Below are 56092 nucleotides of genomic sequence, written 5' to 3' on the forward strand. Positions count from 1 at the left end.
CGGCCACTGGCCGGGCCTGCGCTGTGACGTCGACACACCCGAGGATCTGGACGCCGTGCGCGCGCTCGGCGTCGGCGTCCACACCGCCGACGCGCTGCGGGAGTTCGGAATCACCACCAACCGAAGCGATCCCGTCCGCACGGTGTGCTAGCCGGTCGCCGCACCAGGAGTTCACCCGATGTCATGCTGCGGACCACGCGGTCCGTAGGGGATGATTGACAGCGTGAGCGACACGGAAACCATCAAGTCCCTGCCCCCGATTTCCCCGCCACCTGCGGCCGCCATCGCCTCGGGCGCCGACGGCAGTTCGCAGCGATTGCCACGCGATCGCTACCTCAACCGGGAACTGAGCTGGCTGGACTTCAATGCCCGCGTGCTCGCCCTCGCCGAGGATGCCTCCCTGCCGTTGCTGGAGCGCGCGAAGTTCCTCGCGATCTTCGCCTCCAACCTCGACGAGTTCTACATGGTCCGGGTCGCCGGGCTCAAACGCCGCGCCGAGACCGGGCTCTCGGTGCGTTCCGCCGACGGCCGCTCACCGTCCGAACAGCTCGAGATGATCACCGCCCGCGCACAGGAACTCGCCGAGCGGCACGCGAAGGTCTTCATCGATTCGGTGAACCCGGCGCTGGCAGGCGCCGGCATCGACATCATCGGCTGGTCGGGCCTCGACGAAGCCGAACAGCAACGCCTTTCGAGCTATTTCACCGATCAGGTCTTCCCGGTCCTCACACCGCTGGCCGTCGACCCGGCCCACCCCTTCCCCTACATCTCCGGCCTGAGCCTCAATCTCGCCGTGACGGTAAAGGACGCGGGCACCGGCGGCGAGCACTTCGCCCGCGTGAAGGTGCCCGACAACGTCGACCGGTTCGTCCGCGTGCGCCGCACCGGCGCGCCGTCGGCCATCGCGGCCTTCCTGCCGATGGAAGAACTCATCGCCGCCCACCTCGATCTGTTGTTCCCCGGCCTGACCGTGGTGGAGACCCATTCGTTCCGGATCACCCGCAACGCCGATTTCGAGGTCGACGAGGACCGCGACGAGGACCTGCTGCAGGCAATGGAACGCGAACTGGCGCGTCGCCGTTTCGGCAAGCCGGTGCGGCTCGAGGTCTCCGACGACATGACCGAGCACATGCTGGAGTTGCTACTACGTGAGTTAGAGGTCGACCCCGCCGATGTGATCCAGGTGCCCGGCCTGCTCGACCTCTCCTGCCTGTGGCAGGTCTACGGCGTCGACCGGCCCGAACTCAAGGACGCGCCCTACGTACCGGCCACCCCCGCCGCGTTCGGTGAGCGCGAGACCCCGCGCAATGTCTTCAGCGCGCTGCGCGAGGGCGACGTGCTGGTGCACCACCCCTACGACTCGTTCTCCACCAGCGTGCAGCGGTTCATCGAACAGGCCGCCGCCGACCCGCAGGTGCTGGCGATCAAGCAGACCCTGTACCGCACCTCCGGTGACTCCCCCATCATCAACGCCCTGATCGAGGCCGCCGAGGCGGGCAAGCAAGTGGTGGCCCTGGTGGAGATCAAGGCCCGTTTCGACGAGCAGGCCAACATCAAATGGGCGCGGGCGCTGGAACAGGCGGGCGTGCACGTGGTCTACGGCCTCGTCGGCCTCAAGACCCACTGCAAGACGTGCCTGGTGGTGCGCCGCGAGGGTTCGACCATCCGCCGCTACTGCCACATCGGCACCGGCAACTACAACCCCAAGACCGCGCGCCTGTACGAGGACGTCGGATTGTTCACCGCGGCACCGGAGATCGGCGCCGATCTGACCGACCTGTTCAACTCGCTCACCGGGTACTCCCGCAAGGAGGACTACCGGAACCTGATGGTCGCCCCGCTCGGTGTCCGGGCGGGCATCATCGAGCGGATCGATCGCGAGATCGAGCTGGCACGAGAGGGTTTCGACGCCCGCATCCGGCTCAAGGCCAACGCGATCGTCGACGAGCAGATCATCGACGCCCTCTACCGCGCCTCCCAGGCAGGCGTGCCGGTGCAGATCGTCGTGCGCGGCATCTGCGGCCTGCGTGCGGGCGTGCCGGGCCTCAGCGAGAACATCGAGGTGCGCTCCATCCTCGGCCGCTTCCTCGAGCACTCGCGGGTACTGCAGTTCCAGGCACAGGAACAGACCTGGATCGGCAGCGCCGACATGATGCACCGCAACCTCGACCGCCGGGTGGAGGTGATGGTGCAGGTGAAGGATCCGCGCCTGACCGAGCAGCTCGGTGTGGTCTTCGATTCCGCGCTCGACCCCATGACGCGCTGCTGGGTGCTGCTGCCCGACGGTTCCTGGCAGGCGAGCCCCACCGACGCCGACGCCAACCAGGTGCGCGATCACCAGGAATTCCTCATGCGGTTGCGTCGTCCCGAACAGCCGTGAGCAAGCACGCACAGGAGAAGCCCGAACCGATGCGCGACCCGCGGGTCCGGCCCAATATTCATGCCGCTGGGGCGGTTCTGTGGCGTGCGGGCGCCACCGGACCGGAGATCGCGGTGATCCACCGGCCCAAGTACGGCGACTGGTCACTGCCCAAGGGCAAGCTCGATCCCGGCGAGACACCGGTGGTCGCGGCCGTGCGCGAGGTCGGCGAGGAGACCGGCCTGCCGTGCACGCTCGGGCGTTATCTGGGCCGGGTCACCTATCCGATCCCGGGCCATCGACAGCTCAAGCGGGTGGACTACTGGGCCGCAGAGGCGGCCGAGGGCGAGTTCACCGAGAACTCCGAAGTCGACCAACTGCGCTGGATTCCGCTCGACGACGTGATGGACGAGCTGTCGTATCCGATGGACCGCCAGATCGTGCGCGTCTTCGCCCGTCACCCACCGAAAACGGCCACCGTGCTGCTCGTCCGCCACGCCAAGGCGGGCAAGCGCGCCGAGTTCGACGGTCCGGACGACCAGCGCCCGCTCGAGGCCGCCGGGCGAAGGCAGGCCAAGGCTCTCGTCCCGAATCTGCTGGCGTTCGGAGCATCCCGGATCTATTCGGCCGACCCCCTGCGCTGTATCCAAACCGTTACCCCGTTGGCGGAGCATCTGAACGCTGAAATCAATTGCGAGCCAATGTTTTCCGAGCAAGGTTACGATTCAGCGAAAGATGCGGCGCGGCAACGATTTCTGTCGTTGGTAACAGATCGGGGTGTACCGGTGGTCTGCAGTCAGGGCGGGGTGATTCCCGATCTGACACAGTGGCTGGCTCAGCGCGACGGACTCACCCTGCCGCCCGCGCGTAATCGCAAGGGCAGCGTCTGGGCTTTGTCGTTCATCGGGGACCGATTAGTCGCGGCGAACCATATGGATCGTGCGTTGTCTACGGGAATCGTCACCGGCTGAACAAAAGTTACCCCGCACAGCCGAAACGGCCCCGGAATTCCGGGGCCGTTCTCGGTCCAGTGGTGGGTGATGCGGCTTTACGTGCACATTCCCCGACCTGATCCCGCTGCGGCAGGATCAACGAGCACGACGGGTGGCTGTCTTCTTCGCAGCAGTCTTCTTAGCAGGAGCCTTCTTAGCAGCGGTGGTCTTCTTGGCCGCCGTGGCCTTGGTGGCGGTGCTCTTGGCGGCGGTGGCCTTGGTGGCAGTCTTCTTGGCCGGAGCCTTCTTTGCCGCCGTGGTCTTCTTGGCGGCGGTGGCCTTGGCCGCCGTCGTCTTCTTGGCGGCGGGAGCCTTGGTCGCGGCCTTGCGGGCCGTGGTCTTGGCCGGACCCTTCGACGGCGTGGCCTTCTTGGCCGCAGTCTTCTTCGCCGCGGTCTTCTTGGCTGCCGCCTTCTTCGCCGCCACGGGCGCATTCACGCCACGCTTCACGGCCGGGCCGGACGCGGCCAGCTTCTGCTTACCCGCGATCACCGCTTTGAACTGAGCGCCCGGACGGAAGGCAGGCACCGAAGTCGCCTTCACCTTCACGGTTTCACCGGTACGCGGGTTACGGGCAACCCTGGGAGCACGCTTGCGCTGTTCGAACACACCGAATCCGGTGATGGTGACGCTTTGACCTTTGTGCACGGCACGGACGATGGTGTCGACCACGTTCTCGACAGCCGCAGTAGCCGTGCGCCTGTCCGTACCCAACTTTTCGGTCAGAACGTCGATCAGTTCCGCCTTGTTCATTGAATCCTCCGCAGACTAATGGCCCGTCGTCGGACCGACTAGGTACCACGGTAAACCCAGTTTGAGCAAGAGTCTATGTGCCACGCCAAAATTCATGTGGTTTAGCACACGTCCAGCTACCGCTCCCAGGGAAGCGCCCCTAAGCGCCCCAGCCGATTACGCCGGTGAAATAGGCTCCGGCAGCGTCACGGGTTTCCATGACGGCCTTCCCTTTTCGAACTCGGTGATCGCGTCGCCTTGCCGCAGCGTGAGGCCGATGTCGTCCAAACCCTCCAGCAGACGCCAGCGGGTGTAGTCGTCAATATCGAACGGCAACACGATGGTTCCCGCCGTGACGGTGCGCGCCGACAGGTCGACAACCAATTCGAGGCCGGGTTGTTCCTCGATGAGCTTCCAGAGCATTTCGACATCGTTCTGTGACATCTGCGCGGCCAGCAGACCACCCTTGCCCGCATTCCCACGGAAGATGTCGGCGAAACGCGAGGAGATCACCACTCGAAAGCCGTAGTCCGACAGCGCCCACACCGCGTGCTCACGCGAGGAACCGGTGCCGAAATCCGGCCCGGCCACCAGAACGCTGCCGCTGCGGTACGGCTCGGTGTTGAGAATGAAGTCCGGATCGGTACGCCAACCGGCGAACAGACCGTCCTCGAAACCGGTACGAGTCACGCGCTTCAGGTAAACGGCGGGGATGATCTGATCGGTGTCGACATTGGACCGGCGCAGCGGTACCCCGATGCCTTTGTGAACAGTGAAGGCTTCCATAACGATTCTCCTTCGATCGTGGTGGTTCGGGGCCGCTCAGGCCAGATCGGCGGGCGAGGACAGGGTGCCGCGCACCGCCGTGGCGGCGGCGACCAGCGGCGAGACCAGGTGAGTACGCCCGCCCTTGCCCTGTCGGCCTTCGAAATTGCGGTTGGAGGTGGAGGCGCAGCGCTGACCCGGTTCCAGCTGATCCGGATTCATCCCGAGGCACATCGAACAGCCCGCCTGGCGCCATTCCGCGCCGGCCGCGGTGAAAATCTCGCCGAGTCCTTCTTTTTCCGCCTGGGCGCGCACCCGCATCGAGCCGGGTACAACCAGCATTCGCACACCGTCGGCGACGCGGCGGCCCTTCAAAACACCGGCGACGGCACGCAGATCCTCGATCCGGCCATTGGTGCAGGAACCGACGAAAACGGTATCCACGCTCACCTCACGCAGCGGCATTCCCGGCGTCAGGTCCATGTAGCGCAAGGCCTTCTCGGCGGACTCGCGTTCGGACTCGTCGGCGATCTGGGCCGGGTCGGGCACGTTCGCACCGAGCGGCAGGCCCTGACCGGGGTTGGTGCCCCACGTGACGAACGGGGTCAGCGTGCTGGCGTCGATGCGCACCTCGGCGTCGAAAACCGCGTCCTCGTCGGTCTTCAGCGCCTCCCAGGCGGCCACGGCGGCATCCCAGTCGGCGCCCTGCGGTGCGTGCGGACGGCCCTTCAGGAATTCGTAGGTCACCTCGTCGGGGGCGATCATGCCCGCGCGGGCGCCCGCCTCGATCGACATGTTGCAGATCGTCATCCGCGCTTCCATCGACAGCTTGCGAATGGCCTCGCCGCGATATTCGAGCACATACCCCTGGCCGCCGCCGGTGCCGATTTCGGCGATCACGGCCAGGATCAGGTCCTTACTCGTGACGCCGGGCGCCAATTCGCCGTCGACGGTGATGGCCATCGTCTTGAACGGGCGAAGCGACAGCGTCTGGGTGGCCAGCACGTGCTCCACCTCGCTGGTGCCGATGCCCATGGCCAGCGCGCCGAACGCGCCGTGGGTGGAGGTGTGGCTGTCGCCGCACACCACGGTCATGCCGGGCTGGGTCAGACCCAGCTGCGGACCGACCACGTGCACGATGCCCTGTTCGGCATCGCCCATCGGGTGCAGGCGCACGCCGAATTCGGCGCAGTTGCGGCGCAGCGTCTCCACTTGGATGCGCGAGATCGGATCCGCGATCGGCTTGTCGATGTCGGCCGTGGGGACGTTGTGGTCCTCGGTGGCGATGGTGAGGTCGGGCCGGCGGACCGGCCGTCCGGCCGCGCGGAGCCCGTCGAAGGCCTGCGGGCTGGTCACCTCGTGCACGAGGTGCAGATCGATGTAGATCAGGTCGGGTTCGCGGGAAGTACCGTCACCGTCGCCGGGGACGACGACGTGCTGTTCCCACACCTTCTCGGCCAGTGTGCGGGCGCGCTCGGCCATTGCTTGATCACCTTTCGACGGGCATACTTGGATCTCAACATATGAGAAGTTAGTATCGTTCTATGAGACAGCATAGCGGTATCGGTGTTCTCGACAAAGCCGTGGCGGTGCTCTACGCCGTCGCCGACGAACCTTGCGGTCTCAACGACCTGTGCACCCGAACCGGCCTGCCACGTGCCACCGCGCACCGCCTGGCGGTCGGGCTGGAGACGCATCGGCTGCTGGCGCGCGACGCCAACGGGCTGTGGCGGCCGGGTCCCGCGCTCAGCGAGTTGTCGGCGGGCGCCGCCGATCCACTGGTCGAGGCGGCGGGAGCCATTCTGCCCCGGCTGCGCGAGATCACCGGCGAGAGCGTCCAGCTGTACTGCCGCGACGGCAACGCGCGCGTGTGCGTGGCCGCGCTGGAGCCACCCGTCGGCCTGCGCGACACAGTGCCTGTCGGTTCGCGACTACCACTCACCGCGGGCTCGGCGGCCAAGGTGTTGCTGGCGTGGGCCGACCCGGAGCTACAGCGCACCGTCCTGGCCGACGCCGTGTTCGGCGAGCGGGCGCTGGCCGAGGTCCGCAGGCGGGGGTGGGCGCAGAGCGCGGCAGAACGCGCACAGGGCGTGGCGAGCGTCTCGGCCCCGGTGCGTGACGCCTCGGGCGTGCTGGTGGCGGCGGTGTCGGTGTCGGGTCCGATCGACCGGATGGGCCGCAGGCCGGGCGCGCGCTGGGCGGCCGATCTGGTGGCGGCGGCGGAGGCGCTGCACAAACGATTGTGAAACGAAGAAGGCCCCCGGTCGGATTCGACCGGGGGCCTTTCTTGGTAGCCCCGACGGGATTCGAACCCGCGCTACCGCCTTGAGAGGGCGGCGTCCTAGGCCGCTAGACGACGGGGCCAGGACGATTTCACCGAAGTGAAACCTTGCTGGGGTACCAGGACTCGAACCTAGAATGGCTGAACCAGAATCAGCTGTGTTGCCAATTACACCATACCCCAAGGATGGAAACGCTCGGCCCTGCGCTCACCGAGTGGTTGTCGGTGTTGCGAGGCCGTGTTCCGCGGCGATGAGAAGATTACCAAACAGCAGGGGGTAAACTACAAATCGCCTGGTCAGCGGCCGGTTTTCGAGCGTTTTCCGGCTGCCGGGCGGGTGCGGCGCGTGCCGCACCCGCCTGCCGTATCGGCTACTGCGCGGTGGGTTGCCAACCGCGTGCGGCACGCAAGCGGTCGAGCGAGACCTCGCGGCCGAGCAGTTCCATCGATTCGTAGAGCGGCGGGCTGATGTGCGAGCCCGTGACCGCCACTCGCACGGGCGCGAAGGCCTTGCGTGGCTTGAGGCCGAGATCGTCGATCAGCGCCTTCTTCAGGGCCTCTTCCAGGGCCGGCGTGGTCCATTCGGCCAGCGGCTCGACCGCGGCGATGGCGGCGTCGAGCACCTGGTCGGCTTCGGTGCCGAGGTTCTTCGTGCCCGCGGCCTGGTCGATCGCGAACTCCCCCGGTGCCACGAAAAGGAACTTCAGCAGGTCCCAGGCGTCGCCGAGCACGACGATCCGGGTCTGCACGAGTTCGGCGGCGGCCAGGAACGTCTTCTCGTCGATTTCGGCACCGATATGCCCCTGCGCGGTCAGGAACTCACGCAAACGGTGGCCGAAATCACCGGGCTCGAGCAGACGAATCTGTTCGGCATTGATCGCGTCGGCCTTCTTCTGGTCGAAACGAGCCGGATTCGAATTCACGGTGGAAATGTCGAAAGCCGCGACCATTTCCTGCATGGAGAACACGTCGCGGTCCTCGGCGATACTCCAGCCGAGCAGTGCGAGGTAATTCAGCAAACCCTCGGGAACGAATCCCCGATCGCGATGCAGGAACAGATTCGATTCCGGGTCACGCTTGGACAGCTTCTTGTTGCCCTGACCCATCACGAACGGCAGGTGACCGAACTCCGGAGTGAAGTCGGCAACACCGATACGCTGCAGCGCGGCATACAACGCGAGCTGACGCGGCGTCGACGAGAGCAGGTCCTCGCCGCGCAATACATGGGTGATCTTCATGAGCGCGTCGTCGACCGGATTCACCAGTGTGTACAGCGGATCACCATTTCCACGGGTGAGCGCGAAATCGGGAACCGTGCCCGCTTTGAAGGTGGTTTCCCCGCGAACAAGATCATTCCAGCCGAGGTCGGAATCGGGCATGCGCAAACGCACCACCGCGGGCCTGCCCTCGGCTTTGTAGGCGGCGATCTGCTCGGGCGTCAGATCCCGATCGAAATTGTCGTAACCGAGTTTCGGGTCGCGACCGGCGGCGCGATGACGTGCCTCGACCTCCTCGGGCGTGGAGAACGCCTCGTAGGCCTCGCCTGCCTCGAGCAGCTTGCGCACGACGTCGAGATGCTGGTCGCGGCGCAGCGACTGCCGGTACGGCTCGTACGGGCCGCCCACCTCCGGACCCTCGTCCCAGGTGAGGCCGAGCCAGCGCAGCGCGTCGAGCAGCGCGCGGTAGGAATCCTCGGAATCGCGTGCGGCGTCGGTGTCTTCGATGCGGAACACGAAGCTGCCGCCGTGGTGGCGGGCGAACGCCCAGTTGAACAGCGCCGTGCGGATCAGGCCGACGTGCGGCGTGCCGGTCGGCGACGGGCAGAAACGGACCCGTACTTGTGTCATGACTCTCTTCTCCGCTATCAGCGCTTGGTGGCAACAGGATTGGTGAGGGTGCCGATGCCCTCGACGGTGACCGACACGTTCTGCCCGGCCGCCAGCGTGCCGACGCCTTCCGGTGTGCCGGTGAGGATCACATCGCCGGGCAGCAGCGTCATCACCGAGCTGATCCACTCGATGATCTTCGGGATGTCGTGCAGGAACAGCGACGTGCGGCTGCGCTGGCGGACTTCGCCGTCCAGCTCGGTGGTGATCTCCAGATCGCTTGGGTCGATGGCGGTTTCGATCCACGGGCCGAGCGGGCAGAACGTGTCGTAGCCCTTGGCCCGTGTCCACTGCCCGTCGTGGCGCTGCTGGTCGCGCGCGGTGACGTCGTTGGCGACGGTGTAGCCGAGGATCACGTCGGCGGCCTTGGCGGCGGGCACGTCCTTGCAGGGGCGGCCGATCACCACGGCCAGTTCGCCCTCGAAGTCGACCTGAGAGGAGCTGGGCGGCAGGATGATCGGGGCGTTCGGCCCGACGATCGAGGTGTTCGGCTTGATGAAGATCACCGGATCCTTCGGTGCCTCACCACCCATTTCGGCCGCGTGGGCGGCGTAGTTCTTGCCGATGCAGATCACCTTGCTGGCCAGGATCGGCGCCAGCAGGCGGATGTCGGCCAGCGGCCAGCTCCGCCCGGTGAACGTCGGCGTGCCGAACGGGTGTTCGGCGATCTCCTTGGCGACGGCGTCGCTTCCGTCGCCTTCGATGCTGACGAACGCGACTCCATCGGGACTGGCAACTCGACCTAAGCGCATGCCGGGGAGTCTATCGAGGCGCGCCCACCTGCCCGAACGCGCCCGTGATCGCCTGGTGCGGCCGAACCGGAAGGGCGAGCGAAGTCACATTCGTGTGATTTCGAACCTGCTGCCCGCGTTCGTGATTCGCATTACGCACGGCCGCCGCCGGATGTGATCCGTCAGACACCGACGCCGGGCACCGGAATCCGGGGTCACCGGTGTAGCGTGATCTTCGATGTTCACAAGATGAGACTTCGATCTCAAATAGTGAGATGCAATCGTGCAATTCGGCGAGGTGAGTACCGTGACGAACGCGCGGCCGACGGCCGGGGTAACCCAGATCAGCAACAGCAGACGCTGGCTGATGCTCGCTCTCGGCGTGCTCGCGCAGACGTCGAGTTCCACCTTCGTGCACGGCACCCCCTTCCTGCTGCCCGCGCTCACCGATCGCGGTGATTCGCTGGCCGCCGCGGGCGCGCTGGTCGCCCTGCCGACCGTCGGTCTGGTGTGCACGCTGATCGCGTGGGGTTATGTCGTCGACCGCATCGGTGAGCGGATCGTGCTGGTCGCGGGCACGACGCTGATGTTCGCCGCCGGTGTCGGCGCCGCCCTGGTCGAGGACCCGGTCGCCTTCGGCGTGCTGCTGTTCCTCGGCGGTGTCGGCGCGGCCAGTTCCAACGGTGCGAGCGGGCGGGTGATCGTCGGCTGGTTCCCGCCGGACCGGCGCGGGCTGGCGATGGGTATTCGCCAGACCGCCCAGCCCCTCGGCGTCGGCGTGGGCGCGCTGACCATCCCATGGGTGGCCGACCGGTACGGCATCGCCGCCGCCCTGCTGGTGCCGGCACTGCTGGCCGGTGCGGGTGCGATCGGTTGTCTGGCAGGCATTGTCGATCCGCCCCGGCCGCCCGCGAAAGCTGCCGACCGGGCCAACCCCTACCGTGGGGGCTCCACGCTGTGGCGTATTCACGCGGTGTCCATCCTGCTGGTCTTCCCGCAGGCCACCCTGTGGACGTTCGGGCTGATGTGGTTGCACCGCGATCTGGGCTGGTCGCTGGCGGCGGCGGGCGCACTGATGACGGTCACCCAATTGCTGGGCGCCGCTGGACGAATCGGTGCGGGCGCGTGGTCGGATCGGGTGGGCAACCGGCTCGGGCCGCTGCGTCAGGTCGCTGTGGCCGCGGTGTTGTCGATGGCCGCGCTAGCGGTCGCCGCGGGGACCGGTTGGGGGTGGATCGCGGTGCCACTGATGGTGGCGGCGTCGGTGATCTCGGTGTCGGACAACGGATTGGCGTTCACCGCGGTCGCCGAGATCGCCGGACCGTTCTGGAGCGGACGTGGGCTCGGCATTCAGAACACGGGGCAGAACCTCGTATTGGCCGCCATCCCACCGGCATTCGGCGCACTGATCACGGTGAGCGGGTACCCGACGGCGTTCGCGTTCGCGGCCGTGGCGGCCATGGCGGCGGTGCCTCTGGTACCGAGGGGCACCGGAAGGTAGTCGCCCACTTCGGTTGTTCGGCCCGGCGGATCAGGCGGTGCCGGAACGGTCGGACAGGCCGAGGCGCAGGTGTTCGCTGTGGTAGACGGCTTCGTCGAGCAGTTGGGCGACGTGGTTGTCGTGCAGGCTGTAGACGATGCTGCGGCCCGCGCGGGTGCCGATGACGAGACCGAGGTTGCGCAGCAGGCGCAACTGGTGGGAGACGGCCGACTGTTCCATCCCCACCGCCTCGGCGAGTTCGGTCACCGGGCGCGGGCCCTGCCGTAGTTCGGACAGGATCAGCAGCCTGCTCGGGGTGGCGAGGGCCTGCAGGGTGGTCGCGACGTGCGCGGCCGTATCGGCGTCCAGCCGGGTGGTCGGCCGGTCGCGGCCCTCCACACCGTGTCCCATGGCAGGAGTCTAACCGACCCGTTGAAATGAAAACCTCTTCATATGTTCTGTTATTCTCGGGTTGTTCTGTTCCCGTCTCACGGAGGTTTCCCGTGGCCATGCCCACCGCCGTCGCGGCACGCCCCGGCGCCGCCGCTCCTCCGCGAGCGCGACGGACCCGGCTGTTCGAGATCGCCGAAATCCGCTGGGCGGCGGCCTCTCTCGTGCTGTTCCTGGGGGGTCTGGCCGCGCAGCTGTCCGGTGCGCCGTCGTGGTCGTGGTGGGCGCTGTATCTGGCCTGCGCCGTGACCGGTGGTTGGGAGCCCGCGCTCGGCGGGTTGCAGGCGTTGCGGGAGAAGACGCTCGATGTCGATCTGCTGATGGTTGTCGCGGCGATCGGCGCCATGTCGATCGGGCAGGTGACCGACGGTGCGCTGCTGATCGTCATCTTCGCGACCTCCGGCGCGATGGAGGCGCTGGCCACCGCGCGGACCGAGGATTCCGTGCGCGGACTGCTCGACCTCACCCCCGACACCGCCGTCGTCCTGCGCGACGGCGACGAACAGACGGTGGACGCGACGGATCTCGTCATCGGTGACGTGGTGCTGGTCCGTCCGGGCGACCGTATCGCGGCGGACGGGACCGTGGTCGGCGGGTCGAGCGAGGTCGACCAGGCCACCATCACCGGCGAACCGCTGCCCGTCGACCGGACCGTCGGCGACGAGGTTTTCGCGGGCACCCTCAACGGCACCGGCACGCTGCGGATCCGGGTGGATCGGCGGGCGAGCGACTGGGTGGTCGCGCGGATCGCCGGCCTGGTCGACGAGGCCGTGCGCACCAAGGCGGGCACCCAGCTGTTCATCGAGAAGATCGAGCAGCGCTATTCGGTCGGCATGGTGGCGGCGACGATCGCCGTGTTCGTGGTGCCGTTGCTCTGGGGCGAGCCGATGCGCGAATCGCTGCTGCGCGCCATGACTTTCATGATCGTGGCCTCCCCGTGCGCCGTCGTCCTCGCGACCATGCCGCCACTGCTCGCCGCCATCGCCACCGCGGGCCGCCACGGTGTGCTGGTCAAGTCCGCGGCGGTGATGGAACAACTCGGCACGACCACCCGCGTCGCGTTCGACAAGACCGGCACGCTCACGCGTGGCACACCCGAGGTCGCGGAGGTCAGCGTGCTGCCCGGTACGGCGCTGACCGAGGACGCAGTTCTGCGGCTGGCCGCGGCAGCCGAGCACGGCAGCGAACATCCGTTGGCCGAGGCCATCGTGCGCGCCGCTCGCCGGCGCGGCCTCAGTCTGCCCGATGCCGTGGATTTCACGTCCGAACCGGGGCGCGGCGTTTCCGCCACCGTCGACGGGCATGCGATCCGAATCGGTTCGCCCACAGCGCTACTCGCCACGCCCGCGGCGGATCGAGCTGTTGCCGTGGAGGTGACGACTCAGCAGTCGCGCGGTCATACCGCCGTGGTCGTCGTTTGTGACGGCTCCCCGGTGGCGGTCCTCGGCATCACCGATCGCGACCGCCCTGAATCAGCCGCCACCGTCGCCAGACTCACCGAATCGACGGGCACCTCACCGGTTCTGCTCACCGGCGACAGTCACACCACCGCAAGCCATCTCGCCACCCGCGTCGGAATCACCGACCTGCGGACAGACCTGCTCCCCGAGGACAAGGTCACCGCCATCCGGACGCTGCAGTCCGGCGGCGACCGCATCACCATGGTCGGCGACGGCATCAACGACGCCCCCGCCCTGGCCACCGCCCACGTCGGAATCGCCGTGGGCCCCACCGCCTCCGACCTCACACTGCAAACCGCCGACGCCGTGGTGGTCCGCGACGACCTCACCACCATCCCCACCGTCATCGCCCTGTCCCGCCGAGCCCGCCGCCTGGTCGTCGCCAATCTCGCCATCGCCGCCACCTTCATCGCGGTCCTGGTCACCTGGGACCTGGTCGGCCACCTACCCCTGCCCCTCGGCGTGGCAGGCCACGAAGGATCGACAGTGATCGTCGCCCTCAACGGCCTCCGACTCCTCAGCTCCTCCGCCTGGCGCCGCGCCGAGTCGGGTCGCTAGCCGCCCAAGGGACTCACCCAGCAGCGCCGGATGATCCGCGAAGCTGAAAGGTGTTCAACGGCAGGCGACTCGGATCCTTCGCCGCCGTAGCTGTTCACTGCACGGATGTCTTCCAGGCCGATGAGCACACACGAAAGGGCCCGCACCGGCGAGTTGCCGGTGCGGGCCCTTCTTGTCGGTTTCCTCAGACGGTGGCGGCGATGCGGTCGCCGATCTCCACGGTGGAGGCGGTGCCCGTGCGGGCGGCCAGGTCCTTGGCGACGGCGGATTCGATGCGGGCGGCGCCTTCGGTGTTGCCCAGGTGGTTGAGCAGCAGTGCCACCGAGAGGATGGCGGCGGTCGGGTCGGCCTTGGACTGGCCCGCGATGTCGGGGGCGCTGCCGTGGACCGGCTCGAACATCGACGGGTTCACACCCGAGGCGTCGATATTGCCCGAGGCGGCCAGGCCGATGCCACCGCTCACGGCGGCGGCGAGGTCGGTGATGATGTCGCCGAACAGGTTGTCGGTGACGATCACGTCGAAGCGGCCCGGATCGTTCACCATGTGGATGGTCGCGGCGTCGATGTGCTGGTAAGCCGTTGCCACATCGGGGAATTCGGCGCCGACCTCGTCGACGGTGCGCTGCCACAGCGACCCGGCGAAGGTGAGCACGTTGTTCTTGTGCACCAGGGTGAGGTGCTTGCGGCGGGCCCGCGCGGCGGCGAAGGCGTAGCGCACCACGCGCTCGATGCCGAAGCGGGTGTTGTTGGAGACCTCGGTGGCCACCTCGTGCGGTGTGCCGACGCGGATCGCACCACCGGTACCGGTGTACGGCCCTTCGGTGCCCTCACGCACGACGACGAAGTCGATGTCCGGGTTGCCGCTGAGCGGGCTGGTGACGCCCGGGTACAGCTTCGAGGGCCGCAGGTTCACGTGATGATCCAGCGCGAACCGGGTCTTCAGCAGCAGCCCACGCTCGAGCACACCACTCGGCACCGACGGATCACCGATCGCGCCGAGCAGGATCGCGTCGTGCTGCTTCAGCTCGGGCAGCACCGACTCCGGCAGGATCTCCCCGGTGCGGTGGTAGCGGGCGGCGCCGAGGTCGTACTCGGTCTTCTCGACGCCGGGCGACACCACGTCGAGCACCTTGAGCGCCTCGGCGATGACCTCGGGACCGATGCCGTCACCGGCGATGACTGCGAGTTTCATGAACAAGCTCCGTTTCGAAGCCGGGGCGGTTCGCCACCGGGATACGAGTGCGCGCCGCCACCGTGGGGTGACGGCGCGCAGCTGCCGATGTCCCGGCGTCGAACCGGGACGTCGATCTCAGGCCAGGTCGACCAGGACGACCTTCGACGCGCCGACGGCTTCGCCGATCGCGGTCTGCACCTCGGCGGGCACCTCGCGGTTCACGCGCAGCACGACGGTGGCGCCTTCGGCATCCACGTCCTGGCTCAGCTGAGCGGCCAGGATGTCGATCTCGGCCTCACCGAGCAGGGTGCCGATCTTGCCGAGCGCGCCCGGCTTGTCGCCGTAGTTCAGCACGGCCAGGTTCAGGCCCTCGGCGCGCATGTCGTAGTTGCGGCCGTTGATGTTGACGATCTTCTCCACCTGGGCGGGCTCGGTGAGCGAGCCGGCCACGTTCAGGGTGGAGCCGTCGCCGAACACCGCGCGCAGGTCGACCATGCTGCGGTGGTTGGGGCTCTCGGTGGCGGTGGTGACGGTGGCGGTGATGCCACGCTCCTTGGCCAGCGACGGCGCGTTGACGAAGGTGACCTGGTCCTCGACCAGCGCCGAGAACACACCGCGCAGCGCCGACAGCTCGAGCACGGCCACGTCCTGGGCGGCCAGCTCGCCGCGCACCTGCACCTCGATGCTCACGGGCAGTTCGTTGGCGATGGCGCCGAGCAGCGCGCCCTGCTTGCGGACGACGTCGAGCCAGGGGGCGACCTCGTCGTTCACGGCACCACCGGTGACGTTCACGGCACCGGGCACGAACTCACCGGCCAGCGCGAGCAGCACCGACTTGGCGACGTCGGTGCCCGCGCGGTCCTGGGCCTCCGAGGTGGACGCGCCGAGGTGCGGGGTCACGACGACCTGCGGCAGGTCGAACAGCGGCGAGTCGGTGCACGGCTCGGTCTCGAACACGTCGAGGCCCGCGGCACGCACGTGGCCCTTGGTGATCGCGTCGGCGAGCGCCTGCTCGTCGATCAGCCCACCGCGCGCGGCGTTGACGATGACGACGCCCGGCTTGGTCAGCGCGAGACGCTCGGCGTTGAGCAGACCCTTGGTCTCGGGGGTCTTGGGCAGGTGCACCGAGATGAAGTCGGCACGCTGGAGCACCTCGTCGAGCGAGAGCAGCTCGATGCCGAGCTGGGCGGCCTTGGCCGGCGACACGTAGGGGTCGTAGGCGACGATCTTGGTCTCGAACGCGGCCAGGCGGGCGGCGAACAGCTGACCGATGCGGCCCAGGCCGATCACGCCGACGGTCTTGCCGAAGATCTCGACACCGTTGAACTTGCTGCGCTGCCAGGTCTTCTCACGCAGCGTCGCGTCGGCGGCCGGGATCTGGCGGGCGGCGGCGAGCAGCAGGGTGACCGCGTGCTCGGCGGCGGTGTGGATGTTGGAGGTGGGCGCGTTCACGACCATCACGCCACGCTCGGTGGCGGCGGGCACGTCGACATTGTCGAGGCCCACGCCGGCACGGGCGACGATCTGGAGCTTCTTGCCCGCGTCGAGCACCTCGGCGTCGACGGTGGTGGCGGAACGCACGAGCAGCGCGTCGGCCTCGGGGACCGCGGCGAGCAGCGCCGGGCGGTCGGGGCCGTCGACCCAGCGAACCTCGACACCGTCACCGAGCGCGTCGACGGTCGACTGGGCGAGCTTGTCGGCGATCAGAACTACAGGACGGCCTGCTTGGCTCACTGTGGGGTACTCCTGGGGAAGAAAGGGGTCGGCAGTTACCGCGGCCCAGAATAGTCGCCGGGGTTCGGGTCCCCTTACCCCCCTGCCCGAAAACCGGGTGAACCCTGGGAGCCGCGCCCCTTAACGTCACCGCATGTCGCTGCGCACCGTCCCCGAGTCGATGGATCCGGCCGTGGTGGCCGCCGTCGACGCCGAGCTCGACCGGGTCGCCGCCGAGCACGGTGTGCGCATCCGCCTGGCCATCGAAAGCGGCAGCCGCGCTTGGGGTTTCCCCTCCCCCGATTCCGATTACGACTGCCGTTTCGTCTATGTCGCGGGCCTGGAGACGTATCTGTCGCCGTGGCGTACCCGCGATGTGATCGAGACGCCACCGGCCGGCCTGCTCGATGTGAACGGCTGGGATCTGGCCAAGGCGCTGCGCCTGCTGGTGCAGGGCAACGCGGTGCTCGTGGAGTGGCTGATGTCACCCATCGTCTATCGCGGCGACGAGGATTTCCGCGCCCGTCTGCGTGAAGTCGCTGTTCAGGTGGCCGATCGCGACCGCATCGCCCGTCACTATCTGCACCTGGGTGCCCGCCAATGGGGGCTCTACGCGCGCAACGGCGGTTTGAAGAAGGTGTTCTACTCGCTGCGCCCGGCGATGGCGCTGCGCTGGTTGCGCGAGCATCCCGGCGCTGCGGTGGCGCCCATGCACCTGCCGACATTGATGGCGCAGTGCGAGCTGCCCGCCGGTCTGGTCGGGGCCATCACCGAACTCACGGACCTGAAGTCGCGCACCCGCGAGATGGGGGCAGGCGCACCGCCTGCCCTGATCCCGGCCTTCATCGACGACGAGTTCGCCAGAGCCGCAACAGAGTTCACCGCACGCACGCCGCGCGACCTCACCACGGCGCGAGCGGTGACCGACGAGTTCTTCCGCGCGGAGGCCCTGAAATAGCAGAAACTCCGCACCATCCGGTGCGGAGCTTCACGTTCGTACGCTGGTTCGCGCAGAATCAGAGGACGCGGACGTCCTGAGCCTGGGGGCCCTTCTGACCCTGGCCGATCTCGAACTCCACACGCTGACCCTCATCGAGGGAGCGGAAGCCCGAGCCACTGACAGCCGAGTAATGCACGAAGACGTCGGGGCCTCCGCCGTCTTGCGCGATGAAGCCGAAGCCCTTCTCGCTGTTGAACCACTTCACAATGCCCTGAGCCATTTCAAAAACTTTCCTGTAGACGAGCCAGGTCCTAATAGTCCGGTCCCGGTCTCACTGTTCAACAATGCCACGGTTTCGGAAATTCCTCCACACCTCCACCGGAGCGCTGTGAGCAAGCCAACCCCGGTAGCTGCCAGTTGGTGCTGTCACATAGTTCGCGAGGTGGATGCTGCGTGGATGCCGACGCAGTTGCCGCAGGGATGCGGCGAATTGTCCGGAACACGAACCGAACCGACTGGCACGCATCACCATCGATAACCCTATTGCGTGGTGAGCGACCACCGTCAGCGACCCTAGACATTTTCGATAAAACCAGTACGGCAAATTCCCTACCAGCGTATTTTCCGTTTCGTGAGGGTGCACACACCCCGGACGAGAAAACGCGCAAGGAGCTGAGCGTGCTGAACATCAACCATTTCACTTACGGCTGGCTGACCCCGTTGCTCGCCTATCTCATGTCGGTCCTCGGATCGATGCTGGCACTGCGTTGCATGGTTCGCTCGCGCGCCTCCGGCATCCACGGCGGATGGCTCACCGCCGCCGCGATCGCACTCGGCGGAACCGGCATCTGGGTTATGCACTTCATCGCCATGCTCGGTTTCTCCGTGCAGGGCGCGACCATCCGCTACAACGTGCCGATCACGCTGTTCAGCGCCGCCGTCGCCATGGCCGTGGTGTGGCTCGGCTTGTCGATCGTCGTGCGCCGCAGCTGGGACACCGCCGCGCTCCCGGTGGGCGGCGCGATCACCGGTCTCGGCGTGGCAGCCATGCACTACGCCGGGATGTATGCGATGAAAACCGACATCGAGATCGTCTACGCGCCCGCGGTCGTGGTCGCCTCGCTGGTGATCGCCGTGGTCGCCGCCACCGCGGCCCTCTGGTTCGCCCTGCACATCCACGGTTTCCTCGCCACCATCGGCGCGGCCCTGCTGATGGGCGTGGCCGTCACAGGCATGCACTACACCGGCATGTTCTCCATGAGCGCCCACACCAGCGCGCACGTCGCCCACGCCACGGGCGCTACCGCGTCACAGCTGCTCACGCCGCTGATCGTGGCCATCAGCATGGTCACCATGATCCTGCTCATGCAGGTCGGTATCACCGAGGCCGAGGATCCGAACCTGACCCGCCCGATCCACGGGCAACGCGCCAGCCGTTTCTGGCCGAGCGGTCAGAACTAGTCGACGACGCGCACCCGCTGCGCCTCGGGACCGCGCCGCGTCTCGTGCACCGCGAATTCCACGCGCTGACCGGCCCGCAGTGTCCGGAACCCCTCGCCGACGAGTTCGGTGTACTCCACGAACACCTCCGGTCCGCCCGCGTCCGGGGTGATGAAACCGAACCCCTTGCCGCCGTCGAACCAGCTCACCACGCCGCCGGTCATCCACCGACCTTCCTAATCATTTGCCTGACATGCCGATTCGTTCATGGTCGCATGCCGCGAGGCGCGACACGAAAGCGCACGGACCGGTCGACGCACCCGAGCTGGATAAACTCCAGCCAGGTTCGTCCGCGAGAACGGAGATCCGGTGTCTCACCATCCTGCGCGACCCCCGCTCCGGCACGGCTGGTCATGATCCGCGTCGCGGCGAGACCCGCCGCCGAGGCACTCACAGTCGTCGTCGCCACCTCCGTGGCGGTGCTCGCGATCATGATGCCGATCAGCTTCGCCGATCTGGGCGAATCCGCCCACGACGATCTGCTGGTGTTCAACATCCCGCGCGCGATGACCGGCGGCGCGTTCATCGCGGTCATCACCGCCGCCGTCACCGTGGCGGTGGGCAGTGTGCGCACCGCCCGCTGGACCGCCCTGCTCGCGCTCGCCGGGATTCTGCTGAGCCACCTGCTCGCCGCGGGCGACAGCAGCGACGGCCGTCTCGACAGCGGTGTGTCCCTGGCGACCCTGAACTTCGTCGACGCGCTGCTCGCCGGCATGGCGCTCGGTGCGACCGCGGTGGCGGTGTGGAACGAGCAGCGGCTGCGCATCGCGTTCCTGTTCGCCGCGATCGGGGCCACGGTCCTCGGCGACATCACCCAGACGCCGACCGACGACACCACCGGTGGTTTCGACGGGGCGCTCGCGGGCTCGCTGCCGCTGTGGTTCATCGGGGGCAGCGTGCTCGCGCTCGCCTATTTCGCGGTCACCAGCGCCGCGCCCGCCCCGTCACACACCGATTCCGCGATCCCGCTCGCGCCGGTGCTCGCCGCCGTTTTCGTCTACTCGGCGATCATCTTCACCTCGTTGAACGTGTCGCACCACAAGACCAGCCTGCGGCACGTGGTGATCGCCTCGATCATCGTGCTCGCCGCCACCGCGGCCGCCGCCTTCGTGCTGCCCGAGCGCGACGGCGTGCTCACCGCGTTGATGTCGTCGTTCTCGGTGGCAGGCAGCCTGGTCATCACCCTGCCCCGCAACGGCTGGGTGGATCTGGGCACCCTCGTCGCCATCGCCCTCGGTCTCGGCATCGGCCTGCACCGCCCACGCCCCCTCGCCGCCGCCCTCTGGATCGTGGCGCTGGCCGGCCTCACCCTCGCCGCCGACATCACCGCGCCGCCGGCGACACTCACCGCCACCGTGGGCTGCCTCGCGCTCGGCGCCGTCTGCGGTTACGGCGTGGGCAGTGCGGTTCCGGTCAACTCCTCGTCGGCGGTCGTCGGCTTCTGCGTGCTGTTCGTCCCTTCCCTCGGAGTAGCACTGAGCGACACCGAATTCGGTCACCTCGCCTACTCCTCGGCCTGGTACCGCACCGCGGAGGTGGACCGTGGACCGGTGCCCGGCACCGTCGCGGTGATCATCGCGCTCGTCTGCGCGGCCATCGTCGCCCTGATCCTGCGGCGGCGTCAGCCCTCCTTGCCGGATCAGTCCCTCTAGTCAGGGCCTGCCGCAACAGCTTTCGGGGTATACCCAGTTCATGAGTTTCCCGGTGTCCTTCGGGCTCCCCCAGATCGGCCTGCTCGTCCTGCTCGCGGTCGGCGTCGCCCTGCTCGTCGCGGCAGTCCTGGCCCGCCGCCGCGGCCTCAAATCCGTGCTGGGCCGCGCGATCCCCGGCCTCGCCCTCCTCCTGGCCGCGACCGTGCTGCTGTGGATCGCCACCCTCCTGCAGACCTATCTCGGCCTGACGGGCGAGATCAAAGCGGCCCACGTGATCGCGAAAACCATTGGGGACCAATCCCTCGAACTCGACGTCACCACCTTCGACACCGATGGAACTGTCACCGACCGCACCACCCACCGCATCGAAGGCGACCTGTGGGTGATGCAGGCGGCCATCGTCGAACTGGAACCCTGGGTCAACGCCCTCGGCTTCCACTCCGGCTACACCCTCACCCGCCTGTACGGCCAGCGCCTCGACGGCCGACCCACCACCCAATCCCACATCTTCCTCAACGGCTCCGACCGCGACTTCTTCGAAGACATGCGCGAAAACCGCTGGTACACCTCCCCCTTCATCCGCTCCGCCTACGGAAACGCCGTCATCGCCTCCCCCGGCGAATACGACGTGTGCATCTCCCGCGACGCCATCAAGATCTGCCCACCTCGCTGAAACCTATGAGTCGGCACGAGCTTTCGTGCGTACATTGAATCCGTGGAGATCCGCAGATACACCGAGGCCGACCGTCCGGAACTGACGGCCCTGGCCTCCCACGTCGGCGAGGGCTCCCCGACAGCCACCCTCTGGGGCCACCCTGAATCCGAGAAGGCGGTGTACCTGACCCCCTACATGGACCTCGCCCCCGACTCCCTCTTCCTCGCGGTGGACGACGGCCGCCTGGTCGGCTACCTCACCGGCTGCGTCGACAGCACCACCTTCCCCACCGAAGAAGCCCGCCTCGAATCCGCAATCCGCGACCACCGCCTGATCTTCCGCCGCAAACCCGCCACCTTCTTCGCCCGCGCCCTCACCGACACCGCCATCGCCAGACTCCGCCACCACCCCCTCGCCACCGAACTCACCGACCCCCGCTGGCCCTCCCACCTCCACATCAACCTCACCCCATCCGCCCGAGGAACAGGCGCCGCCGACGCCCTGATGCACCACTTCCTCGACCACCTGAGCGCAAGCGGCTCCCCCGGCTGCTACCTACAAACCCTCGTCGAAAACCCCCGCGCCGTCCGCTTTTTCGAACGCCACGCTTTCACCACCCACGGATCCCCTGCCGCAGTCCCCGGCCTGCGCTACCAAGGATCAAAGGTCCACCAACAGACCATGGTCCGCCCAACCCCGTCCCTCTGATCACGAACTACTTTGCCAATCGAATTCGCGCCGCTTCGATTTCATCGACCAAGCGCCTGTGCAGATCAGCCGCATGCACATCGACGACGACCCAGACAATGTCGTCATCTACAAGCCAATAGCTGTGTGCAATTCGATTGCGCATCCCCTTGATGAGGCGCCAGGGAATGTCCGGATGGTTCTCGAGCCACTCCTCCCCCATCCGGTCGAGGTCGGCGGCAAGCCGAATGACGCTGTATTGGCAGGCACGAGCCACCGCGATGTCGGCATCGAACGAGGCTCTTCCTCGAGCAGCCAGGTCGGCGATTTCCTTACATTGTGGCGTCGACATAGAGCAGCCGCTGATCGACCCGTTCGTCACTCACGCGGCGAACGCCAGCCGCTTCGGGCCGCGATCGACACCACGGCGAAGCAACTCGTTCGATTCCAGATCAGCCGTCGTCACCACATCGACCGGACACCCGAGCAAGTCGCGGAGCTCGGAGTCCAGGTCCAGGATGTCGAGGCTCGACACGTTCGGCGCCAATTCCACCAGCAGCTCGAGGTCTGAGTCCGGCCGGTCCTCGCCCCGGGCAACCGACCCGAACAACCACACATTGGTCACCGGATAGCGCGCCAGGACGGCTTCGAATTCACTCCGCCGTTCTTCGAGCAGCACGCTCGGGCGCACCGCATTCACCAATGCCGTCCCCAGCCGGAACCCAGCCGCACCCAGCAACTGCTCGACCATCGCGAACGAGGGCTGCCTCCGCCCCGCCTCCACATTCGCCACTGTCGACTGCGCAACCCCTGCCCGCTTTGCCAACTCACGCTGGGACAACCCGCGACGACATCGAGCCTCACGAACCAGGCTCCTCGCGGTCGACCGCGTGCCATAGCCTGTTGCCATCCTTCGATGATAGCGAATTCGCTATCATCGCCGCTGATTCATGTCGAGCTGGTGACCCCACCACCTTCGCCGGCAGTAACTACCCCGAAACCGGCATTTTGCGGAAGCCATGGTCCGTCGCCGAACGGCAACTCACCGGTTCGAACCCCGAGGTCGTTGCGGGCGCACTCGTAGAAGGCATTCCGTTTGTGCCCGGCCGCCTCGAAGGCACGGATGTATTCCTCATGACTGATTTCAGCGCCACGCGCCACAAGGCTCAACTCCCACACTGCCTTGTTCCAGGCCCGCGCGGCGGCAACAGCTTCAGGGGACCCGAGGAGCAACACCATCTCCCACTTCAACGTCTTCTCGGAGTCGGCCTCGAGCAAAAGGCGTTCTCCTTCCTCGGCCGGGATCGACTGCCCGGCACTCGGAAAGCCCCTGCCTGCAGCCATCCGCATAGACACCACTGAATAATTCTTGAGCGCGTGCGCGAACTCGCTGTAGGCAACCAGCCGCCGATCGTCCCACCTGCTCTGTTGAGTCCGACGCCACTTCGCCCGTTCGGTGAGGGCAGCCCCCACAAAGGTTGCCCCTGCGCCCAGCAGCACACCTGCGACAGTAATCAGTTGCTGCACAACACTATTCATTAATCTATTATGCGCCGCATCTCATGCGTCGAACCGTCGAACAACTAGGACGCCGTCACCTCCGATCACACCCTGACCCGTGCAGGTCAAAACCAGATCGAGTCGACGTGAGTTCGAGTCCCTCTCATCGACAGGCTGCCCGACGCGACGATTAGAGGGCGGTCATGCCGTAGCGGGACGGATCGAGGGCTCGGCGAACAGATCAAGACCGCCAGCCGCACGACGGCGATCATGCGCCTCAGAAGCTGGCGGCGAAGACCTGTGCTATTCGGGTCTCGATCTCGTTCGGAGACACCCGGCCACCGGACGACAAGTAGCCGATCACCGTTTCCTTGGCGATCTCGAGGAGTTCCTCGTCAAGTGCTCGACTATCGAGCGCTTCGAAAAGCATCAGAGGCGCGAGTCGGAGAAGACGTTTCAGGAAGTCTCGGAGAATGTCTCGTTCGGTGATATCGGGCCCCGCGAAATTCATCTGTTTCCAGGTGCGCAGGATCGATTGGATCAGGTGGGGGCTGCCGCCCAGGGCCGCGCGGCGCGCGTAGATCTGGTCGAACGCGGCCTCACCGAGCACGTGGAGCGCAGCGTAGGGATCTGCGTCACTGGGCGCGTATACGAGTTGGGATCGCCACCACATCCGTCCGAGGACGTGGCGGGTGAGGTCAGAGCCGAGCACTCGATCTGCCGGGGGGTTGGGATAGCGCCAGTGCGCGACATCGGGCAGGACGATCAGGGCGAGAAATGCCCAGACATCGCCGGAGGCTGCCTCCGCGGGCGAGATTCGCATCTCACGGTGCAGAGCAACTGCGAGTTGCAGGTCGAAGCTGGTCTTCTGCTTGGCGTCCGGGGGTTGCGGGAAACCGGATTCCTTGGCCAAGTCGACGACGATGTCGCGCAGGAGCTGGAGCTTGGCCGGATCGACACGCGTACCGCCGGTCGCGACGAACACTGCAGAACTGTCCGAGAGAGAGCAGCGGCTACTCAACTCGATCGGGCCGAGCTCCCGATATTCCGCGGCAAGAGGTTTCGCGCGATGTCGGAGCAGTCGCGGATACAGAAGTGTCATGCGATCCCCTCGAAGATCTTGACTGCTGCCTGCAGCTGCGAGGCGAAGAGGTTCGGGGATTCCTGCGCGGCAAGGCGGACATCTGTGATGGATCGACCGGGAAACAGGCGGCCGAACAATTCCTGGAGAGTGGCTCCCAGAGTCTCGTCGAGATAGGTTGCGTCGTCATTGAATTCACTGATGCTCAAAGCATGATCCACCATGGTCCGTGCCACGTCCGCGTAGAGCATGGACAGCGCCAGCTTGTCCTGCAGGCGAGGATTTGCCGCGCGCTGCAGTGCTTCTGCAATCAACGTCTTCTTCTCGTTGACCAGCAGCAGTAGTGAACCCATTGTGGCGACGTCGAGGTCGCTGCCGATCTCGAGGTGCCAGGCGGCATCACCCGGGTAGTTTGTCTGGTCGAAATCGACGATGGCGATGGGAAATTGCGGCGCATCGCCCTGCAGTCGAATTTGCGTGCGATCGCTCCACAGTACCGATCCACCGCGACGAGGGGCCACCGGCCGATCTGTGCCGTGTCTGCGTCGCGCCAGCACCAGTGCGGTATCGAGCGTGACAACACCGCCTAGATCAGCGCCGACGAGTTCTGCCCGCAGCTCGACCTCACCGTTGGCGGGAACGATTGCGCGAGACAGCGTCCCACGTAGTTTGGATCCGGTCGACGTCCAGACCCCCGCCAACGCCAACTCGGTTCCAGGTGCGAGAGTCGACTCCGCCAGTGCACGCTCGAGGTCGACGTGTACGACCCTGCGCAACAACAGATTCGTCTGATAATCCCAGTGCGGAAGGTGGTCCGGTAGTGAGATCTCCTCACCACCAACCGTGAGCAACCACTCTCCTGCCTCGATAACCCCGACAGTTGGCTTCCTATACGGCAGAACACGATTAGGCATCAGGCAACCGCCGCTGTGAACAGAACGATGTCAGTCATCGTGTCAGCGGCGGGCTTGACAATCGCTTTCCACACTCGCCCGTCGCCACCCTCGATCACGTATGTCGGTGTCTGATGAACCTCCCCGGCTGGGTCCTCCCAACCCACAAGATTGGGTATCTCGGCACCGGTCGGCGGATCCATTTCCAGACCACCATCACTGGCCAACGCAACGGCGACGTCAGCGCTGACGCGCTGGAGTACCGCGACCGGCAACTTGAACCGCTGCACCACAACACCGTGCCCCCACAGCTCGTCCGGTTCGGGGTCACCGACGTACTCGATCTTGGGTCGGCGCCGCCGCGCCGAGGACTGTTTTGTGCGAGATTCGAGCACATGGCCGTTCTCGCTGCCTCCGTAGCCATCACCAGCTCCGGAACCGAAATCGCCAGAGCCCTGGGACTCGATCGCATCGGACGATTCGAGGTCATCGGGCTCCGCAGGATCCATTCGCCGACCACTCGGCCGCCGCTGTGGCGCAGGCCGTGGAGGTGGCGCAGTATCGCCGGGCCTGCCGTAGTCGGTGGCCGAGCCGATACCCCATGCACCACCGACCAGCGGAGACAGCCGGTCACTGGCCGCACCGAGCGACACCTGCGCAACCTCGACCCCGCTACTGCCACGAGGGCCGATGACCTTGTCGATCTCTTCCTTCATTCTCGTGAACGCCATCTTCACGAACGAATATTCGGGGTGATCGAGCGACTGATAGTTCCAGTTGTCGTGCGTTGGGGGCTCAGCTCGCGCAAACGCTACGTCGACCTCTCGGTCGGCACGGAAAACAGCTGCGTAAGCGGAAATTTCGCTGGCAGGCTTCGGACCTGGCCAATAGGTGACAACGAGCTCAGCAGGACGCATGAGACACACATGATGCACCATGCCGGTCTCGAAACCAGCCATGTATTCTGCCTCGCTCGGTTCGAATCGAAGCGCAACCGTCTGCTCGATTCCGAAGCGGCCGAGCAGCTTCTTGGGGCGCCTGCAGTACAGCTCCTCGGCGTCACTGCCGACCATCTTTCGATACGCATGGACGAACAGCTTCAGTGTCTTCATTTGGGCAGGGTCAGGCACGGGGTAGTCGATTCCGTCACAGGTAACCGAAAACCGCATCGGAACGACACCATTACTGTTGGGCAGCATTTTCGGCCAGAGCTGGTACACGATGGTCTCGGCCAGGTAGCGAGCTACATCGGCCGGTTCTCCGCCCTCGAGATCGGGATCGAGAATGGAGATCGTCGTTCCCGTTTCGGTGGCACCGAACGGCCGCAGACCGAGTTTGCGGGCCATGTCATCCGCGTCCGCTCCCACCAGAGGTTCGATGACGTCGCCCGATACGTCGCCCCACCAGTGCCTGCCGGTGTAGCGACGTTCGCGATCTCCTTCGGTGGCGTCGTAGCTCTTCCAGAGCGCCGCCGCCATCAGGCGCGTCTCGAACCGACCCTCGTAGTGGCACCGAGTGTGGACAAGGATGGTGCCCGACCCTGATGCGAGGTAAAGGATCCCCTTGCCGAACCCGTAGGTTCCACCGCCCAATTCCCGCTCACGGGGCTCACCGATATTGCGGAGGAACGCTACGAAGTCGCGACCTTGGTCGGTGACGGCGTCCGCTCTCGTCGGTCCACCGAGCCCACGAGTGCCGCGGTCGGATATCGACAGAACGCGGATAGTGGGCTGTTGCAGAGCTTCCCGGAGCGGAAGGCGATTCTTGGCCGGCGCCTTTCGCAGGAGGTTCTCACGCCACGCGGGCGCATCGGCCGCACTGACGGTCTGGAGATCGATCCGGTAGTCGACGGGTACTCCGTCGCCCTGGCGAGCGTCCCAACTGTTCTGTGCCGATTCCCGGACCAGGATCGTCAAGTGATCCAACTCGGGTTTGCCGAGCTGGTTCCTGATGCCCTCGGCAGCACTGGCGCCCTCGGGCGGAAACGGCTGGGAGACCCACGCGGGAGCCGTCATCGGAGTTCCTCCAGCATCGCTGTGATATGTCGCTCGACGTCGTGGATCTTCATCGGTGCGGGAGAATCCCCTGACAGGTCGATCGTGTAATCGACATTGTGTACGTTGGTGGAAATCGCCGCCGCTGCCAAGTCGACCGTTGTGAGCCTTGGAAACGCGACATCGACGTTGTACCAGCGTTGTTCGATGATCGAGTAGCGCGAGTGCGCGTAGTGATCGTTGTCCGCGGCACGATATCCGACCGTCGCCAACCGGGTCAGGGTTTCGCTCTCGTCGTCCGAAAGCTCCAGCACACGCTTGATCATGTCGAGGAAGCCGATGCCGCCGTGAACATCCATCTCCAGACGTAGCCAAACCAAGCCGAGGTCGCCGTCGAGCGGTGGCTCCAACTGATCCAGGCCATGGATGCGCACTGATCGGCCGTCCGGGTTCGTCGAAGTCTTCACCTCCAATGCACCCGCGCCCGTGGCGAAGTCGTGCCGATGTCCGGACGGACCTTTCCACGCTTTGATGGCACTGCTGTCATGTTCGAGAAGGAGTTCGAGGACCACCAACTCGCCGAAAAGACCGGCAAGTTGCTGTGATCCCAGTGGTGGGCCGGGATTGAGAAACAACGCCCGCCAGCGGTCGAGGACACGGTGCAGCACCTTCACCGGGTTGTCGGGCGATTCCTCGGTCGCGTACAGGATGTCGGCACAAAGGGTCGCGAAAATATCGTTCAGGTCCGGCCGAAGGCACACGAGGTCGGCGAAGTCCTGAAGCTTCGAATCATGTTCCAGCGTCCGTCTACTCAGGCGCAGCACCGGGCCGTTCAGTCCTTTGCGGACTATCTGGTGCGCGCCGATCGGAACGAGCAGGTGCCGGTTCCCCTCCCTGTCCAGGCCTGCAACCAACGGCCCCTTCGGCGTTGGCACCGGCAGCTCGGAGACGATGACCACCGAGGAGTCAGCGCGCGGACGCCGTTGCAGCAGCCTCCAGTTGTCGTCGAGAACTTTCTTGAGGTCGTTCAGCATCAGACATCCTCGGAGTCGAGAGGGCTCAAGTCCTCCTCCTCGATCTCGACACCGGACAGATCCGCAGAAATATAGTCGGACTCCCACGCGACGGTGCTGTCGTTGTCGGCGGGCGACGGAAACACGAGCCCGACACCGATCACGTGCTCCGGCGCATTCAACGGCACACGCTTGTCTTTGGCCGGCTCAGGCTCCGATACCTTGTCGATCGGATACAACACCAACAGACCCGCATCCGGTTGCTGAGCCTTGCGAGCGGTGACGATATCGACCTCAGTGCTTGTGCTGGTGATTCCGTCGAGATCCAAGCCTGCGTCTCGACGGCTCATCAACGTCTTGATATCGACGTGGTCAGGCCCGGAAGCGAACTGGGAGCGTGTGATTCGACCTACGCTCACTTGCGGTGCGAACTCGAACAAATCCTGTTCCGCCACAGCAGGTTTGCCCAATACCGCCACGTTCCACCGGCGAAGCGTTCCCGCGTTTCGGATGCGCTTCTCGATGTAGCCGGACATCAAATCCGCGTCGCATTCAGTCGACTTCTCGTGGAATCGGTAGTTGCGCAGAAAGTCCAGGATCAGCTCGCTTGAAACGTCACGAATCAGATAGCGACCATCAGCTCCGTTCCCTTCGGCTCTGTTGACCGCGAGTGCCGAGGCCACAAGGGTCCGCGCCGCCGCTTGATTGTCCAACAGCCAGTCAGCGTCCTTATGGAAATACCGAGTCTGAACTCGCTGCCCACCGTAGGACGACTGTGCCCGCACCGCGTCCTTCATCTTCGCGGCGGCGGTGACGCGCAGCGACGGGTGCGTCCGCAGGCGCACCGCGAACGTCATCGGCGTCTTGCCCTCGGTCATGTACACATCGATGTCGCGGCGCATCTCGGTCTCGACCGTGGCAAGGTGGCGGAACCAATCCTCGAGCTCCTCTGTCATCCAGATTCGAGGCAAGTCCGCGTATCCGCTACGGTAGCCGAACCAACGCCCCATCTGCAGTAGTGTGTCGTAGGTCGAAACTGCTCGAACGAAGTAACTGACCGAGAGCCCTTCCAGGGTGAGTCCGCGCGAGAGCGTGTTACCGCCCACCGCGATAGCGACGACCGGCCCGTTCTCGTAGTCGAGGCGGTCAGTGCTCTGGAAGTTGTCCATGACAACGCGGCAGTCGCGTAGTACGCCGGGGAGTTCCGTCGCGAGATCGTCGAACTCGACGGCCTTCTCGCCGAATTCAGCGGCAGGCACCCGCGCGGTCTCCGCCTCCCAGAGCTCCCGCAATTCCCTACGAAGAGCGGAATCAGCGAGGTTGCTGCTGACCTTGGCACGCAACAGCATCAGCGGGTCACGGAAACTGTTGTGCACGGCCGTTCGGACGCTGGTGTGAATCAGCATGGTGGAGTGCGGATTTCCCGTGCCCCGCACTCGGCGAGCTGCCGTCGTCAGCCAGAAGTACAGGACGGCACGACGCAGTGTCTCAGTGATCGAGGGATAGAAGTCTTCGGCATCTGCCCTGGTCTTCGGCCGGACCAGTGCGACATCGTCGTCGGGAACGTTGCGAATCATGTCGTAGCCGTCGTCGACCTCGGTCGGATCCTCCCCATCCAGGGCATAACGACCAAATAGAACCTCCGTACCGAAATGCCCATGCGGTTTGGGCAAGTTGACGATGAAGTGCTCGGGATACAGGTCGTCGGCGGACGGATCGATGAGCAAGTTGGCGAACGGCGAAGCTGTGTAGCCGACATAGGCAGACTTGGGCAGGGTGTCGAGGATTCCACGAATCAACGGGTTGATCGATTTGGTCGCCACAGTGGCTTGATCAGCCTCGTCGTCGATGATCAATGCGGGGCAATCCGCCAGGTACTCCGATGCATCACTCAACCACTTGACCAGCTTCCGCAGGACCGTCGCGTTCTTCTTGACCACACACAGCACATGGGTCTTGTTCGACTTCCCGAAAAAGCTCGCCGGGTTGGCGGTCGGTGAAAAGTCACGGTCCAGGTCGGTAATCTGCGTCCACAGGGTCGGATTCGGTTGCACCAGTTGCTGAATGAGCCGTGCCTGGGTCTGCCTGCGCAGCCCGTTGTGGATGCCTGCCAACACGATGAACAGCTTGTAGCCCCGGTCGGCAGCCTTCGCCATGACGGCAGTGAAGTTCGTCGTTTTGCCGGACTGCACGTAGCCGACGACGAGTCCGCGGGTCGAGAATTCGTTCTTGCGTGGGTGCTGCAGCAACGACACAATCCGTGTGGACGAGTCGTCCAAGCTGTTGATCGCGGGATCCCTCGGCCAACCCTGCTTGACGAGGTCTTCTTCGATCGCAGGCCACAGCTTGTCGCCCGGGTGCGGTCCCGCATACCAGGTTTCGTAGTTGTCGATCACTACGGAGTGCGGCTCACGCATCTCCTTGATTCGGACCATGTCCGCGTCGTAGCGCTCCATGATCCGCTTGATGATGTCCTCCGAGGGGCCGAACTGCCGGAGCTTCTTGATGGCTTCGGCAGGCGAGTAGGTGTCGAGGAGCGCCTTGTACACCTCGTACTGCCCATCAATCAGATCAGTCATCGAACTCCCACCTGCGTACGAACCACCCGGTCGACGATAGGAGGTTTCGCCCCCCTATGTTGTGGGTAACACTATCGGCTCGATACGACCAGTTGGAAGTGAGCGCGAGAGTTGTTACCCGGTCGATGAGGGTTATCAGTGGGCAACGCCGATTCGCTACATCCTCAGCTGAAGAGCAGCCCCATCCGCTGCAAGTGGTCGAGCGGCGCCGAGTCACGGGTGTCGAGCCAGGGACGGTCCACGACCTTCGTGGCTTCCTCGTGACTCACCTGGCTACCCAATGCAGCCGAGAGCACATGCAATGCCAACACCGGTGGGATAGCGTTGCCGATCTGCTGCGCGATATCGCCGCCCGACCAGGGGTAGTCGAGCGGGAATGTCTGGAGGCGACCGGCCTCACCAGGGCTGAATCGTGGGCAGGGGAATCCGGTGCTGTCGATGATCTGGTTTCGCGAGACCTTCCCCGTGACAGTCGCCGCAGGTTCCCGAGAACTGCGGCGTCCCCGCAACTTCGGGTCGCCTCCGGTCCCGTAGTTGGAGATGACCTGAAAGTCGTAGCCGCGATTCAGTGCGTCGCCCATGGTTTCCCAGGGCAGCAGATCCGCTGCGCCCAGCGTGCGGTCAACGCCTTTGCGGTAGGGACGATGTGTCGCGGTCGGCAGTTCGGGTTCACCTCGGAGCCGGGCGATAAGAATAGCGCGCCTGCGCGTCTGTGGGACGCCGTACTGTTCGGTGCGGAGTACATCTGCGACAACGTGGTAGCCGATTCCTTCGAGGACATCGCCCATCCGCTTCCAGATCGGCAGCACAGCCGGAACCTGTTCGAGCACAATGACTTTATAGGGGCTTCCACGTTCGTCCGCTTCGAGCGCCCATCGCAAGGGCTCTAGAACGAGGCCCGTCCGCTCATCCTCGAGGCAAGCAAGATCGCCGGACACATCATCGCCCGCACCCATCCGGTCGACATATCCCAGCACTTCGTCCAACGCCTTCCGGCCTGCCCCGGAACCCGCGACGGTGAAGGTCTGGCATGGTGGTCCGCCTGTGAGAATCCACGCACCCGGCACGTCCGCTGGACCGAAATGACGGACATCGTGAGGCCGCTCATTCAGGCCGGCAGCCGCCCTGGTCGCGCACGCGTTGCGGTCCCACTCGAAGCCGTAAACGTCCAATCCCAACCATCGGGCGGCGACATCGAGGCCCCCCGGCCCCGCGAAAAGGTCGACCATGTCCGCTCGGCGTGGCAGCGGCGGCTCGCGGTCGGTGGGCATGACACGAGATCTTAGCCGGCGCGGGGTTCGGCGGACTACCGACCGTTAACCGGCCGAGAGAGCTGTCCTCAATGCGACTCCCAGCGCGTGCGCGAACGGCGGTGGGGTGGCATTACCCACCTGCCGATACCTGGCTGTCTTTCGACCCGCGAATGTCCAGTACGGCGGAAAACCCTGCAGCGCGGCGACCTGGTCGACGGTGAGTTTCAGCATGTGGTCAACGCCGAGCGACGGATCCCAGACGAAGTCGGCTGACGGGACATCGTCGGCGAGTGCACGCCCATTGACCCCGAACTTCGCCCACGCGCGAACCGAACCTTGCGGACCCAGATCCCCACCACCTCGATCCCACGACCCTCCTACGATAGTCGGCGAAATCCCATCGGCCCGGGTTGCCCAATCCGCGGCCTGCGGCCACCCGCGTGCGCCCATCGATCCACGCAGCACCGATCCCACTGTCAGACCTGGGGCGGGCGGGATTGGACGCAGATTCGCGGTGAAGGTATCGGTTGCGTCGTCGCGGAGCGCGACCATGACCGCGTACTCACGGTGCTGCGGCACTCCGAAGTCGCACGCGTCGACGAGCAGCCAGCAGTACTCGTACCCGGCGTCCTCGAGATGCTTGGCCACGCGGGTGCGACTCGACGCATATTCGTCCCGTTTCAGCAAGTCAGGAACGTTTTCGATCAGCAACGCACGCGGACGCAATTCCACGGTCAACCGCGCAGTAGTCTCGAACAGTTCCAGTTCCCAGCTACTACCCCGGGGACGTGACGCGGTCGCTGCCGACTTCACCCGCGGCAACCCCGCGGCCAGTACGTCGATGTCACGGTGTGCCGGAAGGTCGTGTCTGGGTTCGAACCGGAGCAGGTCTTTTTGCAGCACATTCCAGGTGGGACGGTTCGCTCGCAAGGTTTCGCAGGCCACGTCACGGTTGTCGAGTAGAAGTATCGGATCGAACCCGGCTTGCTCCAGTCCGAGCGCGAGTCCCCCTGCGCCGGCGCACAACTCGATCGAGGTGAGGCGATCGCTTGGGCGCAGGTCGCGCACATCGCGATCCGGTTCGGCCCGCATCTATGCCCCCTCGCCGCCACAGTGACCGCAACTCGACCAAGAATAGCGGCCGACGACCTACAACGCCGGCACGTTATCGTCGACCTTCGCCCCCTTCACCTATTCTTAGCGAGCTTTTCGTGAGCGTGGGTTACATGTATTTGGACAGCCCTTTTCATTGCCCCACACAGCAATTCACGGAAATGCTGTCCAACGTGCAGGTTAAGGAGCATCCTCAGAACTGCTAGGACTGTGTATTGGGGAGCTCGTATGACCATCCGTCGTGGGGATGATGAGGGTGGGCCGGCGGGGTTGCCTGCGCTGCAGCGGTTGCCTGTGCGCGAGGCCAGGGATTTGTTCGAGCTGGTCAGGGCGGCGGGGGCGTTCGAGGCGGCGACTATGGACAGGTCGATCGACTCGTTGGTTGGGGCGTTGCCTCGGCCGTTGCGGCGGGTGGCGAAGAAGATCATGTTCGGTGGGCGATGACGGATCTGACTACGCGGGCGCAGTTGATTTTGCTGGCGCGGACGTTGCATGTGCATCCGCAGCGGGTGCATCATCTGCGGTATCTGGGGGCGGCGCGGTTGCACGAGTTGCAGGCGCAGGTGTCGGCGGTGTTGTTCGATCAGCACGCGACGACGTTTCGGCGGATCAGTGCGCTGGTGCCGTATATTCCGCTGACGATTTCGATTCCGTTGGTGCAGAAGCTGGTTCCGCCGATGATGACCGGGCGGGCGGCGGGGGCTGTGGGGGTCGAGCATCCGCAGAAGGCTGTGGAGACGTTGGCGATGCTCGATACGAGTTACGCGGCCGATTGCGCACCGTATCTGGATCCTCGGGCGATCGCGCAGCTGGCCGATCAGGCGCCCGCGCGGCCGGTGGTGCGGATCGTCAACGAGTTGTTGCGGCGGCGCGACTATGTGACGGCGGGACCGTTCCTGTCCTGTGCGACAACCGAATTGATCGCGGCGGTCGAGGCCGGTGTGGGTGACGATGCGGGGCTGATCTACTCGGCGGCGTACTCGTTCGACGCCGAAGTGCTGAGTGCTGTTGTGCGCCAGCTACTCGACGGGCCGCATCACCGGATCCCGCGCATGCTGCAGACAGTGCTCAACGGGCCACCGGGGTTGCAACATGCGGCGCTGTCGGTGTTTTCGCGTTGCGAGGACGACGTGGTGCGCCGAGTGGGCGACGTGCTGTTCGGCAATGCCCAGCCTGCCGACGTCACCAAACTGGTGCGGAACGCGCTGACCGTCGGTGCCATACCCGAATTCCTCACGCTGGTAGGACATCTGACACCGCTGGGGTTGTGGTCGCTGGTCGGCAACCGGGTGTTCGACGAGCCGGGTGTCGGTGCGCGGGTGGTGTCGACGCTGGAACATCGTGACGATGTCGAGAGCTGGCGCGGGTTGTTCACCCTGGCCTCGCGCATGGATGAGCGGGCCAGGAACGAGGTCGGCGATACGCTGGCGTCACTGTCGGACACGGCGGTCGCGGAGCTGCCTGCGCGGGCGACCGAAACCGGTTGCTGGCCCGCACTACTCGATCTCGTCGCCGCGTCGGGACCCGAGGCGCAGAATCGTTTCGGGAAGGTGTGGGGCGGGCTGGGACCGGAGCGGCGCGCCCGGCTGCATCGGTGCATCACCGAACATCGGTACGACAGCAGGCTCGCGGAGATCACGGCCATGGTGGAACCGGTGGAAGTGGATCAGTTGTTCTTCGAACGGCGGCGGACGCAGCGGCATCGGGGGTGAGCTCGATGCGTGGCGCGACAGCGCCACGGGTATGAGTCAGAGTGGTGGCAGCCGACTCGAGGAGGACCCTGATGTATCCCGCGCCAGTCCAACGACCGCCCAGCGGGGGGACGGCGATCGTCGCCGGGATGTCGGCGCTGGTCGGCGGGCTCCTCGGGGTCGTGGGGATGATCGCCGCGATGGTGCGGATGGTGACGTCGGACTATCCGATGTTCGCGTGGGGGTACGCGCCCGCGTGGGTTTCCATCGTCTCGGCGGTGCTGTTGGTGGTCGACGTCGTCGCGGCGGTGCTGCTGTTGATCGGTGCGATCCTGCTGTTCCGGCGGGGGAAGTCCGGGCCGACGATGGTGGCATTGGGCTGTGCGGGGGTCATCGGCGCCTACGTGGCCGGGGTGATCACCTCCGTCGCACAGTTCGGGCACTTCGATATGGGCAGCCGTATCTTCCGTGAGGTGGTGTTCGGGCAGTCGGCCGTGAACTCGCTGCTCGGATCGCACATCGATCTGCCGTGGTTCCTGCCGATTCTGCTGCTCGTGTTCCCTGCGGTGACGTTCCTGCTCGCGCTCCTGCCGTCGACGCGAAAGTGGTGCGGACGAGGGAATCAGCGGCCGGCTTGGGCAACAGCCGCGCCCCGGATGCCGTATCAGCACCCCGGCATGCCGCAGGCGCCCGGATACGCGGCACCACAGGCACAGTGGGCTCCACCGGGACACCACCCGCAAGTGCCGCGTCCGCAAGACGGGTATCGATAGCGAGCACCCCCGGGTCCACCCCGCTGAACATCACGCGACAACGGCGACGAACTAGGCGAGAGTGGGGTCCGAGGATTTCACCCGAGAGGATCTGCCCATGTTCGCTCGTTCTCCGCACCGCACCGCGATCAGGGTCGCCGTGATCGGTGCCCTCGTCGCCGCTCCCCTGGTCAGCGTGACCGCCCAGGCTTCGGCTGCCCCGGAGACACCCTCGCAGTCCGTCGAATTCGTCGATCGGAACGGTCATCACGACAACGGCCTGCACCTCGGCCACTACCCGCTGCGAAAGCTGCTGCACCACCTGCTGCCGCACGGTGCCTTCGGCAGCGTGGACTGACCCACCGGGATCGGCCGTCGAGGGCGGCCGATCCCCAGCCGTGGGACAGGACCCGCGATCCTCATGCCGTCCCGGCCCGGTCCGAATTCGTCGCGCGGACGAATCGGGATCCCCAACCACTCACGGCTGCAATGAGTTCCGGCGGTTCGATGATGGTGAACTCGGCCTCCACCCGGCCGAGGAGATAGGTGGGCCAGTCGAGGGAGTCGACGGTCTGCTCGACGCGGGTGCGGTTGCCCGGCAGAGGTGTGATGGTGCACCAGCGGCCTACCCGTGAACGGACGTGCTCGGGGGACGCCTCTATCTCGGCGACCACCCTGTAACCCGTTCGCGCACCGCCTATTCCGTTGCGAACGAAAGTGGCGGCATCGGGGGCGGGCAGCTCGCGCGGGCGGAAGTGGATTCCGGTGGCATGGGAGTCGGTGAGGCGGTCCACGCGGAACGAGCGCCAATCGTGGCGGGTGAGGTCGTAGGCGACGAGATACCAGCGGCGGCCGAGGGAGACCAGCCGATGGGGTTCCACTTCGCGGGTGCTCGTCCGACCGTCGGCGGCGGTGTAGGTGAAGGTGAGGCGTTCCTCGCGGCGACAGGTGAGGGCCAGGTCGGTGAGGACCGAGGGGTCGACGTCGGAGAGCGGGACGGCGTGCCAGCCGGCGGAAACTGTCATGGCGCGCAGCGCGTCGACGCGGCGGCGCAGCCGGGCGGGCAGGACGGTGCCGAGCTTGCCGAGAGCGCGCACGGACGGCTCGGCGAGGCCGTCACCCGCACCTTCGGAACCGGCCTGTAGACAGACGGTGATCGCGACGGCCTCGTCGTCGTCGAGCACCAGCGGGGGCATGGCCGCGCCCGCGGCCAGCTGATAGCCGCCCTCGATGCCGGGGCGCGCGTCCACGGGGTAGCCCAGGTCGCGCAGGCGGTCGATGTCGCGGCGCAGGGTGCGCGGTGACACCTTCAGCCGCGCCGCGAGTTCGGTGCCCGGCCAGTAGCGGTGGGTCTGCAGCAACGACAGCAGCCGCAGGGTGCGTGCACTGGTATCAGCCATATTTCCAGTATCCGTTCATTGCGGACAGAAACTGACCGCAATACCTTCTACCTTGGGATTCATGACCGAAACAGTGCTCGACACCGAACGCGCCGACCTCCTCGAGATGCTGGCCAAGCACCGCTACTTCCTGCGCAACACCACGCGCGACCTCACCGACGAACAGGCCGCGCTGCGCACCACCGTGAGCGAACTGTGCCTGGGCGGGCTCATCAAACACGTGGCCGCGGTGGAAGCGAACTGGGCGAAGTTCATCGTCGAGGGCCCCGCGGCGGGCCCGAGTTTCGACTCGATGACCGAGGAGCAGCTCGCGGAATGGAGCAATGCCTTCCGCATGCTGCCGGGCGAGACGCTCGCCGGACTGCTCGCCGAATACGACCAGGTCGCGGCCCGCACCGACGAACTGGTGCGCACGCTGCCCGACCTGAACGCGACCCAGCCGCTGCCCGAGGCGCCCTGGTTCGAACCCGGCGGCCGGTGGAGCGCGCGACGCACCTTCATGCACATCATGACCGAGACCGCGCAGCACTCGGGCCACGCCGACATCATCCGGGAGGCCCTCGACGGGGCTAAGTCGATGGGCTGAGTTCGTTCAGCAACGCCTCGGCCGCCGCGCGATGCTGTTGCGCGGCAGCCGGATCGGTGTCGTCGAGGACGTCGGCGATGCCCTGGTTAGCCCTGGCCTGCTCGAACCGGTACCCGAGTCGTGGTGCGAGGTCGAGAGTTTCGTTGTACAGGCGCAGAGCTTCGTCGGAAAGTCCTGCCAGTCGGCATGTTTCGGCGTAGCCGTTGAGGAAGTGGATCTTCCAGTGCGGTTCGAACAGGTCGTCGAGCAGGGCGAAGGCCTCGCGGTGGCTGTCGAGGGCCTCGTCGTAGCGGCCCATTTCCCGCAGCGCGACGCCGCGACAGTTCAGGCACCACGCCTCGTTGTGCTTGTGACCGTCGGCGCGGGCGGCGGTCAGCGCGCTGTCCAGATGTAGCAGGGCCGCATCGGGGTCGTCGGGGGCGATCGAGACGCCGAGGGCGATCTGGGCCTGCAGCGACGGCGGCTGGTCCGGGTCGCCAGTGGAGATTTCGAGTGCGCGTCTGGCCAACTCGGCCGCCTCGTCGCGTTTGCCGAGTTGCAGCATCGCCCAGGCCTCGCCGGCGAGCGCGTCGGCGGCGCTCATCGGACAACCGCTGCGCGTGTACAGGTCATGGGCCTGGCGGAACAGTTCGAGCGGTTCGGTGACATCGCCTTCGTCCCAGCGCAATTGGGCGCAGCGCATGGTGAGTTCGGCGCGGGGCAGCGGGTCGCCCGCCTCGGCGACCAGCGGGGCGGCGGCGGCATAGGCGGCGGCCGCCTCGGCCATGCGGCCGGCGTTGTAGCGGGCGAAACCCAGATCGCTGTGGGCTTCGGCCAGCTGACGCGGATCACCGAGTTGCTGTGCGGCGCTGAGGGATTGCTCGAACAACGCATTGAGGTGGGTGGTGCCGCAGCGCCGTGCGAAAAAGGTGCGCAGGAAGCGGGGCAGTTCGCAGACGTGCTCGTTGGCGCCGATCTCCACGGCGGCGTAGAACACCGCCATCAGATTGGTGTACTCGCTAACGAACCAGAAGAAGGCGACATCGCGGTTCGGGAAGTGCGGCACCGCTTTCGGTGCGGGACCGGCCGACACGGGACGGGTCGGTGACAGGAACGGCATGGCGGCGTCGGCGGCGGCCGCGGTGTGCACGTAGTAGTCGAGGATGCGGCGCAGCGCCCGTTCGCGGTCGGCGTCGGTGTCGTGTTCGGCGCTTGCCTGGCGGGCGTGCCTGCGCACCAGATCGTGCAGCCGATAGCGCCCCTCGGCGGGTTGCTCCACGAGGTGGGCGTCGAGCAGGTCCTCGAGCATGTCGCGTGCGGCGCGCAGCGGCACATCGGCCACCGCCGCGGCGACGTAGTCGGTGAAGGTGGAGCCCGGCACCAGGCCGAGCAACCGGAACAGGCGACGCTGGTCACGATTGAGCTGACGCACCGACATCCCGAACGCGGTGTCGAATTCCGTTGCGCCCTCGGCCATTCGCTCGACCAGGATGCCCACCGACCAGCCGGGCCGATGCCGCAACCTGGCCGCCGCGAGCCGCAGTGCCAGCGGCAGATTGCCGCACAGCCGCAACACTTCCGCCGCCTGCTCGGGTTCCCTCGCGAGCCTGCCGTCGGGACCCCGCGAATCGCCGCTGGCGCGGGCGAGCAGCTCGGCGCTCTCCTCGGCGGTGAGCACGTCGAGGGTCACCGGCGGCACCTCGTCGAGTTCGAGCAGACGGTTGCGGCTGGTGATGATGGCGACCGATTCGCCTGCGCCGGGCAGCAATTGGCTCACCTGGGCGGCGTCGACGGCATTGTCGAGCACGATCACCGCCCGCAATCCGGCCAGTTCCGAACGCCAGCACGCCGCGCGCAGTTCTACTCCGCCGTCCTGCGGCACCTTCTCCGACGGGACGCGCAGCGCCGAGAGCAGGGCACGTACGGCGGCGTCGGGGTCGAGGGGCTGACGGCCGTCGGTGAAGCCGTGCAGGTCGAGATACAGCTGGGCATCGGGGTATTCGGCGGTCAGCTGGTGTGCGGCGTGCACCGCCAGCGACGACTTGCCGACACCGGCCATACCGTCGATGGCCACCACCCGGTTCGTTCGGACGGCGGCGAGCACCTCGGCCAGAGCCTCTTCGCGACCGGTGAAGTCGGGGACGTCGCGGGGCAGGTCGTTACGCGGAGGGACGGCTTCGGCGGGCAGGTTGGGTGGGGCCACCTGGCGGCTCGTCTTGGGCGGGGCGGGCAGCGGGTTGTTGGCGCGCTCCCACAGCGCGCGCAGCGGGCGCGGGTCGCGCTTCACCAGACGGCACAGTTCCAGCACGGCAGGCCACGGCGGCACCGTCTGCCCGTTGAGATAGCGCGACAGCGACGACGAACTCAGCCCCGTGTCGCGCGCCAGCGCCCGCACTCCACGCCCGGACAGTTCCTGGAGCATGCGCAGCCGCGCCGCCAGCTCGTCCTGCGGGTACGCCCGCTGTTGCACCACCACTGTTCCGCACTCCGTGTCCCGGTATGAAACGACTATTTTCCCGCCGACAATCCGGAGGTCAGAGCCGTTTCCACTGTCCCAGAGTGTCCCACAGACCTCGTTTCGGAGCACGCGTCGGGCTGTTATAGGGACACACCGCGAGCAGCGGAAAACGCCGAAACCGAGGAGAACATCATGCAGTCCCGTATGCAGAACCCCGCGATGATCCTGACCGGCGCGATGGGCCCCATCCAGGAGATCTTCGGTGCCATCAAGACCGGCGGCGTGGAAGGCGAGATCCTGGAGCTGGTGCACTTGCGGGTCAGCCAGATCAACGGATGCAGCTCCTGCGTCGACGCGGGCACCAAGACCGCACGCAAAGCCGGCGTCAGCGAGGAGCGCCTGGCCACCGTCGTCGCCTGGCGGGAAACGCCCTACTTCAGCGACGAGGAACGCGCCGCACTGGAACTGGCCGAGGCCGCCACCCGGATGGCCGACCGCGCCGATGCCGTCACCGACGAGGTCTGGGACCACGCGGCCAGCTACTTCGACGAGCGTCAGCTCGCCGCCATCGTGCTGATGATCGGCATCACCAACATGTTCAACCGGCTCAACGCCACCACCCGCCAGATCGCCGGCGCCTGGGGCTGAGCCCCTCCACACCACCCGAAAGGACCTTTGCGATGAGCACGAAGCAGCAGACCCACAGCGGCTTCTCCCGTTGGATGCAGCACAAGATGAACGCCCGGATGAACCGCAAGATCCGCCGCGGCAACGGCAGCTTCATGGGCATGGACGTGCTCATCCTGCACACCGTCGGCCGCCGCAGCGGTGAGCCGCGCCAGACACCGATCTCCTGGTTCTCCGACGGTGGCGACGGCTGGCTGCTGGTGGCCTCCGGCGGCAAGAACGGCGACCCCGACTGGTTCCGCAACCTGATGGCCCACCCCGAACAGGCCACCATCGAATTGCCCGGCGACCAGCCGGTTCCGGTCGTCCCACACGTGCTCACCGGCGCCGAACGGGCGAACGCCTGGGACGCGATCACCACCGCCCAGCCCCGCTACGGCAAGTACCAGGCCAAGGCAGGCCGCGAATACGCGGTCGTCCGTCTCACCGCATGAAGATGCGTGCGGAAGCCCGGGCCGGGCTTCAGGCGGGCAGGAGTCTGCCGATCACCTCGGTGAGCTGGCGGACGTTGCGGCACTCGTGCATGGTGACGATGTCGGTGTAGGTGTCGGCGGCGGAATCACCGGTCGACCATGAGCTCGACGGTTCCGGGTTGAGCCAATACACCGCTTTCGCACGCTCGGACATCACTTCCAGCGCAGCGAGATTCGGGTCGGTGCGGTTGGTGCGGGCGTCACCGAGGATCAGCACGCAGGTGCGTGGGCCGAGGGCGTCCAGATAGTGGTCGACGAAACCCTGGAAGGCCTCGCCGTAGTTGCTCGACCCGAAACGGGCCACCCCGCCCTCACGCACAATGCTCTGCGCGAAGCCGGGCGGTGGGGGTTCACCCGGTGTGAAGAAGTGCGTGATCTCGGCGCACGTGTCGACGAAACCGAAACTGCGGACCTTGCTGAACTGGTCCTGCAACGCCTGCACCAATTGCAGGGTGAACTCGGAGAACCCGGTCACCGACCCCGAAACATCGGCTAGCACAACCAGATCGGGACGACCGTGTCTGCGGGCGCGCAGCACCGGGTCGACGGGCACGCCACCGGTCGCCATCGAACGGCGCAGGGTGCGCCTCAGATCGATCTGACCGCGCACCGCCTTCTTACGACGCACCGCCAAACGGGTCGCGAGTTTGCGCGCCAGCGGATGCACCAACCGGCGCATCTCGGCCAGGTCCTGCTCGCGGGCGCCGAGGAAATCCGTTCGGTCCGCCGAGTTCTCGACACCACGGCGGGCGATGTAATCGGTGCCGCGCAGTTCGGCCGAGCGCAGCCGGGCCTCGTTCTGCACCGCCGTCCGGAACTGGTCGACGCGGCGTCGCGCTTCGATGGTGTGCACGGCGGCATCGAATTGCCCCGTGCCGCCCATGGTCTGGGCCACCTGTTCGGAGATCTCGTCGGGACGAAGGGATTTCATCGTCAGATACGACGACCAGCCCGCACCCGATGCCTGCGTGACCCGGCCCGCGCTCTCCCCCGCCCCGCCGTAGGCGCCGAAGGTGTCGAGGGCCTCCCTGGCCAGGTCCGCCGTGTCGGCGCCCTGGACGAGGGTGGCGATCAGGCGGTCGCGCAGGGACTCAGGGTCGTCACTCGGGCTCGGTACAGGCAGTTGCGTGCCGAGGAAATACAGGTCGAAGAGCTGGTCGAAGACCGAACGCTGACCGTTGCGGCGCAGCAGGCAGGCGGCGAGACCGGAACGCAGGCGGTCGGTGTCGTCCATGCCGAGGGCGACGATCGCCGACGCGGCATCGATGGTTTCACTGGGACCGGCGAAGATGCCGTGCTCACGCAGGAGACCCACGAAGTCCACCAGCCGATCGGTGGGGGCGGTCATGGCCGGGGGCTCTCCCCGTCGAGCGCCAGACGTTCGACGGCGAGCCGATGGTCGGACTGGTACTTCAGGAGCACGCCGAGGGTCGACCGCACCACCGACGAGGTGATCTCGCGGGTACGCAAGGCCACCAAGGTCTTCGCCCAGTCGACTGTCTCGGCGATCGACGGCGCTTTGCGCAACGGCAGCTGACGCAACGCCGCCACCGTGCGAACCACGGGCTCGGCCAACATCTCGTCCAATTCCGGGACCTTCAAGCGGACGATCGAACGCTCCAGCTCGGCGGTCGGGTAATCGATGTGCAGATACAGGCAGCGCCGTTTCAGGGCCTCGGACAGGTCGCGGTTGGCGTTCGACGTCAGCACGACGAACGGGCGGCGCACGGCCTTGACCGTGCCCAGTTCGGGGATCGAGATCTGGAAATCACCGAGCACCTCGAGCAGCAGCCCCTCCAGCTCCACATCGGCCTTGTCGAGTTCGTCGATGAGCAGGACGGTGGGGTCCGGATTGCGGATGGCCGCCAGGAGCGGCCGGGCCAGCAGGAACTCCTCGGAGAACACATGATCGCGAGTGCTGTCCCACCCCTCGCCCGAGGTGGCGGTGATACGCAACAACTGCTTGGCGTGATTCCACTCGTACAGCGCGCGGGCCTCGTCGATGCCCTCGTAGCACTGCAGCCGCAGCAGGTCCGCGCCCGCCGCGGCGGCGACAGCCTTGGCCAGCTCGGTCTTGCCGACACCGGCGGGACCCTCGATCAGCAGAGGTTTGCCGAGGTGATCGGCGAGGAAGACCGCCGTCGCGATGTCGAGGGACGGCAGGTACCCGGCCGCTGCGAGCCGGTCGGTCACCTGATCCACCGAGGGAAAGAAGTTACTCATCAGTAATGAGTATATCGAGAGGGTTTCCGACGGTGCGGTAGCGCCCGGAGTCACGCCGACCTGGCGATGGCGGTGGCGATCCCGTCGAGGATCAGCTCCAGACCGAAGGTGAAATCGTCGTCCGCCGATTCGTCGTCCGGCGGGATATCGGCGAAGGCCTGGGCGGTGAACAGGGCCGCGATCTCCGGAAAACCGGAGAGGTCGACGGCCGCCACGTCACGCTGATACGCGTCGAGGTCCTGCGCCTCGGTGCGCTGGTCGGCGCCGCGCCGTTGCGCCATGTGCCGGTCGGTGACGAACGCCTGCCGGACATAGCCGCCGACGACGGTGATCGCACCGATCTTGGCGCGCCAGTCCAGGCCGGTGTCGCGCAGCGCGGCAAGGCCCGCGTCCATCCAGGCGAGCGCATTGAGGCCGCGCGGGGGTCCGGTGACGGGTATCTGGGTGACCCAAGGATGACGGGCGAACGCGGCACGCTGACCATTCGCCCAATCCCGCAGGGCCGCACGCCAGTCGGACCCGATGGCAGGCGGCGGCCCGAAGGCGGCGTCGGCCATCAGGTCGGTGAGGCCGTCTCTGGAACCGATATGACGGTAGAGCGACATCGCGGTGACATCGAGTGCCGCAGCGACTTTCGTCAGCGAGGCGCCACGTAGACCGTCGCGATCGGCGAGTGCGATGGCGGTCGCGACGATGCGTTCCGCGTCCAACTCGGCCGGGCGGCCGACGCGCGGCCGTGGCTTGCCGGTCACCGTCTCCTCATTCGTCGGGGTATCGCCAACTTAACATAGGCCCTATAGTTTAAGACCTATACTAATTCGAAGCCGGGGACGCCTGCCCGGCAGTGAGGTCCGATAGCTGTGGGTATCAACAGAATTCAACGGATCACCGGGGCGGCCGCGTTCATCGGCGCGGGCTGCACACTGATCGAATTGCCGCTGTACTTCGTGTACCCGGGCGCACCGCCGGACGCGAACGTGCTCACCCGCTGCTTGCTCGGACTGGTCGGAGCGACGCTGTTCGTGGTGTTCATGAGCGGATTCGCCTACCTGGTCCGGCAGCGTGACCCGGAACGCGAATGGTTCGGGTCGCTGGCCGCCGCAGCCGGAACAGCCTGGCTCACAGTGGTTTTCGTATCGACTGGGCTCGAAGTGGGCGCGGTGATCGCGGCACCCGAACCGATCGACCCCACCATCACCGTCACCGGAACCTACATCCTGTACGGCACCGTCGCGCGACTGCTCGAAGGACTGTTCCTGGTGGCTTTCGCGACCGCGGCCGCACGGCTGCTCCCCCGCTGGTGCATCGTGATCAGCTGGGCGCTGGCAGCGGTGAATTTCGCGTTCGTGCCGTCGTTGTTCTTCGGGAACGTTCCGGCCGAGTTCTACGCGGCCAACGGGTGGGGTACCACCGCGACCGTCGGTGGGCTCACCCTGCTGTGGTTGTTCGCGATCGGCAGCGCGCTGTTCTTGTCGAGCCGCGACGCTGCCGACCGGCCGGCGGTGTCAGTACGGGTGGGCGGCGGCCTGCACCCGGCCGGAATCGATCGCGGCGAGTAGGGCGTCGCGGTCTACGACGGTCTGTTCGGCGTAGGCGAGGGCGAACTCGCTCATCGCGCTGTCGAATTTGTCGCTGTCGCCGAGGTAGGAGTTGATCGCGAGGCGGTCGCCGGAGCGGGCGTGGGCGCGGGCGAGTACGCCGCCGCACAGGCCCGCGTAACCGGCGAGCTCGTGGTGGCTGAGGGCGCCGATGTCGACCGAGCCCTTCATGTCTTTGAGCTGACGCCAGTAGAAGTTGTTGCCCGCCGGGCCCGTCGCCCAGCCGAGGAAGATGTCGCTGGCAGCCTGCATCAAGCGCTGGCCCGCCACCACGCGGTGCCCCTGATGGTGGTACTTGCTCGGCTTCGTGTGCGCGGCGAGAACCGACGCCTCCGCCTGCTTGACCTGCAGGAACAGCGGCGCACCCGATTCGGAGTCCATGAACAGCACGATGAAACAGCGGGTGCCGACGCTGCCGACGCCCACCACCTTCATCGCCATGTCCACGACGGTGTAGCGGTCGAGCAGAATGCGCAGCTCGTCGGGCAGACTCCGGCGGTAGTCGCTGAGGACCGCCTTGATGTCCTTCTCCGTGAGAGCCTCGATCGGCACCAGCAGCGGCGGTTGGTTCTTGATCCGGGGAACACCGTCGGCATCGGGTTCGGTGAGTTTCTCCAGCGCGTCGAGGCTGGTGCGGGTCCGCGCCGATTTGATCGTCTTCTCCGCGAGCTTGCGCCGCTTCTCCTTCGGGATCGTCGCCGTCACGACGTCGGCGTCGACGCGTTCGTACCAGATGGCGAGCGAATCGAGCTCGGCCATCGCGGCCATCGCCTCCCGGTAACCGCGCGCGGCGGCCTCGGCGGCCCGCCCGGCCTGCGTGTCGGAACAACCGTTGTCGCGGGCGGCGACGGCGACGCTGGCTGCCAGGCGTTTCACGTCCCACTCGAACGGGCCGGGCAGGGTCTCGTCGAAGTCGTTGACGTCGAAGACGAGGTTGCGTTCCGGGGAGGCGTACAGCCCGAAATTCGACAGATGCGCGTCACCGCAGAGCTGCACGGTCAGCCCGGTATCCGGCCCACTCGCCAGATCGGCCGCCATGATCGCGGGCGCACCACGCAGAAAGGTGAACGGCGAGATGGCCATTCGCGCATACCGGATGGGCAGCAGGCTCTGGACCCGCGACTCCCCCTGCCGCTCCAGAACCGTCACGGGATCCTCCCGCTTCGGCCCCGCCCGCCACTCCCCCAACCCCGAACGCGAAACCATCTTCCGCGCGGCACGCCCCAACTCCACCGCATCACGATCGAATTCCTCGACGGTTGTCATCGGGCAAGTCTTCCGCTACACGGCCCGAACGGCAAGACCAGGACATCCGCGTATCCAACCGCGTCGCCGCAAACCCCATGCAAACCGAAAGGGCCCGTCCGCATTTCGGCGGACGGGCCCTTCGCGAAACGAATTACGCGGTTTCGGTGATGGGGCGGTCGACCCAGCTCATCAGGCCGCGCAGCTTGGCGCCGGTGACCTCGATGGGGTGCTCGGCGTTGGCCTTGCGCAGGCCCTCGAGCTCGGTGTTGCCGTTCTCGACGTTGGCGACCAGGCGCTTGACGAAGGTGCCGTCCTGGATGTCGGACAGGATCGCCTTCATGCGCTCCTTGGTGCCGGCGTCGATGACGCGCGGGCCCGACAGGTAGCCACCGAACTCGGCGGTGTCGGACACCGAGTAGTTCATGCGGGCGATGCCGCCCTCGTACATGAGGTCGACGATCAGCTTCAGCTCGTGCAGCACCTCGAAGTAGGCCATCTCGGGGGCGTAGCCCGCCTCGACCATGACCTCGAAACCGGTCTTGACCAGTTCCTCGGTGCCGCCGCAGAGCACGGCCTGCTCACCGAACAGGTCGGTCTCGGTCTCTTCCTTGAAGGTGGTCTTGATGACGCCCGCGCGGGTGCCGCCGATGCCCTTGGCGTAGGACAGCGCCAGGGCCTGGCCCTCACCGGTCGGGTCCTGGTCGACGGCGATCAGGGCCGGAACGCCCTTGCCGTCGGCGAACTGACGACGCACCAGGTGGCCGGGGCCCTTCGGGGCGACCATGGCGACGGTGACGCCGGCCGGGGGCTTGATCAGACCGAAGTGGATGTTGAGGCCGTGGCCGAAGAACAGCGCGTCGCCGTCCTTGAGGTTGGGCTCGATGTCGTTGGTGAAGATCGATGCCTGGGCGGTGTCGGGCGCCAGGACCATGATCACGTCGGCCCAGGCCGAAACCTCGGCGGGGGTGCCGACGGTGAGGCCGGCCTCTTCGGCCTTCGGGCGCGACTTCGAACCCTCGGCCAGGCCGACGCGCACGTCGACACCGGAGTCGCGCAGGCTCAGCGAGTGCGCGTGACCCTGGCTGCCGTAGCCGATCACGGCGACCTTGCGGCCCTGGATGATCGACAGGTCAGCGTCGTCGTCGTAGAACATCTCGACTGCCACTTGATTGGTCCCTTCTGATGATGGTTAAGAAAAGTTATCGCGGAGGTCGCTGAGCTCGGCTCAGCGGGTCGCGGTGATGGACTTGGGACCGCGGCCGACGGCCACGACACCGGACTGCACGATCTCGCGGATCCCGTACGGCTCGACCATGCGCAGCAGCGCGTCGAGCTTGGAACGGGTACCGGTCGCCTCGATGGTGAGCGCGTCGGGCGACACGTCGATCACCTTGGCGCGGAACAACTGCACGGCCTCGATCACCTGCGTGCGCACCGAGGCGTCGGCGCGCACCTTCACCAGGATCAGCTCGCGGGCCACCGACGCGTCGGCGTCTTGCTCCACGATCTTGATGACGTTGATCAGCTTGTTGAGCTGCTTGGTGACCTGCTCGAGCGGCAGATCGTCGACGGTGACGACGATCGTCATGCGCGAGATCTCGGGAATCTCGGTGCCGCCCACGGCAAGAGACTCGATGTTGAAGCCGCGGCGCGAGAACAGGCTCGCGACACGCGCCAGCACGCCCGGCTTGTCCTCGACGAGAACGCTCAGCGTGTGGGTCGTACTCATGCTTCGGTGCCCTTCTCGAATGCGCCCTGCTCACGTTCCATCGCCTCGTGGATGACGGCGGGTTCGGAGACCTGCTCGTCGTCGTCGAACAGCGGGCGGATACCGCGGGCGAACATGATCTCGTCGTTGCTGGTGCCCGCGGCGACCATCGGCCACACCTGGGCGTCCTTGCCGACGATGAAGTCGATGACGACCGGCCGGTCGGTGATGGCCTGGGCCTGGCGGATGGCGTCCTCGACCTCGTCTTCCTTCTCCACGCGGATGCCGACGCAACCCAGCGCCTCGGCCAGCTTGACGAAGTCGGGGATGCGCAGGGTGTGCGTGCCCAGGTCGGTGTTGGAGTAGCGCTGTTCGTAGAACAGGGTCTGCCACTGGCGGACCATGCCGAGGTTGCCGTTGTTGATGAGCGCGACCTTGATCGGCACACCCTCCACCGCGCAGGTGGCCAGCTCCTGGTTGGTCATCTGGAAGCAGCCGTCACCGTCGACCGCCCAGACCTCCTTCTCCGGAGCGCCCATCTTGGCGCCCATGGCGGCGGGCACCGCGTAACCCATGGTGCCCAGGCCACCGGAGTTCAGCCAGGTGCGCGGCTTCTCGTACTTGACGAACTGCGCGGCCCACATCTGGTGCTGACCGACGCCGGCGCAGTACACCGCGTCGGGCCCGGCCAGGCGGCCGAGGGTCTCGATGACGTACTCCGGCGACAGCGAACCGTCGCTCGGCGTCTTCCAGCCCAGCGGGTAGTTGTCGCGGATGTCGCTGAGGTAGGCCCACCACTCGGTGAGGTTAAGCAGCGGCGCCGCACCGGACTGCGGGTCGGCCTTGAGGGTCTCGATGAGCTCGATGATGACCTCGCGCGCGTCACCGACGATCGGGACGTCGGCGTGGCGGTTCTTGCCGATCTCGGCCGGGTCGATGTCGGCGTGGATGACCTTCGCGTCGGGCGCGAAGGAGTCCAGCTGACCGGTGACGCGGTCGTCGAAACGGGCGCCGAGGGTGATCAGCAGGTCCGACTTCTGCAGCGCGGCAACAGCGCCGACGGTGCCGTGCATGCCGGGCATGCCCATGTTCAGCGTGTGGCTGTCGGGGAACGCGCCACGCGCCATCAGGGTGGTGACCACCGGGATGCCGGTCAGTTCGGCGAGTTCGAGCAGTTCGGCCGAGGCGTCGGACTTGATGACACCGCCACCCACATACAGCACGGGCTGCTTGGACTCGAGGATCATCCGGGCCGCTTCGCGCACCTGCTTGCCGTGCGGCTTGGTGACCGGACGGTAGCCGGGCAGACGCATCTCCGGCGGCCACGAGAACGTGGTCTGGGCCTGCAGGGCGTCCTTGGTGATGTCGACGAGCACCGCGCCCGGACGGCCGGAGGAGGCCAGGTAGAACGCCTCGGCCAGGATGCGCGGGATGTCGGCCGGGTCCTTCACCAGGAAGTTGTGCTTGGTGATCGGCATGGTGATGCCGGAGATGTCGGCTTCCTGGAAGGCGTCGGTGCCGACCAGGCTCGACGGCACCTGGCCGGTGATCGCCACGATCGGGACCGAGTCCATCTGGGCGTCGGCCAGCGGGGTCACCAGGTTGGTCGCACCGGGGCCGGATGTGGCCATACACACACCGACCTTGCCGGAGGCCTGCGCGTAACCGGTCGCCGCGTGACCGGCGCCCTGCTCGTGGCGCACCAGCACGTGGCGGACCTTCTCGGAGTCGAAGAGCGGGTCGTAGACGGGAAGGACCGCACCGCCCGGAATGCCGAATACGGTGTCGACGTCGAGCTCTTCGAGGGACCGGACCACCGACTGCGCGCCGGTGACGCGCTCGGGCGCGACCTGGCGACGGGCGGGGGTGGTCGCCGGGTTAGCGGCTCCCGTTGAAGGCGCTGACCTGCGGGCCGATGGCCCGGGTCGTGCGGTAGGTGCACTCACCGTCTTCGTTCCTAACTGTGTTGTTCTGACTCCGGACTGGCGCGGAATTCGCCGGAACACAAAAAAGCCCCCGATCAGCGCATGGCTGTTCGAGGGTGGCGCGTCGCAACGCGAGCTGACGTATTCGACTCAGGCAGTCAGGCTCAACGCTGGACGCGCCGGCCGAGTACGAGCTCGCTTCGATTCACGGCTACGACGTTATTCGTGTGTGAACCGATGAGTCAAACAGGCTACCTTTCGTGTCCCATTATGTGGGACGCGAGTGGTTGCGTGGGTCCGTATACCGAGATGCGAGGATGGTGGGGTGTCATCACCGCATCAGTCCGTGCCACCGGCTAAATCGTCCCACACCGCCGACGAGACGACCGCGACGGGTCGGCCCGCGCGACCCGGTGGCCTGCGCGCCGCCGGTCCCGGCAGGCTCGGGGCCATCGCCGCGGTGGTACTGGCGTACCTGATCTTCGTCGTCGTCGGCACCGTGCAGGACTGGTCGCTCGTCCTGCGGATCGGGCTCGTCGTACCCGCGGCGGTCATCGTGTGGTTGCTGATTCCGCGCAAGGAGAACCAGCCGACGCCCGGCGTGCATGTGATCGGGGTGCCGAGGCTGGCCTACATCGGTGTGCTGGTCTTGGCGTTCTGCGTGTTCTTCGCGTTCGTCGGTTGGCCGATCGCCCTGTGGTGGCTGCTGCTGGCACCGGTGATCGCGGTGTGGTGGGTGATGCGCACGCACACAACGGTTTCCGATGCGGGGCTCGACCTCTCCACGATGGTCTCCTCGAAGCACCTCGACTGGGCACAGGTCAAAGGCATCAGCATCCCCAAGCGTGGGTACATCCGGGCCCGGCTCGCCGACGACTCCGAGGTGAAGCTGCCCGCCGTCGGTTACGACCGGTTGCGTGAGCTGATCGAGGCATCAGAGGGCCGGTTGCCCGATGTGTTCGCGGCGGCCGAGGCTGCCGAGGCCGAGCGTCTCGCAGCTGAGCGTGCGCAGGCCGGCGCGTCGACCGACACCGATGCCGACGCGCCGGGAGCACCCACCGGCGAGACCGAAACGCACTCCGGCGAGAACGGGGAGCCCGGCACCACACGGTGACCACCTCGCCCCCGGCCCGACGCCCGACCCCGGCGCCGCGGAATGCCGAGCCACCCGGCACATCGGCGCCGAGAGCTACGCGCCTCCGAGCGCACTGTGGGAATCCACACGATGCCGCACAGAGTTGCACCGGTAAGCTGACGGCACCGGGCACCCTCGCGCCGACGGCACCACCGCGGCGACACCCTCCGGAGCGACACTCCCGCCTCGAGCCCGGTTCCCCACCCCCGCACCGACGACCGGCGCGACGCGACCACCGCCCGCCGGAGTAACGTGCGGGGTGCCGGACGCACCGCGCCCGCGCTCTGTGCCGCGCAGGTCAGCCCCCTGCGCGCTCGCCGCGAGCGCACCCAGCGACATTTGACGAGGACTCCCATGCCACCGCTTCGCTCACGCACAACCACCATCGGCCGCAATGCCGCGGGCGCTCGTTCGCTCTGGCGCGCGACCGGCATGACCGACTCCGATTTCGGCAAGCCGATCATCGCGATCGCGAACTCCTACACCCAGTTCGTGCCCGGCCACGTGCACCTCAAGAACATGGGCGACATCGTGGCCGAGGCGGTGCGCGCCGCCGGTGGTGTGCCGCGCGAATTCCACACCATCGCCGTCGACGACGGTATCGCCATGGGCCACGGCGGCATGCTCTACTCGCTGCCCTCGCGCGAGATCATCGCCGACTCGGTCGAGTACATGGCCAACGCGCACACCGCCGACGCGCTGGTGTGTATCTCCAACTGCGACAAGATCACTCCCGGCATGCTCAATGCCGCGATGCGCCTCAACATCCCCGCCGTGTTCGTCTCCGGTGGGCCGATGGAGGCAGGTAAGGCCGTGGTCGTCGACGGTGTGGCGCACGCACCGCTCGACCTGGTGAGCGCGATCTCGGCGAGCGCGAGCCAGGCGGTGTCCGACGAAGGACTCGACGAGGTCGAACGGTCCGCCTGCCCGACCTGCGGTTCGTGTTCGGGCATGTTCACCGCGAACTCGATGAACTGCCTCACCGAGGCGCTCGGCCTCGCGCTGCCCGGCAACGGTTCCACCCTCGCGACCCACGCGGCGCGGCGCGCGCTGTTCGAGCGGGCGGGCACCGTCATCGTCGATATCGCCAAGCGCTGGTACCAGGACGACGATGCCTCGGTGCTGCCCCGAAACGTCGCCAATGCCAAGGCCTTCCGCAACGCGATGGCCCTCGACGTGGCGATGGGAGGTTCGACCAACACGGTGCTGCACACTCTCGCCGCCGCTCAGGAAGGCGAGATCGACTTCGATCTGCAGACCATCGACGAAATCAGCCGCCGGGTGCCGTGCCTGTCGAAGGTGTCGCCCAACTCCGACTACCACATGGAAGACGTGCACCGCGCGGGCGGCATCCCCGCCATCCTCGGTGAGCTGCGCCGCGGCGGGCTGCTCGAAATGGACGTCACCACCGTCCACACCGCGAGCTACGAGGAGTTCCTCGACACCTGGGACATCCGCTCCGGCAAGACATCCGAGGAGGCCATCGAGCTGTTCCACGCCGCCCCCGGTGGGGTGCGCACGGTGGAACCGTTCTCCACCAGCAACCGCTGGTCCTCGCTCGACACCGACGCCGCCGGTGGCTGCATCCGCGACATCGAGCACGCCTACACCGTCGAAGGCGGGCTGTGCGTGCTGCGCGGCAACATCGCCCCCGACGGCGCGATCCTCAAGACCGCGGGCATCGATGAGGAGCTGTTCACCTTCGAGGGCCCGGCCGTGGTGGTCGAGTCGCAGGAGGAGGCGGTGTCGATGATCCTCGGCAAGAAGATCCAGCCCGGCGATGTGGTCGTCGTGCGCTACGAGGGCCCGGCCGGTGGTCCCGGCATGCAGGAGATGCTGCACCCCACCTCGTTCCTCAAGGGCCTCGGCCTGGGCAAGGTGTGCGCGCTGATCACCGACGGCCGCTTCTCCGGCGGCACCTCGGGCCTGTCGATCGGCCACGTCTCCCCCGAGGCCGCCTCCGGTGGTGTCATCGGCCTGATCGAGAACGGCGACCGCATCCGCATCGACGTCCACACCCGCGCCCTCGAGGTGCTGGTCTCCGACGAGGTGCTCGCCGAACGCCGCGCGAAGATGGAAGCCTCGGAGCGCCCGTGGCAGCCGGTGAACCGCGACCGCACGGTCACCACCGCGCTGCGCGCGTACGCCGCGTTGGCCACCTCCGCCGACAAGGGCGCCGTCCGCCGGCTGCCGTAGCCGAAACAAAGGTCCGGCCCCTCACAAACTCTGTGAGGGGCCGGACTCGTTTCTGCCCTAGGCGAGGGCGGGTTGTTTCGGTTCCGTCGACGACTCCTCGTCACGGCCGGTTCGAGCTGGGATCAGAGCGGTCGCGATCAGACCGAGCAGGACGAAGCCTGCCGCGAGATAGGCACCGATGTTGACACCGGCGGTCATTCCCGCGCGGCCCGCCTCGGCCACCGGTTGCGTATCGGGTTGGACGGCAAAGCCTTCGATCGCCGCGCCCGCGCTGCCGGAGATGGCGTGGGCGTACTGCTCGGACTGGGCGGCTGGCATGCCCGTGGCGGTGAGGTCGTTGTCGACCTCGGTGGTCAGCGTGGTGAAGAAGACCGTGGTCAGCAGGGCGATGCCGAGGGCGGAACCGAGTTGGCGGAAGGCGCTCTGGATGCCGGAGGCCTGGCCGTTGTCGGCTTCGGGGATGTCGGCCAGCACGACATTGGTCACCTGGGCGGTGGCGAAACCGACGCCCACGCCGTACAGGCACAGCACCAGCGCCATCGACCACCACGAACTGTCGGTGGCGGCGAAGAAGCCGAGTGCGGCCAGGCCGACCACCTCGAGGGCTAGGCCGAGCCGGACCAGGTTCAGCGGGGAGGCCGATCCGGCCATTCCGAAGCTGGCACCGCTGGCGATGAAGCTGCCGATGGCGATCGGCACCAGGGCAAGACCGGCCTGCACCGCGCTGTAACCGAGGGTGAACTGCATCCACAGCGGCAGCACGGCGACGACGCCGAACTCACCGAGGCCGATGATCAACGTGGCGATATTGCCGTTGCGGAACGAGGCGAGCGAGAACAGGCTCAGGTCCATCAGTGCCTTGTCGGCGTCGCCCTTGCGGCGCAACAGCACCTGCCTGGCGACGAACGCACCCAGCGCACACACACTCAGCACAAGCGCGACCAGCACGGGCGACGGCCCACTCGCCCAGGTGAATCCGCCGATCCCCATCGGGTGCACGGTGGTGATCCAGCCGTAGGTGCGGCCTTCGACGAGGCCGAAGGCGAGCAATCCGAGCCCGAGCACCGACAGGATCGAGCCGAGCACATCGAGGCGACCGACCACCTTCGGCGACGGTGCGATGCACGTCAGCACGCCGACCACGATCACCACCGAGAGCGGCACATTGATGCCGAAAGCCCAACGCCACGACACATGTTCGGCCAGCCAACCACCGAGCAGCGGTCCGAGCGCGGCCGCCGCACCGATCGTCGAACCCCAGACCGCGAACGCCTGACCACGCGCTTTCCCGGTGAAAGTCGCGTTCAGCAGGGCCAGTGAGGTCGGCAGGATCATCGCTGCGCCCGCACCCTGCAGGAATCGGGCGATCACGAGCAGTCCACCGTCCGGTGCGAGCCCGGCCATGATGCTCGTCGCGCCGAACACCACGACACCGGCGACGAACACCCGGCGCGCGCCGACCATGTCGGCGACGCGACCGACCACGAGCAGCAGCGCCGCGAACACGATCGCGTAGGACTCCTGAATCCATTGCGCCTCGGTCGAACCCGTGTCCAGGTCACCGATGATCGACGGGATGATCACGTTCACGATCGTGGTGTCGACCACGATCAGCGCTACGCCGAGGGCAATGGCGATCAAGCCGAGCCATCGGCGAAGGGACGACTCTTGACTCATCGCACACTCCTATTTCCATGATGGAATAATTCCACTGTCAAAGTAGATTGTGGGCAATAGGATGTCAAACCGATGCGAAAGGAACCTATGAGCCAGTCGGATGCTCGGGCGCAGTACGAACGGATCCACGAGGGTATGCGGGCCTACGGCGCGAGTTACCGCGAGCTCGCTCGCCGGTTCGCCACCTGGCTGGGCCTGCACTCGACCGACGCCGAGGCGCTCATCGAGATCCTCACCGCCGAGGAACGCGGGACCACGCTGTCACCGGCGCGGCTCAGCGAACGAATCGCCTTGTCCAACAGCGCGACCACCGCACTACTGAACCGTCTGGAACAGACCGGTCATATCGTGCGCAGCCGCGAACACGACGACCGCCGCGTCATCACGCTGCGCAGCACCCCACGCATCCACGCCCTCGCCAACGACTTCTTCGGCCCACTCGGCACGAAGGTCGAGGAATCGGTGATGGGTAAGTACTCCCCCGAGGAACTCCGCCGATTCGAGGCATTCCTGGCCGACATCCACGCCACGATGACCAACCACCTGTCCGAACCCGCACCCCCGCAGCCACTGACTCGGCAAGAGCGTGGGTAACTCACCGGGTACCGGCTAACTCCCCAGAGCACCTACCCGCCAGCCGCGTCGAAACCAGACACCCACCCGAGTCCGGCCAGAATTCGCGGGGAGGCGGTTCAGAAGGGGCCTATGCCCTTCAGGGGGTTGCCGCCGTGGAGGAACCAGTAGGTGCCGATGGCGGCGGCGATGGCCAGCAGGACCACCACGAAGGAGCCGTAGGCGGGGCGGGTGGCCCAGCCGCGGGTGCGGTCGAGGGACCAGCGGCCCGGGCCGGTGAGGATGATCGCCAGCGCGGCGCCGGCGAGGATGGTGTCGATTTCCACGCCGGACTTGGTCGCC

Annotated in this window: 53 protein-coding genes and 2 tRNA genes (2 of these 55 only partly in view); 22 read left to right on the plus strand and 33 right to left on the minus strand. The window is 66.5% G+C overall.

The features are described 5' to 3' along the window. The 3 genes in view from cofC to AB0I19_RS19795 are tightly spaced (at most 60 nt apart) and all read left to right on the plus strand, a layout consistent with a single transcriptional unit that may run on beyond the window. Positions 1-151 carry the 3' portion of a 2-phospho-L-lactate guanylyltransferase gene (gene cofC / locus AB0I19_RS19785; protein ID WP_357150454.1) on the plus strand. It extends 521 nt beyond the left edge of the window, so the window shows 151 of its 672 coding nt (coding positions 522-672); the start codon falls outside the window, past its left edge; the stop codon is at positions 149-151. A 60-nt stretch (positions 152-211) separates the two neighbouring features. Beyond that, entirely contained in the window at positions 212-2380 is a 2169-nt protein-coding gene (locus AB0I19_RS19790) for an RNA degradosome polyphosphate kinase (RefSeq protein ID WP_067636822.1), read from the plus strand. A 29-nt stretch (positions 2381-2409) separates the two neighbouring features. Then, positions 2410-3330, plus strand: coding sequence for a bifunctional NUDIX hydrolase/histidine phosphatase family protein (locus tag AB0I19_RS19795; RefSeq protein WP_357150604.1), 921 nt, complete (start codon positions 2410-2412; stop codon positions 3328-3330). A gap of 117 nt (positions 3331-3447) precedes the next feature. Here the strand turns inward: AB0I19_RS19795 and AB0I19_RS19800 are convergent, their stop codons facing one another. From AB0I19_RS19800 to leuC, 3 genes are all read right to left on the minus strand, one after another. Then, complete coding sequence (locus AB0I19_RS19800) at positions 3448-4104, minus strand: HU family DNA-binding protein (protein ID WP_357150455.1); 657 nt, start codon at positions 4102-4104, stop codon at positions 3448-3450. Between the two features lie 156 nt (positions 4105-4260). Then, positions 4261-4869 (minus strand): 3-isopropylmalate dehydratase small subunit, encoded by a 609-nt coding sequence (gene leuD / locus AB0I19_RS19805; RefSeq protein WP_067493338.1) that lies wholly within the window; start codon positions 4867-4869, stop codon positions 4261-4263. A 36-nt stretch (positions 4870-4905) separates the two neighbouring features. Continuing rightward, entirely contained in the window at positions 4906-6330 is a 1425-nt protein-coding gene (gene leuC / locus AB0I19_RS19810) for a 3-isopropylmalate dehydratase large subunit (RefSeq protein ID WP_357150456.1), read from the minus strand. A gap of 62 nt (positions 6331-6392) precedes the next feature. Here leuC and AB0I19_RS19815 point away from each other — a divergent pair, with 62 nt between their 5' ends. Continuing rightward, positions 6393-7094, plus strand: coding sequence for an IclR family transcriptional regulator (locus AB0I19_RS19815; RefSeq protein WP_067493334.1), 702 nt, complete (start codon positions 6393-6395; stop codon positions 7092-7094). A 42-nt stretch (positions 7095-7136) separates the two neighbouring features. Here the strand turns inward: AB0I19_RS19815 and AB0I19_RS19820 are convergent. From AB0I19_RS19820 to AB0I19_RS19835, 4 genes are all read right to left on the minus strand, one after another. Further along, positions 7137-7212, minus strand: a tRNA-Glu gene (locus AB0I19_RS19820). 28 nt (positions 7213-7240) lie between these two features. Next, positions 7241-7312 (minus strand) — tRNA-Gln (locus AB0I19_RS19825). A gap of 188 nt (positions 7313-7500) precedes the next feature. Beyond that, positions 7501-8976: a glutamate--tRNA ligase gene (gltX, locus tag AB0I19_RS19830; RefSeq protein WP_357150457.1), complete on the minus strand. Its 1476-nt coding sequence runs from the start codon at positions 8974-8976 to the stop codon at positions 7501-7503. Positions 8977-8993: 17 nt separating this feature from the next. Further along, on the minus strand, positions 8994-9767 hold the full coding sequence (locus AB0I19_RS19835; protein ID WP_357150458.1) for a fumarylacetoacetate hydrolase family protein: 774 nt from the start codon (positions 9765-9767) through the stop codon (positions 8994-8996). 346 nt (positions 9768-10113) lie between these two features. On the opposite strand from AB0I19_RS19835, the gene AB0I19_RS19840 reads away from it, so the two are divergent. Continuing rightward, positions 10114-11247, plus strand: coding sequence for an MFS transporter (locus AB0I19_RS19840; protein ID WP_357150605.1), 1134 nt, complete (start codon positions 10114-10116; stop codon positions 11245-11247). 30 nt (positions 11248-11277) lie between these two features. Here AB0I19_RS19840 and AB0I19_RS19845 read toward each other — a convergent pair whose 3' ends face one another. Continuing rightward, positions 11278-11637 (minus strand): metalloregulator ArsR/SmtB family transcription factor, encoded by a 360-nt coding sequence (locus AB0I19_RS19845; RefSeq protein WP_067493327.1) that lies wholly within the window; start codon positions 11635-11637, stop codon positions 11278-11280. A 98-nt stretch (positions 11638-11735) separates the two neighbouring features. Between AB0I19_RS19845 and AB0I19_RS19850 the strand changes: the two genes are divergently transcribed. Then, positions 11736-13694, plus strand: coding sequence for a heavy metal translocating P-type ATPase (locus AB0I19_RS19850; RefSeq protein ID WP_357150606.1), 1959 nt, complete (start codon positions 11736-11738; stop codon positions 13692-13694). A 184-nt stretch (positions 13695-13878) separates the two neighbouring features. On the opposite strand, the gene AB0I19_RS19855 is transcribed toward AB0I19_RS19850, so the two are convergent. Further along, entirely contained in the window at positions 13879-14886 is a 1008-nt protein-coding gene (locus AB0I19_RS19855; RefSeq protein ID WP_357150459.1) for a 3-isopropylmalate dehydrogenase, read from the minus strand. Positions 14887-15003: 117 nt separating this feature from the next. Further along, entirely contained in the window at positions 15004-16602 is a 1599-nt protein-coding gene (serA, locus tag AB0I19_RS19860) for a phosphoglycerate dehydrogenase (RefSeq protein ID WP_357150460.1), read from the minus strand. Between the two features lie 133 nt (positions 16603-16735). Between serA and AB0I19_RS19865 the strand changes: the two genes are divergently transcribed. Continuing rightward, a complete protein-coding gene (locus AB0I19_RS19865; RefSeq protein WP_357150461.1) occupies positions 16736-17539 on the plus strand; it encodes a nucleotidyltransferase domain-containing protein in 804 nt (267 codons plus the stop codon). A 58-nt stretch (positions 17540-17597) separates the two neighbouring features. Here the strand turns inward: AB0I19_RS19865 and AB0I19_RS19870 are convergent, their stop codons facing one another. After that, a complete protein-coding gene (locus tag AB0I19_RS19870) occupies positions 17598-17801 on the minus strand; it encodes a cold-shock protein (protein WP_014987157.1) in 204 nt (67 codons plus the stop codon). A 398-nt stretch (positions 17802-18199) separates the two neighbouring features. On the opposite strand from AB0I19_RS19870, the gene AB0I19_RS19875 reads away from it, so the two are divergent. Then, the gene (locus AB0I19_RS19875) at positions 18200-18982 is read left to right on the plus strand and encodes an MHYT domain-containing protein (RefSeq protein ID WP_357150462.1); all 783 of its coding nucleotides are present in this window, start codon (positions 18200-18202) and stop codon (positions 18980-18982) included. On the opposite strand, the gene AB0I19_RS19880 is transcribed toward AB0I19_RS19875, so the two are convergent. After that, a complete protein-coding gene (locus AB0I19_RS19880; RefSeq protein ID WP_067493316.1) occupies positions 18979-19185 on the minus strand; it encodes a cold-shock protein in 207 nt (68 codons plus the stop codon). The genes AB0I19_RS19875 and AB0I19_RS19880 overlap by 4 nt on opposite strands. A gap of 189 nt (positions 19186-19374) precedes the next feature. Between AB0I19_RS19880 and AB0I19_RS19885 the strand changes: the two genes are divergently transcribed. The 3 genes from AB0I19_RS19885 to AB0I19_RS19895 are packed head-to-tail and all read left to right on the plus strand — an operon-like array spanning position 19375 to position 22036. Beyond that, positions 19375-20673 carry a hypothetical protein gene (locus AB0I19_RS19885; RefSeq protein ID WP_357150463.1) on the plus strand — a complete coding sequence of 433 codons (1299 nt, stop codon included), beginning with the start codon at positions 19375-19377 and terminating at the stop codon, positions 20671-20673. 40 nt (positions 20674-20713) lie between these two features. Then, entirely contained in the window at positions 20714-21346 is a 633-nt protein-coding gene (locus AB0I19_RS19890) for a hypothetical protein (protein WP_357150464.1), read from the plus strand. A gap of 42 nt (positions 21347-21388) precedes the next feature. After that, positions 21389-22036 (plus strand): GNAT family N-acetyltransferase, encoded by a 648-nt coding sequence (locus AB0I19_RS19895; RefSeq protein ID WP_357150465.1) that lies wholly within the window; start codon positions 21389-21391, stop codon positions 22034-22036. A gap of 7 nt (positions 22037-22043) precedes the next feature. On the opposite strand, the gene AB0I19_RS19900 is transcribed toward AB0I19_RS19895, so the two are convergent. From AB0I19_RS19900 to AB0I19_RS19945, 10 genes are all read right to left on the minus strand, one after another. Beyond that, positions 22044-22367, minus strand: coding sequence for a HepT-like ribonuclease domain-containing protein (locus AB0I19_RS19900; RefSeq protein WP_357150466.1), 324 nt, complete (start codon positions 22365-22367; stop codon positions 22044-22046). A 30-nt stretch (positions 22368-22397) separates the two neighbouring features. Then, positions 22398-22925, minus strand: coding sequence for a helix-turn-helix domain-containing protein (locus tag AB0I19_RS19905; protein WP_357150467.1), 528 nt, complete (start codon positions 22923-22925; stop codon positions 22398-22400). A 38-nt stretch (positions 22926-22963) separates the two neighbouring features. Beyond that, positions 22964-23554 (minus strand): hypothetical protein, encoded by a 591-nt coding sequence (locus AB0I19_RS19910; protein ID WP_357150468.1) that lies wholly within the window; start codon positions 23552-23554, stop codon positions 22964-22966. 238 nt (positions 23555-23792) lie between these two features. Continuing rightward, complete coding sequence (locus AB0I19_RS19915) at positions 23793-24617, minus strand: DUF6339 family protein (protein ID WP_357150469.1); 825 nt, start codon at positions 24615-24617, stop codon at positions 23793-23795. Beyond that, positions 24614-25447, minus strand: a complete 834-nt coding sequence (locus AB0I19_RS19920) for a hypothetical protein (protein WP_357150470.1) — start codon at positions 25445-25447, stop codon at positions 24614-24616. Before AB0I19_RS19920 ends, AB0I19_RS19915 begins: the two co-directional genes overlap by 4 nt. Before the next feature lie 62 nt (positions 25448-25509). Further along, the gene (locus AB0I19_RS19925) at positions 25510-27504 is read right to left on the minus strand and encodes a hypothetical protein (RefSeq protein ID WP_357150471.1); all 1995 of its coding nucleotides are present in this window, start codon (positions 27502-27504) and stop codon (positions 25510-25512) included. Continuing rightward, positions 27501-28517, minus strand: a complete 1017-nt coding sequence (locus tag AB0I19_RS19930) for a PD-(D/E)XK motif protein (RefSeq protein ID WP_357150472.1) — start codon at positions 28515-28517, stop codon at positions 27501-27503. Before AB0I19_RS19930 ends, AB0I19_RS19925 begins: the two co-directional genes overlap by 4 nt. Then, a complete protein-coding gene (locus AB0I19_RS19935; protein WP_357150473.1) occupies positions 28517-31075 on the minus strand; it encodes a Z1 domain-containing protein in 2559 nt (852 codons plus the stop codon). The genes AB0I19_RS19930 and AB0I19_RS19935 overlap by 1 nt, the downstream gene beginning before the upstream one ends. Positions 31076-31239: 164 nt before the next feature. Further along, complete coding sequence (locus AB0I19_RS19940; RefSeq protein WP_357150474.1) at positions 31240-32346, minus strand: DNA cytosine methyltransferase; 1107 nt, start codon at positions 32344-32346, stop codon at positions 31240-31242. A 45-nt stretch (positions 32347-32391) separates the two neighbouring features. Continuing rightward, positions 32392-33420, minus strand: a complete 1029-nt coding sequence (locus AB0I19_RS19945; RefSeq protein ID WP_357150475.1) for a DNA cytosine methyltransferase — start codon at positions 33418-33420, stop codon at positions 32392-32394. A gap of 249 nt (positions 33421-33669) precedes the next feature. On the opposite strand from AB0I19_RS19945, the gene AB0I19_RS19950 reads away from it, so the two are divergent. The 4 genes from AB0I19_RS19950 to AB0I19_RS19965 all read left to right on the plus strand — a co-directional run bounded on the left by AB0I19_RS19950 (position 33670) and on the right by AB0I19_RS19965 (position 36242). After that, complete coding sequence (locus AB0I19_RS19950) at positions 33670-33885, plus strand: hypothetical protein (RefSeq protein ID WP_357150476.1); 216 nt, start codon at positions 33670-33672, stop codon at positions 33883-33885. Then, on the plus strand, positions 33882-35153 hold the full coding sequence (locus tag AB0I19_RS19955) for a hypothetical protein (RefSeq protein ID WP_357150477.1): 1272 nt from the start codon (positions 33882-33884) through the stop codon (positions 35151-35153). The genes AB0I19_RS19950 and AB0I19_RS19955 overlap by 4 nt, the downstream gene beginning before the upstream one ends. Positions 35154-35224: 71 nt before the next feature. Further along, the gene (locus AB0I19_RS19960) at positions 35225-35905 is read left to right on the plus strand and encodes a hypothetical protein (protein WP_357150478.1); all 681 of its coding nucleotides are present in this window, start codon (positions 35225-35227) and stop codon (positions 35903-35905) included. Positions 35906-36002: 97 nt separating this feature from the next. Beyond that, positions 36003-36242 (plus strand): hypothetical protein, encoded by a 240-nt coding sequence (locus AB0I19_RS19965; protein WP_357150479.1) that lies wholly within the window; start codon positions 36003-36005, stop codon positions 36240-36242. 61 nt (positions 36243-36303) lie between these two features. Here the strand turns inward: AB0I19_RS19965 and AB0I19_RS19970 are convergent, their stop codons facing one another. After that, complete coding sequence (locus AB0I19_RS19970) at positions 36304-37284, minus strand: YafY family protein (RefSeq protein WP_357150480.1); 981 nt, start codon at positions 37282-37284, stop codon at positions 36304-36306. A 61-nt stretch (positions 37285-37345) separates the two neighbouring features. Here AB0I19_RS19970 and AB0I19_RS19975 point away from each other — a divergent pair, with 61 nt between their 5' ends. Beyond that, positions 37346-37870, plus strand: a complete 525-nt coding sequence (locus AB0I19_RS19975) for a DinB family protein (protein WP_357150481.1) — start codon at positions 37346-37348, stop codon at positions 37868-37870. Here AB0I19_RS19975 and AB0I19_RS19980 read toward each other — a convergent pair. After that, positions 37854-40325 (minus strand): tetratricopeptide repeat protein, encoded by a 2472-nt coding sequence (locus tag AB0I19_RS19980; protein ID WP_357150482.1) that lies wholly within the window; start codon positions 40323-40325, stop codon positions 37854-37856. The two genes, AB0I19_RS19975 and AB0I19_RS19980, sit on opposite strands and share 17 nt — an antisense overlap. A gap of 174 nt (positions 40326-40499) precedes the next feature. Here AB0I19_RS19980 and AB0I19_RS19985 point away from each other — a divergent pair, with 174 nt between their 5' ends. Both AB0I19_RS19985 and AB0I19_RS19990 read left to right on the plus strand, forming a co-directional pair. Next, on the plus strand, positions 40500-40955 hold the full coding sequence (locus AB0I19_RS19985; protein WP_067493277.1) for a carboxymuconolactone decarboxylase family protein: 456 nt from the start codon (positions 40500-40502) through the stop codon (positions 40953-40955). Positions 40956-40987: 32 nt separating this feature from the next. After that, complete coding sequence (locus AB0I19_RS19990) at positions 40988-41428, plus strand: nitroreductase family deazaflavin-dependent oxidoreductase (protein ID WP_357150483.1); 441 nt, start codon at positions 40988-40990, stop codon at positions 41426-41428. A gap of 28 nt (positions 41429-41456) precedes the next feature. Here AB0I19_RS19990 and AB0I19_RS19995 read toward each other — a convergent pair whose 3' ends face one another. The 3 genes from AB0I19_RS19995 to AB0I19_RS20005 are packed head-to-tail and all read right to left on the minus strand — an operon-like array spanning position 41457 to position 44442. Next, on the minus strand, positions 41457-42815 hold the full coding sequence (locus AB0I19_RS19995; protein ID WP_357150484.1) for a VWA domain-containing protein: 1359 nt from the start codon (positions 42813-42815) through the stop codon (positions 41457-41459). After that, positions 42812-43690, minus strand: coding sequence for a MoxR family ATPase (locus tag AB0I19_RS20000; RefSeq protein ID WP_357150485.1), 879 nt, complete (start codon positions 43688-43690; stop codon positions 42812-42814). The genes AB0I19_RS19995 and AB0I19_RS20000 overlap by 4 nt, the downstream gene beginning before the upstream one ends. A 50-nt stretch (positions 43691-43740) precedes the next feature. Next, on the minus strand, positions 43741-44442 hold the full coding sequence (locus AB0I19_RS20005) for a TetR/AcrR family transcriptional regulator (protein WP_357150486.1): 702 nt from the start codon (positions 44440-44442) through the stop codon (positions 43741-43743). A 108-nt stretch (positions 44443-44550) separates the two neighbouring features. On the opposite strand from AB0I19_RS20005, the gene AB0I19_RS20010 reads away from it, so the two are divergent. Next, the gene (locus AB0I19_RS20010; RefSeq protein ID WP_357150487.1) at positions 44551-45249 is read left to right on the plus strand and encodes a hypothetical protein; all 699 of its coding nucleotides are present in this window, start codon (positions 44551-44553) and stop codon (positions 45247-45249) included. Here AB0I19_RS20010 and AB0I19_RS20015 read toward each other — a convergent pair. From AB0I19_RS20015 to AB0I19_RS20030, 4 genes are all read right to left on the minus strand, one after another. Beyond that, complete coding sequence (locus AB0I19_RS20015; RefSeq protein ID WP_357150488.1) at positions 45196-46554, minus strand: DUF2252 domain-containing protein; 1359 nt, start codon at positions 46552-46554, stop codon at positions 45196-45198. The two genes, AB0I19_RS20010 and AB0I19_RS20015, sit on opposite strands and share 54 nt — an antisense overlap. Before the next feature lie 133 nt (positions 46555-46687). Then, on the minus strand, positions 46688-47689 hold the full coding sequence (gene ilvC / locus AB0I19_RS20020) for a ketol-acid reductoisomerase (protein WP_357150607.1): 1002 nt from the start codon (positions 47687-47689) through the stop codon (positions 46688-46690). Positions 47690-47761: 72 nt separating this feature from the next. Further along, a complete protein-coding gene (gene ilvN / locus AB0I19_RS20025) occupies positions 47762-48265 on the minus strand; it encodes an acetolactate synthase small subunit (protein ID WP_019048314.1) in 504 nt (167 codons plus the stop codon). Next, positions 48262-50190 carry an acetolactate synthase large subunit gene (locus AB0I19_RS20030; protein WP_357150489.1) on the minus strand — a complete coding sequence of 643 codons (1929 nt, stop codon included), beginning with the start codon at positions 50188-50190 and terminating at the stop codon, positions 48262-48264. The genes ilvN and AB0I19_RS20030 overlap by 4 nt, the downstream gene beginning before the upstream one ends. Before the next feature lie 304 nt (positions 50191-50494). Between AB0I19_RS20030 and AB0I19_RS20035 the strand changes: the two genes are divergently transcribed. Both AB0I19_RS20035 and ilvD read left to right on the plus strand, forming a co-directional pair. Next, positions 50495-51283, plus strand: coding sequence for a PH domain-containing protein (locus AB0I19_RS20035; protein WP_357150490.1), 789 nt, complete (start codon positions 50495-50497; stop codon positions 51281-51283). A 375-nt stretch (positions 51284-51658) separates the two neighbouring features. Then, positions 51659-53500 (plus strand): dihydroxy-acid dehydratase, encoded by a 1842-nt coding sequence (gene ilvD / locus AB0I19_RS20040; RefSeq protein WP_357150491.1) that lies wholly within the window; start codon positions 51659-51661, stop codon positions 53498-53500. A gap of 57 nt (positions 53501-53557) precedes the next feature. On the opposite strand, the gene AB0I19_RS20045 is transcribed toward ilvD, so the two are convergent. Then, complete coding sequence (locus AB0I19_RS20045; protein ID WP_357150492.1) at positions 53558-55177, minus strand: DHA2 family efflux MFS transporter permease subunit; 1620 nt, start codon at positions 55175-55177, stop codon at positions 53558-53560. 87 nt (positions 55178-55264) lie between these two features. Between AB0I19_RS20045 and AB0I19_RS20050 the strand changes: the two genes are divergently transcribed. Next, positions 55265-55771 carry a MarR family transcriptional regulator gene (locus AB0I19_RS20050; RefSeq protein WP_357150493.1) on the plus strand — a complete coding sequence of 169 codons (507 nt, stop codon included), beginning with the start codon at positions 55265-55267 and terminating at the stop codon, positions 55769-55771. 98 nt (positions 55772-55869) lie between these two features. On the opposite strand, the gene AB0I19_RS20055 is transcribed toward AB0I19_RS20050, so the two are convergent. Then, positions 55870-56092, minus strand: the end of a protein-coding gene (locus AB0I19_RS20055; RefSeq protein WP_067493251.1) for a DoxX family protein. It continues 614 nt past the right edge of the window; only the last 223 of its 837 coding nucleotides appear in the window; its start codon lies beyond the right edge, outside the window; it ends in the stop codon at positions 55870-55872.

The sequence above is a fragment of the Nocardia sp. NPDC050413 genome (assembly GCF_040655475.1).
Classification (GTDB): domain Bacteria; phylum Actinomycetota; class Actinomycetes; order Mycobacteriales; family Mycobacteriaceae; genus Nocardia; species Nocardia coubleae.

Bases quoted from the DNA above. Each gene is read 5' to 3' on its own strand.
- AB0I19_RS19790 (WP_067636822.1), top strand. From the start codon at position 212: ATGATTGACAGCGTGAGCGACACGGAAACCATCAAGTCCCTGCCCCCG.
- AB0I19_RS19795 (WP_357150604.1), top strand. From the start codon at position 2,410: ATGCGCGACCCGCGGGTCCGGCCCAATATTCATGCCGCTGGGGCGGTT.
- AB0I19_RS19800 (WP_357150455.1), bottom strand. From the start codon at position 4,104: ATGAACAAGGCGGAACTGATCGACGTTCTGACCGAAAAGTTGGGTACG.
- leuD (WP_067493338.1), bottom strand. From the start codon at position 4,869: ATGGAAGCCTTCACTGTTCACAAAGGCATCGGGGTACCGCTGCGCCGG.
- leuC (WP_357150456.1), bottom strand. From the start codon at position 6,330: ATGGCCGAGCGCGCCCGCACACTGGCCGAGAAGGTGTGGGAACAGCAC.
- AB0I19_RS19815 (WP_067493334.1), top strand. From the start codon at position 6,393: ATGAGACAGCATAGCGGTATCGGTGTTCTCGACAAAGCCGTGGCGGTG.
- gltX (WP_357150457.1), bottom strand. From the start codon at position 8,976: ATGACACAAGTACGGGTCCGTTTCTGCCCGTCGCCGACCGGCACGCCG.
- AB0I19_RS19835 (WP_357150458.1), bottom strand. From the start codon at position 9,767: ATGCGCTTAGGTCGAGTTGCCAGTCCCGATGGAGTCGCGTTCGTCAGC.
- AB0I19_RS19840 (WP_357150605.1), top strand. From the start codon at position 10,114: ATGCTCGCTCTCGGCGTGCTCGCGCAGACGTCGAGTTCCACCTTCGTG.
- AB0I19_RS19845 (WP_067493327.1), bottom strand. From the start codon at position 11,637: ATGGGACACGGTGTGGAGGGCCGCGACCGGCCGACCACCCGGCTGGAC.
- AB0I19_RS19850 (WP_357150606.1), top strand. From the start codon at position 11,736: ATGCCCACCGCCGTCGCGGCACGCCCCGGCGCCGCCGCTCCTCCGCGA.
- AB0I19_RS19855 (WP_357150459.1), bottom strand. From the start codon at position 14,886: ATGAAACTCGCAGTCATCGCCGGTGACGGCATCGGTCCCGAGGTCATC.
- AB0I19_RS19865 (WP_357150461.1), top strand. From the start codon at position 16,736: ATGTCGCTGCGCACCGTCCCCGAGTCGATGGATCCGGCCGTGGTGGCC.
- AB0I19_RS19870 (WP_014987157.1), bottom strand. From the start codon at position 17,801: ATGGCTCAGGGCATTGTGAAGTGGTTCAACAGCGAGAAGGGCTTCGGC.
- AB0I19_RS19880 (WP_067493316.1), bottom strand. From the start codon at position 19,185: ATGACCGGCGGCGTGGTGAGCTGGTTCGACGGCGGCAAGGGGTTCGGT.
- AB0I19_RS19885 (WP_357150463.1), top strand. From the start codon at position 19,375: ATGATCCGCGTCGCGGCGAGACCCGCCGCCGAGGCACTCACAGTCGTC.
- AB0I19_RS19890 (WP_357150464.1), top strand. From the start codon at position 20,714: ATGAGTTTCCCGGTGTCCTTCGGGCTCCCCCAGATCGGCCTGCTCGTC.
- AB0I19_RS19900 (WP_357150466.1), bottom strand. From the start codon at position 22,367: ATGTCGACGCCACAATGTAAGGAAATCGCCGACCTGGCTGCTCGAGGA.
- AB0I19_RS19905 (WP_357150467.1), bottom strand. From the start codon at position 22,925: ATGGCAACAGGCTATGGCACGCGGTCGACCGCGAGGAGCCTGGTTCGT.
- AB0I19_RS19910 (WP_357150468.1), bottom strand. From the start codon at position 23,554: ATGAATAGTGTTGTGCAGCAACTGATTACTGTCGCAGGTGTGCTGCTG.
- AB0I19_RS19915 (WP_357150469.1), bottom strand. From the start codon at position 24,617: ATGACACTTCTGTATCCGCGACTGCTCCGACATCGCGCGAAACCTCTT.
- AB0I19_RS19925 (WP_357150471.1), bottom strand. From the start codon at position 27,504: ATGACGGCTCCCGCGTGGGTCTCCCAGCCGTTTCCGCCCGAGGGCGCC.
- AB0I19_RS19930 (WP_357150472.1), bottom strand. From the start codon at position 28,517: ATGCTGAACGACCTCAAGAAAGTTCTCGACGACAACTGGAGGCTGCTG.
- AB0I19_RS19935 (WP_357150473.1), bottom strand. From the start codon at position 31,075: ATGACTGATCTGATTGATGGGCAGTACGAGGTGTACAAGGCGCTCCTC.
- AB0I19_RS19940 (WP_357150474.1), bottom strand. From the start codon at position 32,346: ATGCCCACCGACCGCGAGCCGCCGCTGCCACGCCGAGCGGACATGGTC.
- AB0I19_RS19945 (WP_357150475.1), bottom strand. From the start codon at position 33,420: ATGCGGGCCGAACCGGATCGCGATGTGCGCGACCTGCGCCCAAGCGAT.
- AB0I19_RS19950 (WP_357150476.1), top strand. From the start codon at position 33,670: ATGACCATCCGTCGTGGGGATGATGAGGGTGGGCCGGCGGGGTTGCCT.
- AB0I19_RS19955 (WP_357150477.1), top strand. From the start codon at position 33,882: ATGACGGATCTGACTACGCGGGCGCAGTTGATTTTGCTGGCGCGGACG.
- AB0I19_RS19960 (WP_357150478.1), top strand. From the start codon at position 35,225: ATGTATCCCGCGCCAGTCCAACGACCGCCCAGCGGGGGGACGGCGATC.
- AB0I19_RS19965 (WP_357150479.1), top strand. From the start codon at position 36,003: ATGTTCGCTCGTTCTCCGCACCGCACCGCGATCAGGGTCGCCGTGATC.
- AB0I19_RS19970 (WP_357150480.1), bottom strand. From the start codon at position 37,284: ATGGCTGATACCAGTGCACGCACCCTGCGGCTGCTGTCGTTGCTGCAG.
- AB0I19_RS19975 (WP_357150481.1), top strand. From the start codon at position 37,346: ATGACCGAAACAGTGCTCGACACCGAACGCGCCGACCTCCTCGAGATG.
- AB0I19_RS19985 (WP_067493277.1), top strand. From the start codon at position 40,500: ATGCAGTCCCGTATGCAGAACCCCGCGATGATCCTGACCGGCGCGATG.
- AB0I19_RS19990 (WP_357150483.1), top strand. From the start codon at position 40,988: ATGAGCACGAAGCAGCAGACCCACAGCGGCTTCTCCCGTTGGATGCAG.
- AB0I19_RS19995 (WP_357150484.1), bottom strand. From the start codon at position 42,815: ATGACCGCCCCCACCGATCGGCTGGTGGACTTCGTGGGTCTCCTGCGT.
- AB0I19_RS20000 (WP_357150485.1), bottom strand. From the start codon at position 43,690: ATGAGTAACTTCTTTCCCTCGGTGGATCAGGTGACCGACCGGCTCGCA.
- AB0I19_RS20015 (WP_357150488.1), bottom strand. From the start codon at position 46,554: ATGACAACCGTCGAGGAATTCGATCGTGATGCGGTGGAGTTGGGGCGT.
- ilvC (WP_357150607.1), bottom strand. From the start codon at position 47,689: ATGTTCTACGACGACGACGCTGACCTGTCGATCATCCAGGGCCGCAAG.
- ilvN (WP_019048314.1), bottom strand. From the start codon at position 48,265: ATGAGTACGACCCACACGCTGAGCGTTCTCGTCGAGGACAAGCCGGGC.
- ilvD (WP_357150491.1), top strand. From the start codon at position 51,659: ATGCCACCGCTTCGCTCACGCACAACCACCATCGGCCGCAATGCCGCG.
- AB0I19_RS20045 (WP_357150492.1), bottom strand. From the start codon at position 55,177: ATGAGTCAAGAGTCGTCCCTTCGCCGATGGCTCGGCTTGATCGCCATT.
- AB0I19_RS20050 (WP_357150493.1), top strand. From the start codon at position 55,265: ATGAGCCAGTCGGATGCTCGGGCGCAGTACGAACGGATCCACGAGGGT.